53 protein-coding genes, 1 pseudogene and 1 riboswitch (2 of these 55 running past the window's edge) are annotated in these 56789 nt (G+C 59.2%); of the genes and pseudogenes, 16 read left to right on the top strand and 38 right to left on the bottom strand.

Going from position 1 to position 56789, the window contains the following annotated elements; genetic code table 11:
* The 5 genes in view from FSY45_RS02010 to FSY45_RS02030 are tightly spaced (at most 50 nt apart) and all read right to left on the bottom strand, a layout consistent with a single transcriptional unit that may run on beyond the window.
* Positions 1-289, bottom strand: the start of a protein-coding gene (locus FSY45_RS02010) for an iron ABC transporter permease (RefSeq protein ID WP_187427524.1). Its footprint begins 755 nt before the window's first position; 289 of the gene's 1044 nt are visible here — the first part of the coding sequence; its start codon is at positions 287-289; its stop codon lies beyond the left edge, outside the window.
* Positions 286-1197: an ABC transporter substrate-binding protein gene (locus tag FSY45_RS02015; protein WP_046461925.1), complete on the bottom strand. Its 912-nt coding sequence runs from the start codon at positions 1195-1197 to the stop codon at positions 286-288. The genes FSY45_RS02010 and FSY45_RS02015 overlap by 4 nt, the downstream gene beginning before the upstream one ends.
* Entirely contained in the window at positions 1194-1775 is a 582-nt protein-coding gene (locus FSY45_RS02020; protein WP_034361613.1) for a bifunctional adenosylcobinamide kinase/adenosylcobinamide-phosphate guanylyltransferase, read from the bottom strand. Before FSY45_RS02020 ends, FSY45_RS02015 begins: the two co-directional genes overlap by 4 nt.
* Before the next feature lie 50 nt (positions 1776-1825).
* Positions 1826-3244 carry a cobyrinate a,c-diamide synthase gene (locus FSY45_RS02025; protein WP_223305710.1) on the bottom strand — a complete coding sequence of 473 codons (1419 nt, stop codon included), beginning with the start codon at positions 3242-3244 and terminating at the stop codon, positions 1826-1828.
* Between the two features lie 6 nt (positions 3245-3250).
* Positions 3251-5155 (bottom strand): TonB-dependent receptor domain-containing protein, encoded by a 1905-nt coding sequence (locus FSY45_RS02030; protein ID WP_046461923.1) that lies wholly within the window; start codon positions 5153-5155, stop codon positions 3251-3253.
* 67 nt (positions 5156-5222) lie between these two features.
* Positions 5223-5464: riboswitch (cobalamin riboswitch) on the bottom strand.
* A 241-nt stretch (positions 5465-5705) separates the two neighbouring features.
* On the opposite strand from FSY45_RS02030, the gene FSY45_RS02035 reads away from it, so the two are divergent.
* The 3 genes from FSY45_RS02035 (at position 5706) to FSY45_RS02045 (ending at position 7197) form a co-directional block, all read left to right on the top strand.
* A complete protein-coding gene (locus FSY45_RS02035) occupies positions 5706-5915 on the top strand; it encodes a hypothetical protein (RefSeq protein WP_003063053.1) in 210 nt (69 codons plus the stop codon).
* Between the two features lie 40 nt (positions 5916-5955).
* Positions 5956-6336 carry a cell division protein ZapA gene (locus tag FSY45_RS02040; protein WP_003063055.1) on the top strand — a complete coding sequence of 127 codons (381 nt, stop codon included), beginning with the start codon at positions 5956-5958 and terminating at the stop codon, positions 6334-6336.
* Between the two features lie 411 nt (positions 6337-6747).
* Positions 6748-7197, top strand: coding sequence for a thermonuclease family protein (locus tag FSY45_RS02045; protein ID WP_046461921.1), 450 nt, complete (start codon positions 6748-6750; stop codon positions 7195-7197).
* Positions 7198-7254: 57 nt separating this feature from the next.
* Here FSY45_RS02045 and FSY45_RS02050 read toward each other — a convergent pair whose 3' ends face one another.
* The 3 genes from FSY45_RS02050 to FSY45_RS02060 all read right to left on the bottom strand — a co-directional run bounded on the left by FSY45_RS02050 (position 7255) and on the right by FSY45_RS02060 (position 10867).
* Positions 7255-8616 (bottom strand): MFS transporter, encoded by a 1362-nt coding sequence (locus FSY45_RS02050; RefSeq protein ID WP_046461920.1) that lies wholly within the window; start codon positions 8614-8616, stop codon positions 7255-7257.
* Between the two features lie 196 nt (positions 8617-8812).
* Positions 8813-9877 (bottom strand): aromatic ring-hydroxylating dioxygenase subunit alpha, encoded by a 1065-nt coding sequence (locus tag FSY45_RS02055; RefSeq protein WP_046461919.1) that lies wholly within the window; start codon positions 9875-9877, stop codon positions 8813-8815.
* A 39-nt stretch (positions 9878-9916) separates the two neighbouring features.
* Positions 9917-10867: a PDR/VanB family oxidoreductase gene (locus tag FSY45_RS02060; RefSeq protein WP_046461918.1), complete on the bottom strand. Its 951-nt coding sequence runs from the start codon at positions 10865-10867 to the stop codon at positions 9917-9919.
* Positions 10868-11171: 304 nt separating this feature from the next.
* On the opposite strand from FSY45_RS02060, the gene FSY45_RS02065 reads away from it, so the two are divergent.
* The gene (locus FSY45_RS02065) at positions 11172-11633 is read left to right on the top strand and encodes a MarR family winged helix-turn-helix transcriptional regulator (protein ID WP_003063067.1); all 462 of its coding nucleotides are present in this window, start codon (positions 11172-11174) and stop codon (positions 11631-11633) included.
* 547 nt (positions 11634-12180) lie between these two features.
* A complete protein-coding gene (locus FSY45_RS02070; protein ID WP_046461917.1) occupies positions 12181-13080 on the top strand; it encodes a PhzF family phenazine biosynthesis protein in 900 nt (299 codons plus the stop codon).
* A gap of 87 nt (positions 13081-13167) precedes the next feature.
* Here FSY45_RS02070 and FSY45_RS02075 read toward each other — a convergent pair whose 3' ends face one another.
* Positions 13168-14355 (bottom strand): M20 aminoacylase family protein, encoded by a 1188-nt coding sequence (locus tag FSY45_RS02075; protein WP_003063076.1) that lies wholly within the window; start codon positions 14353-14355, stop codon positions 13168-13170.
* Between the two features lie 9 nt (positions 14356-14364).
* Positions 14365-15351, bottom strand: coding sequence for a tripartite tricarboxylate transporter substrate binding protein (locus FSY45_RS02080; RefSeq protein WP_046461916.1), 987 nt, complete (start codon positions 15349-15351; stop codon positions 14365-14367).
* 105 nt (positions 15352-15456) lie between these two features.
* Here FSY45_RS02080 and FSY45_RS02085 point away from each other — a divergent pair, with 105 nt between their 5' ends.
* Positions 15457-16410, top strand: a complete 954-nt coding sequence (locus tag FSY45_RS02085) for a LysR family transcriptional regulator (protein WP_223305718.1) — start codon at positions 15457-15459, stop codon at positions 16408-16410.
* An 18-nt stretch (positions 16411-16428) separates the two neighbouring features.
* Here the strand turns inward: FSY45_RS02085 and FSY45_RS02090 are convergent, their stop codons facing one another.
* Positions 16429-17307 (bottom strand): LysR family transcriptional regulator, encoded by an 879-nt coding sequence (locus tag FSY45_RS02090; RefSeq protein WP_046461915.1) that lies wholly within the window; start codon positions 17305-17307, stop codon positions 16429-16431.
* A gap of 103 nt (positions 17308-17410) precedes the next feature.
* Here FSY45_RS02090 and FSY45_RS02095 point away from each other — a divergent pair, with 103 nt between their 5' ends.
* Positions 17411-18184 (top strand): glutamine amidotransferase, encoded by a 774-nt coding sequence (locus FSY45_RS02095; protein ID WP_080944497.1) that lies wholly within the window; start codon positions 17411-17413, stop codon positions 18182-18184.
* A complete protein-coding gene (locus tag FSY45_RS02100; RefSeq protein WP_223305708.1) occupies positions 18181-18888 on the top strand; it encodes an aspartate/glutamate racemase family protein in 708 nt (235 codons plus the stop codon). The genes FSY45_RS02095 and FSY45_RS02100 overlap by 4 nt, the downstream gene beginning before the upstream one ends.
* 416 nt (positions 18889-19304) lie before the next feature.
* On the opposite strand, the pseudogene FSY45_RS02105 reads toward FSY45_RS02100, so the two are convergent.
* Positions 19305-19510, bottom strand: a pseudogene (locus tag FSY45_RS02105) (transposase); the annotation flags it as partial.
* A gap of 414 nt (positions 19511-19924) precedes the next feature.
* Here FSY45_RS02105 and FSY45_RS27735 point away from each other — a divergent pair.
* Positions 19925-20083 (top strand): hypothetical protein, encoded by a 159-nt coding sequence (locus tag FSY45_RS27735; RefSeq protein WP_003063090.1) that lies wholly within the window; start codon positions 19925-19927, stop codon positions 20081-20083.
* Positions 20084-20096: 13 nt separating this feature from the next.
* Here FSY45_RS27735 and FSY45_RS02115 read toward each other — a convergent pair whose 3' ends face one another.
* Positions 20097-20312: a hypothetical protein gene (locus FSY45_RS02115; RefSeq protein ID WP_003063093.1), complete on the bottom strand. Its 216-nt coding sequence runs from the start codon at positions 20310-20312 to the stop codon at positions 20097-20099.
* 616 nt (positions 20313-20928) lie between these two features.
* Between FSY45_RS02115 and FSY45_RS02120 the strand changes: the two genes are divergently transcribed.
* From FSY45_RS02120 to FSY45_RS02130, 4 genes are all read left to right on the top strand, one after another.
* Positions 20929-21849, top strand: coding sequence for a GGDEF domain-containing protein (locus tag FSY45_RS02120; protein WP_003063096.1), 921 nt, complete (start codon positions 20929-20931; stop codon positions 21847-21849).
* Between the two features lie 104 nt (positions 21850-21953).
* Positions 21954-22082: a hypothetical protein gene (locus tag FSY45_RS28145; protein WP_370512833.1), complete on the top strand. Its 129-nt coding sequence runs from the start codon at positions 21954-21956 to the stop codon at positions 22080-22082.
* A 262-nt stretch (positions 22083-22344) separates the two neighbouring features.
* The gene (locus FSY45_RS02125) at positions 22345-23418 is read left to right on the top strand and encodes a linear amide C-N hydrolase (RefSeq protein ID WP_046461914.1); all 1074 of its coding nucleotides are present in this window, start codon (positions 22345-22347) and stop codon (positions 23416-23418) included.
* A 403-nt stretch (positions 23419-23821) separates the two neighbouring features.
* On the top strand, positions 23822-24661 hold the full coding sequence (locus tag FSY45_RS02130; protein WP_046461913.1) for an SDR family NAD(P)-dependent oxidoreductase: 840 nt from the start codon (positions 23822-23824) through the stop codon (positions 24659-24661).
* 1194 nt (positions 24662-25855) lie between these two features.
* Here the strand turns inward: FSY45_RS02130 and FSY45_RS02140 are convergent.
* The 5 genes from FSY45_RS02140 to hemN form a co-directional block, all read right to left on the bottom strand.
* Positions 25856-27106: a LuxR C-terminal-related transcriptional regulator gene (locus tag FSY45_RS02140; protein WP_148747896.1), complete on the bottom strand. Its 1251-nt coding sequence runs from the start codon at positions 27104-27106 to the stop codon at positions 25856-25858.
* 182 nt (positions 27107-27288) lie between these two features.
* A complete protein-coding gene (locus tag FSY45_RS02145; protein ID WP_080944493.1) occupies positions 27289-29778 on the bottom strand; it encodes a bifunctional diguanylate cyclase/phosphodiesterase in 2490 nt (829 codons plus the stop codon).
* A complete protein-coding gene (locus FSY45_RS02150; RefSeq protein ID WP_255443173.1) occupies positions 29775-31019 on the bottom strand; it encodes an HD-GYP domain-containing protein in 1245 nt (414 codons plus the stop codon). The genes FSY45_RS02145 and FSY45_RS02150 overlap by 4 nt, the downstream gene beginning before the upstream one ends.
* 110 nt (positions 31020-31129) lie before the next feature.
* A complete protein-coding gene (locus FSY45_RS02155; RefSeq protein ID WP_046461911.1) occupies positions 31130-31843 on the bottom strand; it encodes a sulfite exporter TauE/SafE family protein in 714 nt (237 codons plus the stop codon).
* Between the two features lie 3 nt (positions 31844-31846).
* Positions 31847-33229 (bottom strand): oxygen-independent coproporphyrinogen III oxidase, encoded by a 1383-nt coding sequence (hemN, locus tag FSY45_RS02160; RefSeq protein ID WP_012837929.1) that lies wholly within the window; start codon positions 33227-33229, stop codon positions 31847-31849.
* A gap of 268 nt (positions 33230-33497) precedes the next feature.
* Between hemN and fnr the strand changes: the two genes are divergently transcribed.
* Positions 33498-34220, top strand: coding sequence for a fumarate/nitrate reduction transcriptional regulator Fnr (fnr, locus tag FSY45_RS02165; protein ID WP_034351808.1), 723 nt, complete (start codon positions 33498-33500; stop codon positions 34218-34220).
* A 63-nt stretch (positions 34221-34283) separates the two neighbouring features.
* Here fnr and FSY45_RS02170 read toward each other — a convergent pair whose 3' ends face one another.
* From FSY45_RS02170 to FSY45_RS02210, 9 genes are all read right to left on the bottom strand, one after another.
* Complete coding sequence (locus FSY45_RS02170) at positions 34284-34547, bottom strand: hypothetical protein (RefSeq protein ID WP_003063120.1); 264 nt, start codon at positions 34545-34547, stop codon at positions 34284-34286.
* Positions 34548-34804: 257 nt separating this feature from the next.
* Positions 34805-35110 carry a FixH family protein gene (locus FSY45_RS02175; protein WP_003063123.1) on the bottom strand — a complete coding sequence of 102 codons (306 nt, stop codon included), beginning with the start codon at positions 35108-35110 and terminating at the stop codon, positions 34805-34807.
* Between the two features lie 126 nt (positions 35111-35236).
* Positions 35237-36679, bottom strand: coding sequence for a cytochrome c oxidase accessory protein CcoG (gene ccoG, locus FSY45_RS02180; RefSeq protein ID WP_046461910.1), 1443 nt, complete (start codon positions 36677-36679; stop codon positions 35237-35239).
* A gap of 82 nt (positions 36680-36761) precedes the next feature.
* Complete coding sequence (gene ccoP, locus FSY45_RS02185) at positions 36762-37673, bottom strand: cytochrome-c oxidase, cbb3-type subunit III (protein ID WP_003063126.1); 912 nt, start codon at positions 37671-37673, stop codon at positions 36762-36764.
* A gap of 27 nt (positions 37674-37700) precedes the next feature.
* The gene (locus FSY45_RS02190; RefSeq protein WP_003063128.1) at positions 37701-37838 is read right to left on the bottom strand and encodes a CcoQ/FixQ family Cbb3-type cytochrome c oxidase assembly chaperone; all 138 of its coding nucleotides are present in this window, start codon (positions 37836-37838) and stop codon (positions 37701-37703) included.
* 17 nt (positions 37839-37855) lie between these two features.
* Positions 37856-38488, bottom strand: coding sequence for a cytochrome-c oxidase, cbb3-type subunit II (gene ccoO, locus FSY45_RS02195; protein ID WP_003063130.1), 633 nt, complete (start codon positions 38486-38488; stop codon positions 37856-37858).
* A 19-nt stretch (positions 38489-38507) separates the two neighbouring features.
* Complete coding sequence (gene ccoN, locus FSY45_RS02200; protein WP_034351806.1) at positions 38508-39944, bottom strand: cytochrome-c oxidase, cbb3-type subunit I; 1437 nt, start codon at positions 39942-39944, stop codon at positions 38508-38510.
* A gap of 63 nt (positions 39945-40007) precedes the next feature.
* Complete coding sequence (gene ccoS / locus FSY45_RS02205) at positions 40008-40145, bottom strand: cbb3-type cytochrome oxidase assembly protein CcoS (protein WP_003056328.1); 138 nt, start codon at positions 40143-40145, stop codon at positions 40008-40010.
* The gene (locus tag FSY45_RS02210; protein ID WP_057094639.1) at positions 40145-42529 is read right to left on the bottom strand and encodes a cation-translocating P-type ATPase; all 2385 of its coding nucleotides are present in this window, start codon (positions 42527-42529) and stop codon (positions 40145-40147) included. Before FSY45_RS02210 ends, ccoS begins: the two co-directional genes overlap by 1 nt.
* 188 nt (positions 42530-42717) lie before the next feature.
* On the opposite strand from FSY45_RS02210, the gene FSY45_RS02215 reads away from it, so the two are divergent.
* The gene (locus tag FSY45_RS02215; protein ID WP_003063135.1) at positions 42718-43161 is read left to right on the top strand and encodes a universal stress protein; all 444 of its coding nucleotides are present in this window, start codon (positions 42718-42720) and stop codon (positions 43159-43161) included.
* A 341-nt stretch (positions 43162-43502) separates the two neighbouring features.
* Here the strand turns inward: FSY45_RS02215 and FSY45_RS02220 are convergent, their stop codons facing one another.
* From FSY45_RS02220 to FSY45_RS02250, 7 genes are all read right to left on the bottom strand, one after another.
* Positions 43503-45056, bottom strand: a complete 1554-nt coding sequence (locus tag FSY45_RS02220; RefSeq protein WP_034361621.1) for a malonyl-CoA synthase — start codon at positions 45054-45056, stop codon at positions 43503-43505.
* A gap of 162 nt (positions 45057-45218) precedes the next feature.
* Positions 45219-46235 carry a tripartite tricarboxylate transporter substrate binding protein gene (locus FSY45_RS02225; protein ID WP_148747897.1) on the bottom strand — a complete coding sequence of 339 codons (1017 nt, stop codon included), beginning with the start codon at positions 46233-46235 and terminating at the stop codon, positions 45219-45221.
* A 113-nt stretch (positions 46236-46348) separates the two neighbouring features.
* Positions 46349-47764 carry a malonyl-CoA decarboxylase gene (locus tag FSY45_RS02230; protein WP_134737291.1) on the bottom strand — a complete coding sequence of 472 codons (1416 nt, stop codon included), beginning with the start codon at positions 47762-47764 and terminating at the stop codon, positions 46349-46351.
* A gap of 155 nt (positions 47765-47919) precedes the next feature.
* A complete protein-coding gene (gene lgt, locus FSY45_RS02235; RefSeq protein ID WP_003080469.1) occupies positions 47920-48762 on the bottom strand; it encodes a prolipoprotein diacylglyceryl transferase in 843 nt (280 codons plus the stop codon).
* 145 nt (positions 48763-48907) lie between these two features.
* Positions 48908-49915, bottom strand: a complete 1008-nt coding sequence (locus tag FSY45_RS02240; protein WP_003063144.1) for a tripartite tricarboxylate transporter substrate binding protein — start codon at positions 49913-49915, stop codon at positions 48908-48910.
* Between the two features lie 116 nt (positions 49916-50031).
* Complete coding sequence (gene ilvD, locus FSY45_RS02245) at positions 50032-51891, bottom strand: dihydroxy-acid dehydratase (protein ID WP_003063146.1); 1860 nt, start codon at positions 51889-51891, stop codon at positions 50032-50034.
* A gap of 140 nt (positions 51892-52031) precedes the next feature.
* The gene (locus tag FSY45_RS02250; protein WP_003063147.1) at positions 52032-52271 is read right to left on the bottom strand and encodes a TIGR04438 family Trp-rich protein; all 240 of its coding nucleotides are present in this window, start codon (positions 52269-52271) and stop codon (positions 52032-52034) included.
* A 113-nt stretch (positions 52272-52384) separates the two neighbouring features.
* Here FSY45_RS02250 and FSY45_RS02255 point away from each other — a divergent pair, with 113 nt between their 5' ends.
* On the top strand, positions 52385-52690 hold the full coding sequence (locus tag FSY45_RS02255) for a c-type cytochrome (protein WP_003063149.1): 306 nt from the start codon (positions 52385-52387) through the stop codon (positions 52688-52690).
* Between the two features lie 323 nt (positions 52691-53013).
* Here the strand turns inward: FSY45_RS02255 and typA are convergent, their stop codons facing one another.
* From typA to infB, 4 genes are all read right to left on the bottom strand, one after another.
* On the bottom strand, positions 53014-54840 hold the full coding sequence (gene typA, locus FSY45_RS02260; RefSeq protein WP_003063151.1) for a translational GTPase TypA: 1827 nt from the start codon (positions 54838-54840) through the stop codon (positions 53014-53016).
* Positions 54837-55829, bottom strand: coding sequence for a tRNA pseudouridine(55) synthase TruB (gene truB, locus FSY45_RS02265; protein WP_003063153.1), 993 nt, complete (start codon positions 55827-55829; stop codon positions 54837-54839). Before truB ends, typA begins: the two co-directional genes overlap by 4 nt.
* A gap of 4 nt (positions 55830-55833) precedes the next feature.
* Positions 55834-56211, bottom strand: a complete 378-nt coding sequence (gene rbfA / locus FSY45_RS02270) for a 30S ribosome-binding factor RbfA (RefSeq protein WP_003056352.1) — start codon at positions 56209-56211, stop codon at positions 55834-55836.
* A 95-nt stretch (positions 56212-56306) separates the two neighbouring features.
* A protein-coding gene (gene infB / locus FSY45_RS02275) for a translation initiation factor IF-2 (RefSeq protein ID WP_012837914.1) crosses the window boundary here: on the bottom strand, positions 56307-56789 show its 3' portion. 2352 nt of this gene lie beyond the right edge of the window; the window shows 483 of its 2835 coding nt (coding positions 2353-2835); the start codon falls outside the window, past its right edge; the stop codon is at positions 56307-56309.

Raw genomic sequence — 56789 nt, forward strand, 5'->3', positions numbered from 1 at the left:
AAGGATCGGCCAGGGGGTTGCGAAACACGCCCTGCGCCACCGCTCCGGCCAGCCCCAGCAGGCCTCCGGCCAGCAAGGCCGCCGCCGTGCGTGGCAGGCGAATATCCATCACGATCTGCCAGGCTAGCGGGTCTTGGCGGGCATTGAGTACGCTCTCAAAACCCGTGCTGCCGATACCCGCGCCCAGCAGCGCCAGCAAAGCAGCAGCCAGCGTCAGCCACAGCAGCAGCCAGGCAGCGGCCAGCCCGCGCTGGCCCCTGCGGTGACGACTGGAGATGCAGGTGTTCATGGGCTCTTGCCCTGCCTTGCCGCCAGACGCTGCAGACATTGAGCAATGATTTGCGCCCCCTCGGCCATGCGTGGGCCTGGGCGCACCAGAATGTCAGATTCCTCGGGCGTGAAGGCGCAGATCGCGCCCTGCTTCACCGCCCGCATCTGGGCCCAGCCCGGGTATTCCGGCACGCCGGTTTTCCAGGCTCGCTCGCCGGCCATCAGAATGTCAGGATCCAGCTTGACCACATATTCGGGATTCAGGCGCGGAAACGGCCCTTGCCTGGCGTCGACCACGTTGCGCAGATGCAGCCGCGTCAGTGTCTGGCCGATAAAGGATTTTTCACCGGCGGCATACGGGCCGCGACTGGCTTCAAAGTACACGCGCTGACCGCGCATGGCTTCGGGCACGCTGGCAGCGGCCTTGTTCAGGTCGGCTTCGATAGCGGCCCAGACGCGGTCTGCGCCCTGTGTGGGAGGCAAGGCGAGCAGCTGACCTATTTTCTGCATCACGGTGCGCGCTTCCTCGTGGGTACGCGGCTCCAGCGCCACCACCTTGAGGCCCAGCGCCTCCATTCGCGCAATGGCCCGTGATGCCATGGAAACCAGCACCAGATCTGGCTTTAGCGCCACAATAGCCTCGATATTCGGATCCAGCCCGCCCCCCACCACGGGCACGGTCTTCACATGGGCGGGCCAATTGGAATAGCGATCCACCCCCACCAGACGCTCGCAACCGCCCAGCGCGCACAGGCTCTCGGTCAGCGAGGGCAGCAGGCTGACGATGCGCTGCGGCGGTTTGGCCAATTGCACCTGCGCGCCACGTGCATCGATGATCTGCACGGACTGCGCCGCCACCGACAAAGCCCCGGCCAGGCCGCAAACAAGCAGCGCAGCAGCGGCAAACTGTTTTACGGTGGCCCTCATGCCTGCGGCCCTTTCAACGCCAGAGGCAAGCCGGCGCACATCAGCGTGACGCTTTCGCAATGCGCTGCCGCCTGCTGATTGAGCAAGCCCAGCGCATCGACAAATGCGCGCACTTCGCGCCCCATGGGAATCACGCCCAGACCGATTTCGTTGCCGACCAGAATCACGGGGCCGGCAGCTTCGTCAAGCGCTTTCAGAAAGAGAGCTAGCTGTGATTGCCAGTCCGGAGCTGGAGATGGGCTGTCTTCAGAATTCCCGGTCTGCACCGGCATCAACCAGTTTGTCAGCCACAAGGTCAGGCAATCAATCACCAGCAGGCGCTGCGGGCTGCTGTGCCGGGCCAGCACCTGGGCCAGCTCGCGAGGCTCCTCTATGGTCAACATGCCTGGCACGCGCTCGGCGCGGTCGCGCTGGTGGCGCGCAATGCGCTCGCTCATTTCCGCATCCCAGGCCTGGCCGGTCGCCACCAGCGCAGCCTGATTCCCGGCATCCGTCTGCAGCCACTGGCGCGCCAGCAGCTCTGCACGACGGGATTTACCGCTTTTTTGCCCGCCCAGAATCAGCTGAGTACGCGGCATGACGAAGGAGGTGGTGCTTGCAGGGCTCATGGTGGTGATGGACAAAAGGCTCAGTCTTCGATTGTTGCGCCAAAAAGCGACGCCACCGCTGCCGGGCAGGACGGAAACCAGGCATGAAAGTAACTGGCACGCACACTGCCATATTGATAAAGTGCCTCGCCACGGTCTGCCTGTACGGCTGCGCCGGGACGGCTGCTGCGCGTGAGCACCGGCATGGCCGTCTCCAGCCTTGTGTAGTGAAAGGTATGGCCGCGCAGCAAGCCCATATCGAGCGCCAGCTGCTGCATGCCCAGACCGCCAAGCCGGCTCTGCATCACAACCTGACCTGGCAGCAGCCCCCACATGGGCTGGGTGCTGCCGTCCAGGGCAGTTACTCCATCACACAGGGCAAGCATGCCGCCGCACTCGGCCCAGACCGGCTTGCCCTGCGCCATATGCTCGGCAAGGCCGTCGCGCAACGGCCGGTTCTCATGCAAGGCCCGGGCATGCAGCTCCGGATAGCCGCCGGGCAGCCAGATCGCATCGCAGGGCGGCAGCGCATCGCCAGCCAGCGGCGAGAAAAAGCACAACTCGGCCCCCATGGCACGCAGACAGTCCAGATTGGCGGGATAAATAAAGGAAAACGCCGCGTCGCGCGCAATGGCAATGCGACGTCCGCTCAGCCAAGGCTCCACGCGAGGCTGATCGGCGCAAATGTCTGGCGCTGCAAAGTCCACGTTCCAGTCCTGCCAGCTGGGCTGACCGTCGTCCGAGCTCCAGGCCCGTTGCCCCAGGGGAGTCTGGGCCAGGGCGTCGGCCGCAGCGTCCAGGCGCTCCAAGGCATCGCCGAGCTCGTGGGCTGCGATCAGGCCCAGGTGGCGCTCGGGCAGCAGCGCTGCTGACTTGGCCTTGACCGCTGCATCGCCCAGTTGCACACCGGGCATGGCACCCAGCCACAGCGACTGGTCGCGCAGGCCTTGCCTGAGCAGATCGGCATGATGAGCCGTGGCCACGCGGTTGGCCAGCATGCCGGCCCAGCGCAGACCGCCCTGGTAATGCTGCAAGCCATAGGCCAGCGCCCCGAAAGTGCCCGCCATGGCCGAGGCATCGACCACGGCCAGCACAGGCAGACCCAGCAACTGCGCCAGATCGCCCGCGCTGAAGTTGCCGTCGAACAGGCCCATCACGCCTTCGACAAGAATCAGGTCGGCCTCCTGGGCCGCCTCATGCAGACGCTGGCGCACATCCGCCTCGCCCGTCATCCACAAATCCACCGAATGCACGGGCGAACCGCTGGCCAGTTCGTGCCAGTAAGGGTCCAGAAAATCCGGCCCGCACTTGAATACGCGCACCTTGCGTCCTTGGCGCGCATGCAGCCGCGCCAGCGCCGCCGTCACGGTGGTCTTGCCCTGACCGGAGGCCGGGGCACTGATCAGCAGCACCGGGCAGCACACGCCCGAGCCTGTTTCATGCATTGCGGTGACTGTCATGGCCTCTTACCTGGCTTCCCACTTCACCCCGATATAGCCGCTGCGGCCTTCGGTGGCATAGGTTCGGGCCAGCTCATAGCGCTTGTCAGCCAGATTGTTGATGCGTGCCACCAGGCTCCAGTCGCGGCTCAACTGCTTTTGTGCGCTCAGATTCCAAAGCGTGTAACCGCCCAAAGTAAACGACTTCCCTGTGAAGTCATAGTCATACCTTTTTGCAGCCGTCTGCACTTCTACACCCAGCTTCCAACCTGCAACCCGAGTATCGGCAGACAAACTCGCATAACGCTTGGAGCGACGGGCTAGCTGCTGATTTTTGTCAAGGTCTCGTGGGTTTTGGAAATCCACAGAGCCTTGCAGATTCACCATGCCCACTCGCGTGGTCGCAGCCAGCGTGATGCCTTCATAACGCGCATTGGCAACATTGGCATAACAGCCCCCACTATCGCCAAACGATTGCACGCTCTGACATGAACCTTTTCTGCCAACGTAGTTGATGAGGTTGGAAACCTTGTTTCTATAAACCGTGGCCGAGAAGCTGTCGCTGCCCTTGCCCCACTTCAGGCCCAACTCCACATTACGGCCTTTTTCGGGTACCAAAGTCGCATCTCCGTTCATGCTGAATCGTTGATACAGCGTGGGTGCACGGAAGGCTGTACCAGCTGAGGCTGTAGCACGCCAGTTAGGCATGAACTCATAGCCATATGCAGCGCTCCCTGTTGTGTGGCCACCAAATTCGCTATCACGGTCATGGCGGGCATTAAGTTGCAGCGTGTGCTTACCCAGATTCAGACCGTAACCCAATGCCAGCGCATTCTGCGAACGCTCGCGGCTGCCGATATCAAGGCCGCTGTTGATTAGCTTGTCTTCGCGGCGCTCCAGTGCAACGGTCACGGTCTGCACGCCCAGCCTCCATTCGTTATGGAACAGATAGCTGTGCAGACGAGTATCTGTTTCATAAGGACTGGGCTTGGTCTGATAGAAGTCCCGCGACTGCGTGTACTGCAGGCGTGTGCTGTAAATATCACTCCATTTGGCCTGCCAGTTCAGGCCCACTGCGCTCATCTTGTAGATGCTGCGGTCGTCGTACTTGCTGGCGTCGTAGCCAGAATTCATGTAGCTGGTCAGCGCCGTTGCTTCCACGCGCTGATTGGCCGAGAGCTGATAGCCAATGCGGCCATTGAAAGCATTGCTACGATAACCGTCTGCATCAGGATTGGAGCCCTCAGAAGTTTTGGAATTAAAGCCATTGCTGCTGGCATGCGAAACACCCAGACTGTAATCCCAGCCGGCCACACCGCCGCTGACGCCAGCCTGAGCCTTCACCGTGCCACGACTGCCCCAGCCCAAGCCCACATAGGGCTTGGCTTTGCCCTCGCCCTTTTTGGTAAAGATCTGCACCACACCGCCGATGGCGTCAGAGCCGTAGACAGCCGCCGCCGGGCCTCGCAACACTTCAATTCGGTCGATCGCTTCCAGTGGAATATCCTGCCAGGAGGCACCGCCCGTGGACTGCGAGTCCACGCGTATGCCATCGATATAGACGGCAGTGAAGCGCGTGTCGGCACCGCGCAGATAGACGCTGGTGGTCGAGCCAGCGCCGCCGTTGCGCACCATTTGCACACCCGGCAGACGCGAAAGCACATCGGCCACACCCACGGCGCCCGCCGTTTCAATCGTTTCACGGCCCACCACCGACATATCGGCCACCAAATCGGACAAAGGCTGCTCGATGCGATTGGCGGTGACCACGGTTTCTTTCATCTGCACCGCATCGGCCTGTGCAGCTGACTGAGCCTGTGCGGCAAACGCCACTGCCAACGCAGATGCCAGAAGAGTGGGACGGAGAACAAACGATGCGCGTGCGCGCGAAGCCACCTGCGCCATGCGCAGGGACGAAGATTGCGGACTCATGGAAAGCACACTTGAATACGCCCACATCAGCCTACCCGCCGACATTGAGCAAACATACCTGCACAGAATGCAGGCAACCCATGTTGGCCGGTATCCGGGCTAGGCGAATCATCCTCTTGCCGGCCTTCCCAGCGCGCAGCGCCAGTGGCCATGGGGAAAAAGGCGGAATGCCGCTGCATTCCATTCGCCGACCGTTGCGGGGGCAGCGCAGGTTCAGTGTGCCAGTGTGTCTGGCCAGCACCTCCCTGCTTCCCGTTGAACTGAGACCACAGAAAAGCGGCCTCGAGCACCAACAGACGCCCATTGTAATGAGCGCTACGCGGCGCAGATCCTTCATTCGGAGTAACCGAGCGCGGCTCAGGTGACGATTTTTTACCTTAAATATGCGTTTGAGGTACACAGAACTTGTGCAGCACGCTACGATTTTGAGAGAAATATTGCAGTTTTACGATTGCGGCAGTCAAGCAGCCTGTGCTCCTGCACAAACTGCTGAATTTGCCTGCACATTTATACTCACCCACGGACTGCAAGACCTACAATGGCAGAGTCTATGACCACCCAGCCCTCTCTTGATCTCATTGCCGAGCGCGTAGAGCGTCTGCTGGTGCGCCACGAGGAACTGCAGCGCACCAACACCCTGCTCACCGATCAGGTCATCGCTCTGACGCAAGAGCGCGATTTGCTGCGTCTGCGCCTGCAGGCCGCACGTGCGCGCGTCGATGCCTTGATCGAACGCCTGCCCGCCAACCAGGGAGAGTGACAGTCGTCACCCTCCATCACCAGACCCGCCACTGACGCCCATGAAGCAGATCGATGTGCAAATCATGCAGCAAAGCTATGTGCTGACCTGCCCCGATGGTCAAGAAGAACGTGTGCAGGAAGCCGTTCGCCGCGTGGACGAAGCCATGAACCGCATCCGCGACAGCGGCAAGGTCCGCTCGCGCGAGCGCGTGGCAGTGCTGGCAGCCCTCAATATGGCTTTCGACGTGCTTGACCGCGATGCCCAGCAAGCCCTTATGGCCAATGCCCAGGCAGAAATGCAGGCGCTTGCTCAGGAGCAATTCGCCCCCGCCGAGGTCAATGAGGCCGCCCAGGCTGAGCTGCAGCGCCAGCAGGAGCTTGCCGAGCAACTGGTGCTCAAGCTCGATCAGGCACTGGATGCTGACGCCAGGCTGCTCTGATCGGGTAACCTCAGCAGCAAAGCAGTCATGACCTCCGCGCGACTGCCAATACCCGTTAGAATAAAACCGTCTGCAAATCTGCCGGTTTTTATATTTCCTTGAACCAATGCTCAACGAGCATGGGCTTGATAAATCACCTATTGAGCGTGATCGTCTCGCGTCAGATGAACCCAACGATAGGTTGCTCTTGCCCACCTGAACCCCCGGTTCAGGATGACGAACCGGTGGCATTTGCAGACACCTTTACACACGCAAGCTGTTGATTTGCTTGCTTTCCAGCCACGAAGATGGCCTGAAGAATCAAACAAAGCCGAGCAATTGCAGGCAATTGAAATCAACAACTTGTGCATCTATCTGGATTGATGATTGGCCCGCGTTGCGGGCCTTTTTCTTGCCCAATAGACTGAAGCCATGCTTGCAGCTACCCTCCTCTGCCTCGTCATCGGCATCTCAGACGGTCGCACCCTGACCGTGCGCTGTGGTGAGCCTGGCGCTTATGAGCAGGTCACGGTCAGGCTGCAGGGCATCGATGCACCCGAGCGCAAGCAGCCATTCGGAGAGAGAGTCCGACAGGCATTGGCTGAGCTGATATTTCTTAAGGAGGCCGAACTGCGCTGCACCAAGACAGATCGGTTCCAGCGACAGGTCTGCTCTGTTTGGGTGACGCCTGCGTCGGCATCCAGCGGGCCGCGCACACTCGATGCCGGCCTGGCCATGATCACCCAAGGCATGGCCCGATGGTCCCGCGCCTGTGGCCACGAACAGTCTCCCCAGGCGCGCGGACAGTATAAGTTTGCCGAGCAAGAGGCAATGGCACGCAAAGTCGCGCTGTGGCGTGATCCAGAGCCAACCGCGCCGTAGGTAGCGAGGTCCGCGAACCAGTGCTAACGGCCAGGAGCAGGCGGTCAGAAGTTCATATCAATCGGCTGTTTCAGGGGCATCATGCATCACCAATGGCTGAGGCGCAGTTGAAGCAGAACTCCTGCGCTGTATTTGATAAACGGCTAATGCAGCACCCAAGAAGACAAGACCATAGAGCGAAAAGAGCTCGTCAGGCCTCCAACTGGCGTCAATGAGCTTGCCCGCGACCAATGGCGAGACAATCGCGCCGATACGCCCCACACCGATTGCCCACCCTAGCCCCGTGACGCGCTGTGTCGCTGTATAGATGTTTGGTGTCAAAGCATAAAGGCCAGCAACGCATCCATTGACAAACACGCCAATGGCCAAGGCGGCAGCGAATGCCATCCCCAAGTTACCAAGCAGGCTCACAAACGTGCACATCAATGCTGCGTTAATGATGAGGTAGAGCATGAGTACCCGGGACAGGCGGTACTTTGCTGCCAGGAAACCAATTAGCGAAGTACCGACAATGCCTCCCACATTGAGCAGAACGCCACCAGTGATACCTTGCTGGTTGGACAATCCCGCCGTCACCAGCAACTTCGGGGTCCAGCTCATCACAAAGTAAAAGCCGAACATAACGATAAAAAAGGCGGCCCAAATCAGCAAGGTAGACGCGGCAAGTCCAGGTGCAAGCAAGCTGGCAACACGGTTCGCTCCTGCTGTTGCCGTCGATTGATTGAAAGCGGGCATTTGCGCCAGAGGCTCCAATCCTACTTTCAATCGAATGATGTTCATCTTCCCAAGCGCATTGGAGGGACGCTTAGCAATCAGGAAATCCAACGATTCAGGCAACCACAAAAACATGACTGGCAAAGTCACCAATGTCGCCACCCCGCCATACAGGAATACTGATCGCCAGCCTAGGCTAGGGATCAGTTGTGTTGCAATCAGCCCCCCAATAGTGGCCCCCAAGGCATATGCCGTGGCTTGCAAACTGATGGCCAAACCACGCCAGCGACTAGATGCATACTCGCCAGCGATCACGTAACTGCTGGCTAGAATGCCTCCGATGCCCAACCCGGTGAACAGTCGCAGCGCTCCCAGTTGAACTGCGGACTGTGTATATGCAGATGCCAACATGCCAACGCCAGCAATCGCAATACACAGCATGATGAGCGGCCGTCGACCTATCCTGTCTGCCCAAGGGGCGATAACCAGGGAACCCAGGGCCATACCCACAAGCCCTGCACTGAGTAAATAGCCCAGCTGTACGCCACTCAACGCCCATTGACTGGCAACCGAGGCAGCTGTGAAAGCCATCACCAGCACATCAAACCCATCAAGCATATTGATGAGAAAGCATAGTGCGATGACAAACCATTGGTATGCAGACATTGGCTTGTCATCCATTTTCCCCACGACTGAAGAGTTCATAGTTGTCTCCTTTTATAAGTTGCTACGTCAGGCGTAGCTTGGCCTTGGCCTGCTCATGGCTAAAGCAGTCCACCTGGGTTTTCTGAAGCGGATTTGAGTGGCGATAAGGCGCGGGCTAGATACCGGCGATTACCGTTGATGCAGGGTGTACTTGAGAGGATTGAGCCAGAACAGCTCATGCCTTTCGCATTGGGAGTTAAGCCATTAATCTTTCAATAATCCGTCGAGCGCGATTCGCTCCCACATCGACGTGGATATCGATCATGGACTTGGGTCCGAAGCGGATCATGTTCTGATATTGCGCTTCAATCACGACCTTGTCTTCGTCAAAAGTGAGCTCGGTTTGTTCCAGCACCTTGCGTTTGACCTCCTCCACGTCCTTGGCCGGATTGGTCGCCATGGTCCAGAAGTAGTGGCAAGTCGTCTCGCTCTCTGGCGTAACCCCATGAAAGCCGCGCATGTGAAAGCCACCTCTTTGTGGATCGTCCATAGCGTCGGTTCCCTGATCGACAGCACCTGTCCAGATCAGCAGATGGGATACGCGAAATTCGATCTCCTGCCAACGGTCCACATTCCCCTTGAAAGGATAAGCTGCGGAGTATGTCGGAGGCGGTACCGAGTCGGGCATATACCGCACCACTCTGACAAAGTCTCCTTCGCTTTCGACCTTCATTTCTGCATTCATATGCAGCTTGGCATTGCCCCCGATGGTGTGCAAATGCACATAACCAAGGTGACTGAGATCCAACAGGTTGTCGTGGATGAGCTGGTACGGTGCGTTGTAGTGGTAAACGTCGCCTCCATAGACATACTCTGGCGAGCTGTGAACCGAATACGAGGGTGCGTCGCACATAGGCTCGGGATTCTCTGGCTTACCAAACCAGATCCAAATGAGTCCGTCCCGCTCTTGTACGTGATAGGCCGAAACTTTGGCCTTGGTAGGAATTTTCTCCTGGCCGGGGATCTCCACGCACTTGCCCTCATGGTTGTAGAGCAGACCGTGGTAGCCGCAGCGCAATCCGCAGCTCTCCACAGTTCCAGCGGACAACGGCAAAGCACGATGGCAGCAACGATCTTCAAGTGCCGCCACTGTGCCGTCACCGATACGGAACAGCACTACAGCCTCTCCCAGTAACTTACGCCCAACCGGCTTGTCGGCCAGCTCTGATGAATGTGCTGCGACATACCACTGATTGAGAGGAAATTTGCTCCTTTGCGGCACAGCGCTCTCTCGAGCAGGATGAATCGAAATAGTGGTCATCGTAGGTCTCCTTGGAAAATCGTTGAGGGAAAGCTGAAATCAAAGATCGAGCACCAGCAGCTTGCTGCGAGCTCGTGAGCAACAAGGCGTGAAGCACTTGTTCGCAGCCTTCTCTGCGTCCGTCAGGTATTGGTCACGGTGATCTGGAACACCCTCCAGCACACGGGTCACGCAAGTTCCGCATATGCCTTGCTCGCAAGACACGGGGATATCCACGCCGGCTTGATCAAGCACTTCGAACACCGATGCACCCACCGGTATCTCGTATCGGTATCCTGTACTGGCAATCTGCACTTCAAACAGCTGGTCGCCTTCCTGCGGCGATGAGCCAGCGGCGAAGAACTCCTTGTGCACATTGCCTAATGGCCAATTACGCTCCGATGCAATGCCAAGCACACAGTCCATGAAGCCACTTGGACCACACACGTAGATATGAGTGTCTGGATCAGGCCTTTTCAGAAGTTCTGCCAAGTGGGCGCTGGTATTGCCATCCAGATACAAATGCACTGACTGCGCCAAGGAGTCCGATCTCAGCAGATCGCCAAAGGCTGCGCGGGCCTGAGATCGACAGAAGTAATGAAGCTCAAAGTCATGTTGCCGGAGGGCGAGTGCTTGCGCCATGCAGATCAGCGGCGTAATCCCGATACCTCCAGCTAGAAGCAGATGCTTTCTCGCTGCGGGTGCCAGTTCAAATAGATTTCTGGGTTCGCTGGCATGAACCCTAGAGCCAACCGTGAGCTGTTCATGCACGGAAATCGAGCCACCGCGTGACTCTTTCTCGCGCTGAACTGCGATCGTGTACTTGGCTGAAGATCGGGATTCGCTTGGATGGCACAAGGAATATTGCCGGACCAGACCATTCGGCAAATGAACATCAATGTGGGCTCCTGGTTCAAATGCGGGAAGAACCGTTCCTTGCGCAGATATGAAGTCAAGGCTGATGATGTCTTCAGCTTCCTGCACTCTTCGTTGAACAACAAGCTCTAGCATGTGGGACTCTCTATTGAAAAAGCCAACGCCTCTCCCTGACACAGAGCGTCATGGACTTTGGCTGTAATTGGGTTGCCTGTTCTAAGTTGCCGCTACCGGGCAGTTGGACTCGCGGAGCAAGGCTTAGCGTTTGATCGATTGATGGCTCATGTTCAAGATCCCGTTCACAGTTGACTAGTTGGCCTCTAAATTTTGTTGAGATATCAACCAATAAAACGCAGCTATAGTGCAAGCACAGATGCGTCAGTGTAGAAAAATCAGTTGAGATATCAACCAATATTTACCCTAAGTTGGCATAGATTGCATGAAGAAAAAAAAGAAACTCGACCTTGAGCGCTACGCGCCGGCGTTACTGGCCTTCATCGCGAACAAGCTGTCCTCCGGGGCATCACAGGTCTATCGAGAGAACTTCGATGTAGGCATCGTCGAGTGGCGTGTGTTGTCCATGCTGGCGGTGGAGAACCACATTCCTGCGCAGCGGATATGCCAGGTAGTCGGACTGGACAAGAGTGCGGTGAGCAAATCTGTTCAAGTTCTGCAAAACGCAGGTTATGTGCAGTCGCAAGTTGATGCGGTAGACGCGAGGCGATACACCCTCAGCCTCACCGCAGAGGGCCAACATTTGCATGATCAGATCTTCGATGTGGCAAAAGAAAGAGAGCGTCGCCTTCTGCAAACGCTGACACATGAAGAAGTGGAGTTGCTGATCGATATGCTCAACCGTCTCCACAAGCAAGTTGATCACGTCAACGCGTACAGGCCCTAGGGATACAAAGCCACGTCGCTTCGCTGCGCGGCTTAATTCAGGTGCTATAGCTGTCTGCTCCGGGTAAGCATCACCCCTGTCGCTGAGCGCAGAAGCGGCAGTTCGATTCAGTACGCACCTAGTTGCACCGTCGAGTGACTGGCTCCAAAGATAGAGCAGCCGTTGTAGGTCCTGCCGACCCTCAGCAGAATTTCGGATGCTGCAAATACTGCGGGATGAGAGCATCAAGCTGACAGCTCATGAGCGTGCAACTGCGGCCCCAGGGCACGCAGGCCTCCGGCAGCATGCAATGGCAGGTGATAAATCTCGTGGAAGCAATTGACGTACTTCGGTAAGCGGCCATTCCAACTCTTAATCCTGGGACCTGCTTCTGCCCGATTGCGACTGTCGCCGTTCAACACAAAACAGCCGTTCCGACGTGAAATCGCCAGCAAGCGTATGACATGATTCAGCGCCACCCTCGTCGCATGCATACCCTAGCTCGCGCGCTGCTTCTCGCAGGCTGTGCGCTTTCTTATCTGCCGCTGTCCACCAACATCCCTCCGCCATGGCCACCGCCGTTCCCCTTCAGCTCCGCCCTTTCATGACCGTGGATGTCTTCACGGCCGTTCCCTACTGCGGCAACCCCGTGACTGTGGTGCTTGATGGACGCGGCCTTGACGATGCACAGATGCAAAACTTTGCGCGCTGGACCAACTTGTCCGAGACCACCTTTGTCCTGCCCCCGACGGACGCGGGCCGCGCCCAGGGGGCCGACTATAGGGTGCGCATCTTCACCCCGGCCGCCGAGATGCCGTTTGCCGGCTACCCGACGCTGGGCACCTGCCACGCTTGGCTCGCCCAGGGCGGAGTCCCCAACCATTCCGAGCGCATCGTGCAAGAGTGCGCCAAGGGCCTGATCCCCATCCAGCGCTCGATCCACGGCCTGGCGTTCGCCACTCCGGCCCACCAGGCCCTGCCCCTGCCTGACCATTTGCACCTGATCTACGAGGCTCTGGGCATAGACGCAGCCCAGGTACAGGATGCCGCCTACCTGGACAATGGAGCACAGTGGCTGTGCCTGCTGCTGGACAATACCGACAGCGTTCTCGGCCTGGAGCCCGACTTGGCACGTATCAAGGCCCTGGGCCACAAGGTGGGGGTCGCTGCTCTGTATCAGACCGCCAATGCGATGCCACTGATTGGCGGCGCCTGCCAGGAGATACAGACACAGCTGGAGGTGCGCGCCTTTTCCAGCACCGGAGTGGAAGACCCGGTCACCGGCAGCCTGAATGGCAGCCTGGCTCAGTGGCTAATCGCCCAGGAACATGTGCAGGCGCCCTACATGGCAAGCCAAGGGACCCGCGTGGGCCGCAATGGCCGAGTGTCCGTGCAGCAGGATGCACAACAACAACTGTGGATTGGAGGCCACACAGTCACCTGCATGCAAGGCACAGTCCAACTGTAAGAGCAGCAAACACTAGCAACGGCTGGTGCCGAACTTTTTACAGAGATATCCATGTAACTTCACCAACTATGCCTGCCTGGCTGCAGTTCACTTCAGAAAGCTTTCCACCAGTCGCGCAAAATAGCTGGCACCGACAGGAATCAGCGCATCGTTGAAGTCATACGAAGGGTTGTGCACTTGGCAAGGTCCAGGTCCATGGCCGGGCAAACGGTGCTCGCCCTCTCCATTGCCCAGCAATACGTAGCAACCGGGACGCTGTTGAAGCATGAAGGCAAAGTCCTCGGAGTTGGTAAGCCGGGGCGCATTGTCATCGACCTGTTCAATTCCAACGACCTCCCGCATGACGGATACCGCAAATGCAGTTTGTTCCGGGTCATTGACCAGCGCCGGATAGTTACGTTCAAAGTGCAACCGCGCTTCACAGCCATAAGCGATGGCCGAACCTTGCACGATATGCTTCATGCGCTGCTCGATCATGTCCAATGTACTGGCGCTTTGCGTGCGCACGGTGCCACCCAGCCAGGCGCCGTCCGGGATCACATTGACGGCATCACCGCCGTGAATCTGGGTAACGGATAGCACCGCTGCGTCGTCAGGTGTGCGGTTGCGCGAAATGATGGTCTGCAAACCGATAAGGATCTGGCCTGCACACATCAGCGGATCCACACCAGTGTCAGGCTGTGAGGCATGGGCTCCCTTGCCTTGGACATCAATGCGAAAGCGATTGCTGGAGCTCATGAAAGGACCAGCTCGCACGCCAAAGCTGCCTACAGCCCGTCCTGGTGCATTGTGCAGCCCGAAGACGGCATCACAGTCAAAGCGCTCAAAGAGGCCATCTTCAATCATGGCGCGGGCACCGGCCTGCCCACCTTCTTCAGCGGGCTGGAATATACAGTGCAGCGTGCCGTCAAACTTGCCGCTTTGGGCTAGATGCCAGGCAGCCGCCAACAATGTTGCCGTGTGCCCGTCATGGCCACAGGCATGCATACGGCCTGCATGCTGCGAACGGTGTTCGAAGGTATTGAGTTCCTGCATGGGCAGAGCATCCATGTCTGCACGCAGGCCTATGCTGCGCCCTCCCGATCCGCGCCTGAGTGTGCCGACTACCCCCGTGCCGCCCACGCCGCGCGTGACTTCATAGCCCCAGTGCAACAAGTAGTCGGCTACCAGCGCGCTCGTGCGCTCCTCTTGAAAGCCCAGCTCAGGATGGGCATGCAGGTCACGACGGATCTGACGGAATTCAGGGTTGTCGGCAATGGCTTGAATAATTGGCATGGTGCGCTCTTATTGCAGTTTCACGCTCAAGCTACGGGCCTTGGCCTGGTCACGCGCGATTTGATCGGCAAACTGGCTCTGCTCCGCCGCTGTCGCCACTTGCATGCCCATGGCCGTCAGTTGCTCGGGAACGCCTTTTGATGCAAGAGCAGCTTCCAACGCCGTCTTCAGACGAGCGAGACGATCTGGTGCTACGCCCTTGGGAGCCAAGAGCCCCATCCAGCCATTCATCTCCAGGCCTTTGACGACCTTGCCTTCGTTGAGCGTGGGAATATTCTTGATCATGGGTTGTCGCTGCAGACTCGCCACACCCAGAACCTTGATGCGCCCGGCTTCTATATGCGGCAGAGCCGTAGCGGGCACCATTACGGCCAAGTCGATCTGGCCACCCAGCAAGTCCGTCAGCAGGGGGCCTGCGCCTTTGTACGGCGCATGCAACATCCGCACATTGGCACGTTGCTGCAGATCCTCCATCACCAGATGCTGCATGGTGCCCATGCCGGGACTGCCATAGCTGATCGAATCTGGCTTGGCTCGCAATGCAGAGATCACGCCATCCAGGTCATTCGCAGGTAAATCCTTGCGGGCGACCAGCAGCGGCGAGTTCGAGCTGATAGGACCGACAGGTGCGAAGTCTTTGGTGCCATAGCGCACGTTTTTGTTGAGCATGGGCACCAGCACCACATCGTTGATGGAGCCAACCAGCAGCGTGTACCCATCCTTGGCGGCATTGGCTACCTTGGCTGCGCCCAGAGCTCCGCCAGCGCCACCCAGGTTTTCAATGACCACAGGCTGGCCCAGTTCAGCCGACAGCCTGGGCTGCACCACACGGATGGCAGCATCAATGGAGCCGCCCGAGGCGAACGGAACAACCAAGGTAATGGGCTTCTCTGGAAAGCTTTCCGCCATGGCAGAGGCAGCCAATGCCCATAAGGCGCAGGCGGCGGCCGTAGTGCGAATCAGGCTACGGGCCAATGAGTGAGGCGCAGAGGTCATGACATGTCTCCTTTTATTGATGGCGAAACTCGATAGCGGGTAGGGAGAAGTCTGGGGCAGAACATCCATCCTTTAAGTGCTAAATTGCATTGAGCTATGCAATCTATGACTACCTCGCACTTACCCAGCTCTGGGCGTTCTTCTGCCTTGCTCAATCGTCTGTTGGCACGCACGCGGCTGCGACAGCTGCAACTGCTCGTGTTGATTGCCGACCTGGGCAGCATCCAGCGCGCTGCCGAGGTTGTGGGGCAAACACAGTCGTCAGCAACCAAAGCCTTGTCGGAGCTTGAGCGGATGGTGGGTTTGCCGCTATTCGAGCGCCATGCGCGCGGAGTACGCCCCACTTTGATCTGCCGCGACCTTCTGCCGCTATTGCGCAACATGCTGGGCTCGCTCAATGGCTGCGCAGAAATGTTGGCGGCAGCCGCCGAAGGCGTGCAGGGGATACTCAGTGTCGGAGCCATCACAGGGGCTCTGTCGGGGTTCCTGGGTCGAGAACTTCCGCCATTCCTTCAGCAGCATCCGCAACTGCGTGTGGAGGTGGTGGAAGACAGTCACCATGCTCTGTTAGCTGGGCTGGCGGCGCGCACGCTCGATATGGTGCTCGTACGCGCGCCCGCGGCTGCTATCAGCGGAACGCGTTTTGTGCCGCTGCTGCAGGACGAAGTGGTTGTGGTGGCAGCCCCCACCCATCCGCTGCATCGAAAACGTAACCTGCACGCAAGCCAGCTGCTTGAGCAGCAATGGGTTCTGGCACCACTATCCACGCAGATGCATGAAGCTTTCGAGCGTCTGTTCGAGTCTTGCGAACACCTCCCAGAGCGCTCGCCTCTCATCACGCGATCTCTGCCCATGCTTTTGGAGTATTTGCGCGCCACGTATGCGGTGGCGCTAACCCCTCTGAGCGTGGTTCAGCCCTTTGTCCAGGCTGGTTGGCTGAAGGTGCTGGCTCTGCAGTTTCCCCGCACATTGGCAGCAATCGGCTTGTTGCTACCTGAAACTCCCGAAAAGCATGGAGTGGATATGCTGGCGGAGTTCTTGATGCATAGGTCGCAATAAAGGCCTGTCATCACCACTTCACTGGGGGGGCAGATCGGCGGCCAGCATTTGCCTCAATGCCTCCGTGGAGGCTGACTCCTGCCGTGGCAACCAGACCAGATGCGTGGTCACTTCTGCGTAGCGTCTGGGCAGGGAAAGCACCTGCAACTGTGGTTCAGCATGTACGACCTTCAAGATGGAGCGCGGCATGATGCCAATGCCCGTACCGGCTGCAATGCAAGCCACGATGGCGTGGTAGGACGCCATCTCCAGAATGCGGTGAGGAGCAGCTCCGGTACTGGCAAACCATTCCTCCAGGATTCGCCGGTACGAACAGCCTGCAGGGAATGCAATCACTGTGCAACGTGACAGCTGTTCCGGATCCAGCACACCGGTAGCCGAGCGTGCAGCAATGAGCACCAGTTCCTCATCGAATGCTTTCTGGGTCGCCAGCTCCGGTGCAGTGAAGGGCTCAGAAATCAGCGCTGCATCCACTTCATAACGCTGAACCATGTCCAGCAACCGTGATGTGGATCCGGTAACCAGTTCAATGAACACATCCGGGTAGCGCTCATGAAATCGGGATAGGAACGGGGGGAGTCGCGCCGCAGCCGTGCTCTCCAGTGTGCCCAGTCGCAGCGTACCCTGCGGCGCGCGAAGCAGCATCGCGGACTCGGCCTCTGACGACAGTCGCAGTATCCGTTCGGCGTAGCCGCGCAGCACCTCGCCTTCGGCCGAGAGCTTGAGCCGGTTGCCATGCCGCAGAAAGAGTTGCACGCCCAAGCGCTCCTCCAGATTGCGGATGCGCGTGGTGACATTGGACTGCACGCGGTTCATCTGCCTGGCAGCCTGGGTGACACTACCGGTATCCACAACAGACTTGAAGAACGCCAGCGATTCCAGATCAATCTTTCTCATTTCAAGATTCTCTCATCATTGAAATTCAGTATTCATGATGGTTTTGTTTCACTAAAGTGTGAGGTCTTGCCACCTTCCCCCATTTCTCGTGGACTATCAATCTTTGCTGCTGATCCAGGCGGGCACACCGCCCGAGGACATTCGAGCCATCACAGGCGATCTTCCCCAGTGGTTTCTGACAGCCATCGGCTGCAGGCCCGAAACCATTGACATAGTGAAGGTGTATGAAGGGGAATCTCTGCCCGAGCCCGGACAGCACCGTGCGGCGATCATCACGGGCTCGTGGTCCATGGTGACCGATCAGCACCCCTGGAGCGAAGCGACAGCCAAATGGATACGGCAGGCTGTGACACAGGGGATGCCGCTCATGGGCGTTTGCTATGGGCATCAGCTTATGGCCCACGCACTGGGAGGAATCGTGGATTACCACCCTGACGGCAGAGAGATGGGATGTCTGGAAATCGAACAGCTCTCGGCTGCAGAGCCGGACGCCTGGCTCGCCGGATGCCCACCTCGCTTCCAGGCTCACCTCACACATCTTCAGACCATCCTGTGCTTACCCAATGGAGCCAGGGCACTGGCTCGCTCAGCTCACGATCCTCATCAGATCGTCCGCTACAGCCCCACCGCAGTGTCCGTGCAGTTTCATCCAGAGTTCACATCGGAAGTCATGGCGGCCTGCATCAATGCGAGAACGCAACTGCTTCGCGCGGAAGGTCTAGATCCAGCGGCCATGCTGCAAGGCGTTAGCCCCACACCAACGCCGTTGATGCTGCTCAGGCGCTTCATCGAAACCCATGCTGGAACCGCTCCAGCAGGCAATGCAGCAGCCTCGCTGAATGCAGCCATGGGCAAGCACCCGGAATTACCTCAATGAACAGCGAAATGAAGAAACTCGGCCTCATTGGTGGCATAGGCCCGGAGTCCACCGTGGCCTATTACCGAAAGATCATTCACGGCGTTCAGACACAGGTAGGCAAGGAGAATCTGCCTCGCCTGTCCATCGAAAGCCTCAACGCTTTCAAGGTATTCAGCCTTTGTCGTGCACGCGAGTTTGACCAGCTTGCCGACTACGTGCTCGGCGCAATTCACTGCCTGGCCGCCGGTGGTGCGGACATGGTGGGGCTGACTGGCAATACGCCCAACATCGTTCTGGACCGCATACTTCCGCTGTCGCCGATTCCCATAGTGAGTGCCATTGACGCCACCTGCAATGCGGCAAAGGAGCGAGGTGCGCAAAGAGTCGGTTTGCTGGGTACTGTGTTCACCATGACGAATACATTCTTCAAGACACCTTTTGAAGATCGGGGCATACAAGTTATCGTGCCCGGTGAGCATCAGATTGCGCGCATCCAAGCCAAGATCGAGGCCGAGCTTGAACACGGCCTTGTCAAAGAGAACACCCGACAGGAGTTCGTCGCCATCATTCAGGATTTGCAGCAACGCGAAGGTATCGACCATGTAGCACTCGCTTGCACTGAACTGCCTCTGATCCTTAGTGACAGCAACAGCCCTGTTCCTTGCCTTGATACCGTCGAAATTCACGTAGAGGCTTTGATTCGTGCGGTGCTTTCTAGCTGAGCTTGCTTCAGGCCCAGCTACCCACGTTCTTGCGGTCTGCTCTGGGTCGACCAGCGACAGCCACAATCCGTCAGAAGCAGACGCCCAGAAAATTTCCTTGACCGACTGCTTTTACCTGTGGACTGCAGCAAGGTGAGCGAGAATTTCGCGTTCGTCCTTTTCTGACAAGCTCTGATTCTTGAATCACCACCACAGGCTGGACTGGTCTTCAATCCAATCGGGTCGAAGCTCAGACTAATCGACACGAGTAACAAGTATTGGCCTCTTGCGCCACTTTACTCATCCGCATGCTCGGTACTTATCAAAGTTGCAAATGTGCTGGCATTTGCGCTAGTGACGATAGTTGCGCCTCTGTCATCCATAGGCAGTTTCACTTCCGGTTGGCACTGTTGCATAAATCAGTGCCGTGCCAGACTGGTCAAGCAGAACTGGATAGCTGCATGCGAGAACTGCGGCTACGCCCACGTTTGCCGCTGATAGCGGCAAACCATGACATATCCTTGTCCAACAAGATGGTCAGGGAGCCTCGCGCCTTGAGCACTGCGTTGTACTGTTTCCAGTGGTTTGTGCGATAGCGGGGGACTGACTCACCGTCCGAGGCTACCCGACGGCAGAAAGCGATTTATGCAACAACGCTGCAAGATGTGGTTCTTCCTGCTTAATCACGACGCCAGCCAAGGCCTCCAGAAGTGTCATCCCCGCCTGCCCACAGCGGCATGCTTCCCGGACCTTGATACGCTCCACGCCCCCATTCATAGCGCATATCACTGCGTCCCATCGTCCGCTGGACACCTTGCTCTGACATGTGTCCGGCATCACGCCCCGGCATCATCGAGCAACCCGCCAGCGTACTGACTACTGCTGCAATTAAAAGTAGCGCTTTCATGACAACTCCTTGAGAAGAAGGAGTCTTCAAGGCTATTCCTGGGGCGTGTGCCCACTGTAAATTCTTGTTGAACGGCTACTTTGCTTACCTAATTCATACAACAGTCAGTATTGATGCGCTCTGTTTTTTGAAGCTTTGAAGCCATAAAACTTGGCTGTCTACCTGATGTCGAGACTGATCGGCTCTTTCTGGCAGGCTGATGAGCCCTTTGTTCCAGTGAAGGCACTGCGCGACGAATTCGTGTGCCCAGGCACGCATGCCGAGCGGCCGGACGAAAGGGCCGTGCAGTGCCTCGAAGCAAAAGCTTGACCCTGCCACTCACCTACATGTTCTGAGCGCCATAGAAGGCACCATCACCTCCGGTCCAAGGACGCCCATTGTCGTCATGCATCCAGCGATCCCGGTCGCCGATCATATTCATGCCGCCCATCGTCTGGCTGGAACTCTCGGCAGGCATAGACCCGGAACTACGTCCCGGCATCATTGAGCATCCTGCCAGCATGCTGGCAAGTGCCGCGATTAAAAGTAGCGCTTTCATAGCAACTCCTTAAGAACGTGGAGCATTGCAGGCTAGTCTTGCCGCGCGCGCTGCATGTAAGTTCTTGTTGAACTTCCTGTTTGCCTACCCAATTCGTGCACCGTCCCGGCTCAAGCGGGCTTTATTTGTTTCTGGATCGCAATGTTCAGGAGCATGATCATTTACCGCAGTGTCGTAGGTCGGCATGTCGAGTTGAAGGCGCCAGGAAACACTTCTACCGATATAGCCTTCCGATGGCTCTGGGTCACCTTGCCGTATGCACCGTTAGCGATCAGTTCGACCCAAGCTTTGTCAGGTCACCCACCGTAATTTTCCGGGGCCGGAATTCGGGCAAACTGTTATTTGCAACAACCAATCGCACTTTGGCGACCATTAACCGGCAATGGCTCACTCCCCTGAAAAAACACGCGGACCACCTTTGTGGGGCCCTAGGTCTTCATCGCCTCTTGCCAATGAAACTCAGCATTTCGAACGCTGGCGCAAGCGCACCTGGCAGTTGCACGCTTCGGTCCTATTGAGCCATCTATATGCCTTCATGCTATTTCTCGGCCACTGCTGGGCAGGCTACGTGCCGTTGCATGCAGTGCTGCTGTATGGGCTCTGGATAGGTGCAGGGATGGCCTTCATCACCTGGGCCTACGCCAGTGGCTGGAGCCAGACTCAGAGTGACCCTGGCTTGTTCTTCTGGCACCAACTGGTCTCGGTTACAGGGGTGCTGGGCTTGCTTGTCGCAGCTCCTCAGGTTGCGTTCCAGGCGCTGGTTATGCTTCTGGTCTTCAGTACCGACGGCTTTCTCGCGCCGCGGCGTACAAGTTTCTGGATGACCTGGAGTTGCACGCTCATTGCAATTGCGCTGGCTGTTTACTGGGCAGGGCCACAGATGCGCATGACCACCGACACCCTCATCGGGCAGTTCCTCACTGTCGGCGTCATGCTCGGAGCAGTCGTCCGATGCAGCGTGCTGGTCACCTACTTTCGTGGCATGCAATATCGACTCAGTGCGAGTAATGAAAAACTGGCCCTCGCGCTGAAGCAGATTGAAAACTTGGTGCGCAACGATGACTTGACGGGACTGGCAAACCGCCGAGGGGTCATGGATCGACTGCAACAATGTATTCATGCGGCTCAACGCAGAGACGCCCCGTTTTGCATCGCATTGCTTGACATTGATTTCTTCAAACAGGTCAATGACCGTTACGGTCATGAAGGAGGAGATCAAGTGCTTCGAGCCTTTGGGCAACTTCTGTCTTCGCAGATTCGTGCAACCGATTGCGCTGGTCGTTACGGCGGAGAGGAATTTCTTCTGGTGCTCTGTGATACACCATTGGCCCAGGCAGGAGTGCTACTCGAAAGAATTCGCGAAAGCACAGAAGCACTCCCGTGGACACAGTTAGTGCACAAAGATCTGCGAGTGACATGTACGTTGGGTGTGACTCAGTATCGACAGGGAGAAACCGCAGAAGCCCTCATCTCGCGCGCTGATGCTGCTATGTATCGAGGCAAGGCCGCTGGACGCAATCGCGTAGTTCTCGCCTAGTTCAAATCTTTCGCTTGCCAAGACCCTGAGCCGTCAGATCGCTTCCTTGTGAATGGTCATTCCCGCCCACCGCCATCAAGCACTTTGCGCTTCTTGATGCGGTCATGGACGCCAAGAGCCTGGACGATGCAGCTTTCCTTGGTACAGGAGGTGCCATTGCCAGGGACAAGCCCTCGCGCCTGACTACCGATCTGATTGAGGCACAGGGAGGCGAAGGCCGCGCCCGGAGATAAAACATGCCATGCGAACAGCCGTTTTCAACATCCACTTATCGAGCCCTTCCTGCCATGCAGCGGAATTTTGTGTTTGGAAAAGCACATGCACCCGAGGTTCATGAATCGCCACTGCCTTGCTGGACTTGTTGCAAGAGCAGGTACTGAGGTCATTTGAATGTTTACGGCTTGGCATCTACGTCGCTGGAGTTCGATCAATATCTCACTACCGATGCATGTGGCATGCTTGGCACCATTCACATTTTTTAACCGTGGAGGCTCAATGAAGATGAATATGCCGTGTATCCGCCCTCGTGTGGCAGCCTTGCTGCTTGGAGTTTCAGGTCTAGCGGCCGTGTCCAGTTCCTGGGCATGCACACGGCTGGTATTTCACGGCGCCAACGGCCACGTGATCACCGCACGATCCATGGACTGGAAGAGCGACATCGTCAGCAACCTCTGGGTACTGCCGCGAGGCATGCAGCGCACTGGCGAAACCGGCCCCAATACTGTGCGCTGGACGTCCAAGTACGGCAGCATCATCACTTCAGGCTATGACATTTCCACTACCGACGGAGTCAACGAAGCCGGTCTGAATGCCAACCTTCTATGGCTCGTCGAGTCGCAATACCCTGCATTTGGCACCAATAGCAAGCCAGGCTTGTCGATTGCCGCCTGGGCTCAATATGTACTGGACAACTTTGCAACAGTGCAGCAGGCGGTAGCTGCGCTAAGTAAGGAACCATTCACCCTCGTATCCGACACCATGCCCGGTGAAAACCGGCTGACAACCGTACACCTTTCAATCTCTGACTCCAGCGGCGATAGCGCGATCGTGGAATACATCGCAGGCAAGCAAGTCATTCATCATGGTCGCCAATACCAGGTCATGACAAACTCGCCAACCTTCGACCAGCAACTGGCGCTCAATGCATACTGGAAACAGATTGGAGGCACCACAATGCTGCCTGGCACCAACCGTGCAGCAGACCGCTTCGCCCGCGCTTCGTTCTACGTGAACGCAATACCCAAGGATCAAAGCCCGAACAAGGCGCTCGCCAGCGTGTTCAGTGTGATTCGCAATGCCTCCGTGCCGTACGGCCTTAATACTCCGGAAGAGCCCAATATATCCTCCACCCGCTGGCGCACCGTGTTTGATCACGAGCGCAAGCTGTATTTCTTTGAGTCGGCACTGACACCCAACACATTCTGGGTGGACCTGAAGGCACTGGACTTCAGCAAGGAAAAAGGCAAGGTCATGAAGATCGATCTGGGACCGGACCAGAATCATACTTATTCAGGGGATGCCACTGGCCAATTCAAGGCATCCGAGCCGTTTAAATTTCAAGGCATCTGATCATTTCCCAGCCAATGATTCTGCCCTGATACAAACCCGCATCGTGCGGGTTTTTCTTTCTGGAGCGCGATGTTTCAGCCAATGCTGACGGTCCGCCAACCCCGCTTCTGAGTTACCACAGTCCTACCGCAAAAAGGCGTACCGACCTCATCCACTTGCACTCAGCGCACCCCAAAAGATCCCTGACTGACCAGCAAGCAGGAACCCTTCAATGGGCGCGTATCCCTAGTCCCATCAGACGATTTCCCTCAACTCCGCCACTTCAAGAATCCGGCTGAAGAGTTGCTCGATCTTCAACGGCTGCATCGTCCTTGATGCGCAGATTGGAGTGCAGGAGCATCAAGCCAGACCGAAGAATCTTGATGCGTCTGAATGTTCTGGGTCCCTATCGCAAGGAAGTGGCATGTCGTATACGTTGACTGGTTTTGAAGGCAAAGTGGCCGTGGTCACCGGTGCAGGCCGGATGCGCAGCATCGGTCGCCCCATTGCACTGGCATTGGCGCAGGCGGGTTGTGATGTTGTCCTGACAGGCACGGGCCGCGCCCCCGACACCTATCCGGAAGATGAGCGCAAAGCGCATTGGCGAGATATCGAATCGGTGGCGGATGAAATCCGTCAGCTCGGGCGCCGCGCCCTGCCTGTGGTCTCCGATGTCAGCAACCCAGTGTCCATCGATGCATTGCTTGCACGTACGATTGCAGAATGGGGACGTGTGGATTTTCTGATCAACAACGCGGGCGCAACCCGCGGCGACGACCGCATCCCGGTGACGGAGCTATCCATCGATACATGGCATCGGGTGATGAATGTCAACCTGAACGGAACCTTCTATATGTCTCGTGCGTTCGCAAAACAAATGGGGGCACAGGGAGAAGGCGGCGTCATCATCAATATCTCGTCGCTGGCAGCGCAGCTGCTGGCACCCGACACTGGCGCCTACGCCACCACCAAGGTGGCCATCAATGGCCTGACCACCATCATGGCGCGAGAGCTTGGCCCCAAGAAGATTCGCGTGAATGTCGTGGCTCCCGGCATCGTGGAAACAAGTCGTCTGGATGATGTGCCTCGCGGCAAAGTGTGGGACGACATGATCGCCGGCTACATCTCTCTGGGTCGGGCAGGTACCGGCGAAGATATCGCCCACTTGGTCGCATTCCTGTGCAGCGACCAAGGCGAATGGATCACCGGTCAGAACATCTACGTCGACGGCGGCCATCTGCCAACGCCACGACGCCCAACATGAATTAACTGCACTCCAACCGTGAGCCGCATGAGTGGGCTCTGACAAGCCACCTCAACCAACAGACAGGCTCGCCATCGCGCGAGCTTTTGCTTCCTGGAGCACCATGCGCACTGCACCACTAAGCAAGCCCCATACCCTCTGCAGCCGCTTCGCAAGGTACAGAGCGGGCTGCTGCAGCCGCCAAGGCCGAATGGCTTGACGCCCAGATTCAGGAAGCAAGAAAGATTGCCGCCCGATTCCTTCATGAGCACAGAGAGCCTGGCACAGGTCTCACATCACTCTATCGAGCTTGAATATCACCGACGCGGATGACGACAGGCCCCTGACCTTGATTGTGCTTTGTCGCAGCCAGCCCATGAATTGCTTGCCAATGGGCTCTGTATGCAGCCAGGTTCTGCCCCGCTCCAGCAAGTTCCTTGGCTCTCGTCAGGCGCTCAAGCGCATCGCCACTGATAGCTGCTGATCGAGCCTCACCGTTGGTCCTGTACTCAAACACAACCCTGCGCGGGCTCATTTCATACGTTGCGCCGGCATCCATTCGATCCATACATGCCTCACTGAATTAATCAGCAATAGTTTACCCATAGCTCTCCACTATGTGGATTTTACTTTCTGGAGTCCTGTACTCGACACTCAATCTGGTAAGCGCTGCGGCAGCTGCCATTCATCCATCTCCTCCAGCTTTCAAGAAGGCCAGGGACGAGCACCGCCCTGCAGCCACTGTCGACAAACACCCCGGCCCGTCGCGTGCTTTTCTCATTCGAGGAGCCGAAATGGAAAGCAAGATACCCGACCATGCCGCAAAGCATTGCAAACAACTGCCACCCTGTTCCCCAGCATGCAGCCTGCGCAGGCAACCCAGCCGACAGTGCTCGATGCTCTCGCCTCTGCAGCAAGCGCACTAAGCGACTAACAGAAAGACTGCGACCGGCATTCGACAGCTCCAGACGTCGGTGGCGCATCTGCCTTCGCATTCAAAGCTGATTTCAACCTTGCAGGCAGCGTCTCCGCCGTGATAGTGCCGACCTTTAAGGCATGACCCAGCCAGTGAATGACGACTTCAAGCATCATGACTGCGACTCCAACAAGCATGAGGCGATGACGGATGCAAACCCCAGGCTGACAACAGCTTCCCGCTAGGCACAAGAAACAGCCCGCAATGCGGGCCTTTTTTGCCTGCTTTCCGGGCTGGAATCAATGATTGCCCAACCAGGCCACACTGTTGAGAAAGAGTCGCACCAGTTCGGTCTGACGACGTACCCCGGTCTTGGAGAAAATGGAGCGCAAATGGGCGCGGGCGGTATTGGGTTTGATACCCAGGGCCTCGGCCGCCTCCTCCAAAGACATGCCGTTGCTCAGATGCGTGGCCACTGCTGTCTCTGCAGGAGTCAGATGGAAAAGCTGCTGCGTGAGCTTGACGGGCGGCTCTGCCTTCCCCGTCGTATCACGCAGAAAAACCGCTACGCTGGTACGCTGCTTGCCTTCGGTCCATTCATCTGGAGAGATGCTTTGCACCACCACGCCCCAGTTGAGTTGACCGGACTGGCGAGTGATGGACATGCCCTCGGTCATGGAGACGCTCTCCAGCCTGGGAGAGAGCAAGGCATCGCGGATCAGACGCTGCAGCCGGCGATTGTCATTGGCATAGACGGCCTCGAGCGCACCGTTGTTGACCCGTATTCCATCGCCCACGTTCAGAATGGTGGTGGCTGCTGGGTTGGCCTCGATCAGCTTCCCCGTCTGATCGAGAATGACCACGCCCATCATCAGCTGCGCAGTGGCACGCCCGTATAGCGAAATGACCTGCCTGTCACGATGCAGATTCAGCTGCATGTTCAACACCCGCTTGAGGTGCGGCACCAACATGCGCACCACGTCCAGATGTGTTGACTCGAATGCTCCCGCCGCCGTAGGCCGCGTGATACGCCAACCATAGGAGCAGCCGTTATCGGTCATGACATCCACGGCCAGAATGTGCTCGATGTTCACCCCCTTGCACCAGTCGGTGTAGTAGCGACAGGAATGCCATTCGGCCTCCGTCATCACATCCGACAGGGTGAGCACCTTGTCCTTGGCGATACCGAGAAACGGGCTCCATTGCGCATAGGGGTCGTAAGGAATGACTTCGGAGCGACCGCTCGATGCTGAAATCACCCAGCCCACATTCTCACCATGAGGGTCGCGCACCACGAGTGAGGCGTAGTTGCCATTGGCACTTGAGCGCAGCAGCTCCAGAAATACCTTCCAGTTCTGCGGGTCCATGGCTGACTCGTACAGCGCAGTAATCAGTTGACTCAGGGCTTCGGTACCGATGACCGAGGCCTGTTCCGGCGAAGAAGCGGCCTCAGTCTCCACGGCATACGGGACGGGAAAGCCGGTGACGGCCTGAAGAGCATCCGAGCGATAGTTGTAGAAATCAAAAGTTGCGTAATCGCTTTTGGGCATTTGCTGTCTCAAAAAATCCGGCCCATCAAATAACGCACAGTTACTCAACTCTGCGCGCGTTCTTCATTGATGCACGCACCCGGAAGTCGGCCCAAGAAATGCCTTGATTTTGCTGAGCCCCCACAAACTGCGCATCGTCAAATCAGACGATAGGAAACCTAGCAAAAAAGCATGTCCTCCAACTATTGCAGACCTGCAATATGAATGCCACTGGCATCGTCATCCGACGAATACGGCTGAACTCTCGGCTCCTGCTCGGATGCACCCAGTTCCAAGCGCTTTCGGAATTGCTCCGCAGGCAAGGCTGGCGAGCACAGATAGCCCTGAAAGTAGTCACCCTGTAACTGCTCAATTGCCTGGCATTGCTCCTGCGTTTCCACGCCTTCTGCCACAAGTTCCACACCCAATGCCTGCCCCATGCTGATGATGGCGCCCACAATGGCCTTGTCTCCCGCATCGTGCGGCAGGCCGCGCACAAAACTCTGGTCGATCTTGATCTTGGAGATCGGCAGTTTTTTCAAATAAGCCAAGCTCGAATAGCCGGTACCGAAGTCGTCAATGACCAGGCCCACACCCAGTTCTGCGATCTGATGCACGCGCAAAGCCATTTCCTGCGCCTCCTGCAGCAAAATGCTCTCGGTCAGTTCCAGCTCCAGCCACTGTGCCGGCAAGCCGCTGGCTTCCAGCACATATTTGAGTCGGTCCACAAAGTCCGGCTGCCTGAACTCCAGCGCGGAGACATTCACCGATACCTTGACGGGCATGCCCATAGCCAGCCAGCGCGCCGCCTCTTGTACTGATTGCTCCAGCACCCAGGCATCCAGCGCAACCACATAGCCGGACTCCTCCGCCAAGGGAATGAAGGCTGCGGGAGAGATCACCCCCAGTTCGGGGTCCGTCCATCGAAGCAAAGCCTCTGCCGCCACGATGCGACCCGAACGGATATGTACCTGTGGCTGAAAGTGCACGGCCATATGCCCCTTGTCCAGCGCCTGGCGCATGGCATGCTCCAGCTTCATGCGCGAGAGCAGACCCGCACTCATTTGCGGCTGGTAGAAACTGAAATTGCCGCGTCCACGCTCCTTGACACGATACATGGCGATATCGGCCTGACGAATCAGCTCGTCCAGCGTCAAACCATCCGCCGGAAATTGCGCAGCCCCAATGCTGCACTGAACGGAAAAGCCCAGACCGTCAAGCATGAAGGGCTGGCGCATTTCGTCCAGAATACGGGCGGCCACGGCCGAAGCCCCTTCCCCCGTGCAATCATGCAGATAGAGAACAAATTCGTCCCCGCCCTGACGGCACAGCACATCGGCAGGGCGCAGCAGTCCGCTCAGCCGCTGAGCAACCAGCTTGAGCACCCGGTCGCCGAAGTCATGGCCCAGTGAATCGTTGATGATCTTGAAACGGTCCAGATCCAGAAACAGAATGCTGAAGGGCTGCTGTGTGAAGCGCGCCGCAGTGATGGCGGCTTGCACGTGACGGCTCAAACTCAGGCGATTGGGCAGCCCTGTCAACGCATCACTGTAAGCCAGCTGCTCAATCTGCTTTTGGGCACTGCGCTGCATGGTCATGTCGCGCATAAAGCCAATGCTTTGTACCAGACGCCCATAGCCGTCACGCAATGCCACCCAGGACAACCAGACCGCGCAGCGCTGACCTTCACTCTGCTTGAGCCAAAGATTGCCCTCCCAGAAGCTGCCCACATCCCAGCGCGCAGCGGCCAGCTCCAGCAGGTCGGACACAGGCCCTCCCTCGGACTCGAACAGAGTCCAGGCAGCGAGCCCCAGCACCGCCTTGCCATGCAGCAACTGCCCGCCAGCCGGGTTGACCTGAACGATGACACCATTGGCATCGGCAATGAAGATACCGTCCAGGCTGGACTCGAACACTCTTGCAGCCAGACGCAGTTCTGTCGCCGAGCTGGATTCCACCGTGATGTCTCGATAGGAGTAGATACGCCCTATCGCCACACCGCGGCTGAGCTGAGGCACGGAGCGGCGCTCCAGAACCCTGCCACTGAGCAGCTGCAGTACCTCCGAGGTTTCAGGAGCCGACAGGTCCTGCGCATCCTGTAGAAGAGTGAACTGACTCTCGCTGCTGATGGTCTGCGCTTCCAAATGGGCAAAGACGGCCGCATCATCTCGCTGCACGAGCAGTGGTTCGGGTAGTTGCCACAGCTCCGCGAAACGGTGATTGAATGCCCGAATGCCGCCGCGCAGATCACAGACCAGCATGCCATCTGCAGCGGACTCAAGCGTCGCCCGCAACTCTGCAAGCAGCATGTCCAGTTCGCTCTCGTGCCGCAACTGCTCGCTGCGGTCGAGCATGGTGAGCATCAACCAGCGTGGATTCAGGGCGATGGAGCCCACCGCCATCTCCACAGCTGTCAATGAACCATTGGCTGTACAGATTTCTGTGAGAAATTTTGCCCCACCCACCCAGTTTGAGGCATCCTGCCAAAACGCCTTTTGCACCAGAGAGGCGCACAGCACATCGACATACTGCTCCTGCGCCTGCTCGGGCGTGTAGCCTGTGAGCTGCATACTGGCTGCATTGGCATGCACGACACGCAATGTCTGCGCATCCAGCAGCCAGACCGCCTCCTGCAAACCATCGAGCATGGAGGCAAGCAGAGGGTCAATCAGAAAACTCTGCTGCAAAGTCACGCGAGGTCTTTCTCGGCAGCAGGTGCTGCAGAACTGTCAAAAAAGTAGCAAAGACGCCTTTGCGGCTGTAAAGCTTCTAACGCATTTCGAGAAAGCTGATTTCGCGTCAAGCCCCGGCGAATACCCAAACCCACATATTCAAGCAAATCTACGAACCGCAGCTTCTGCGGCGCCTGCATGTCATAGGTCAGCACCTGCGGCTTGAGCGACTGGCTGGTGTTGACAGACACCACCACGCCCATCCGCCCATCGCTTAGTTCCACCAAAGAGCCCGGCGGATAGACCCCCAAGGTCTGCACGAATGCCTTGAGCACATCGGGCGCATATCGCTGGCGATACTGTCCATACAGTGCAGCCATGGCTTCATGAGGCGTCATTTCGTTGCCTTGCAATGGCAGATTGCACAAGCGCTCAAAATTATTGACCAGCGCCAGGATCTGTCCGGCAATGTCCATATCTTCGGCCAGCAAGCCAAGTGGAAAGCCTGACCCATCGGCCCATTCATGATGCTGGGCGATGGCCGTCGTGACGGAAGGAGGATAGCCCATGGATAGAGCCAATGCCACCGACTCTCCGACATGACGCGCATACACGGTCTCTCGCAGAGGCGTGCGGCCCGTGCCCTGATTCAGTGCATTGGCCGATGCGGAAATTTCAAGCCCCGGCTTGCCGATGTCATGCAACAGGGCCGCCGTGCCCAGATCCGTCAATACGTCATCGCACAGGCCCAGCGTCTTACCCAGCAACAGGCTCAGCACGGAGACGTTGACACCATGTACGCCAAAGGTGGCGCCCCCCGTATCCGCGAGCAGATGCAAACTCAGATCACGAGCCTGCGCCAGTTTGACGACTTGCTGTGCAACCAGCATATCCGTCGTTGTCCGCGCCTTCTCGGGGTTGACAGGCAACAAGGCCTGCACGTCATCAAATACGGAAACCGCGCCCAGAAACCTGGACTGCACGCCCAAAATACTGTTACGCCATGCATGCGCATCGTTCTCAGGGGGGACAGGAGCGGGTTGAGGGTCTGCGGCCGGAGGTGCTGCCGCTTCCTCCAGATCGCTTCTCGATAGATCGACCTGAACTGCCTTGAGCTTCAGGGTCCTAAGTGTCTGCAACTGCTCGTCATTGACAATCTTGAAACTGCTGACGGGAAACGGATGGCGCAACCAGCCGGTCTCCAGATGGACATACATGCCGATACGCAGTTGTCCGATATCAATAGCAACGAAACGATTCACTTTGAGCGCTACACACAAGATAAGACATTATTCCGCAGTTCCATGACTGCTCAAGCATGACTAGGGTCTGTTGGGATGCAAACAGCATCAACAATCCCCTCTTGTGTGACTTATCGGCACCAAAGGCTGGGTTTGTAGACCAGGTCCATCCACAAAGCCCAACTCGCAACGCCAATCAGCATCAGACCTGCAACTCTGGTGCCCCATCTGGCCCGCAATGCATTGACATGCGACTGTCCCAGTTGCCACAGCCAGGGACCCGCCAGCAGCCACAGTGCACCACCAACGGCAAAGGCTGCCATGGACAAAGCCCCTTGCCAGGCGCCGCCACTCAAGGCCGCCACCAACACAGCCGAATACAGCAAACCACAAGGCATCAGTGCCCAGGCAAAGCCTGCTGCCAGACTGCCGCCTGGCGCGGTGACCCAGGGCTGAACCCTGACCCAGACGGAACGCCCCGCCCGCTCCAGCCAGGCTGGCTGCCGCGCCTGCACCACCATGGCCAGTCCCCAGGCCATGACCGCCACATGCATCAGCGTCCAAAGTCTCTGCAATGCCGTTGTCTGACTGGTCAGCCAGGCCAGGCTTTCCATAGCCACGGCCGCGATCCCGCCCAGCAGGGCATAGGCAGCGATGCGCCCCAGATGAAACAGGCTGGTACGCAGCCATTGGCGTTTTTGCAGGCCGAGCACGACAACTGGCTGCCCGCCGCCGACAGGCTTCGCTGCTGTGACCACACTGCAGGGGGCAGCACACATCACAAGACAATGGGGCCCACCCACGAGCCCCATGATCAAAGCAGTCCAGACCAGCGAAAACAACATGCGCTAGATGATGCGCGAAAAGCGGGCGCGGTTCCGGTCGGCCTGCAAATATCGGTCAAACAGCATGGCTACTCCGCGCACAAAAAACCAGCCCAGGCCAGTGACCTTGAAGCCCTCGGCGGACAGCTCGACCAAGCCGTTGCGCTGCATCTCTGCCAGCGCATCCAGCTCCGCAGCGAAGTATTCGCGGAAATTGATAAGCCAGGCCTGCTCCATGGGCTCATACAGGACGGAGCCCTGGCACATGATGGACATGATGACGGCTCTGCGCACCAGATCGTCACGTGAAAGTGCCAGTCCGCGCTGCACGGGCAACATGCCGCCATCGACGGCATCGTAATACTCTTCAAGAGTCTTGACGTTCTGGCTGTAGGTCGCGCCCACCTTGCCGATAGCCGATACGCCCAGTGCAATCAGATCGCAATCAGGCTGGGTGCTGTAGCCCTGAAAATTGCGATGCAGGCGCCCCTGGCGCTTGGCAATGGCCAAAGAGTCGTCAGGCAGCGCAAAGTGGTCCATGCCTACATAGACATAACCGCCATCCATGAATGCATCAATTGCGCCGGAGAGCATGTTCAGCTTGTCCTGCCCCATGGGCAGGTCTGCCGATTCGATGCGCCTTTGCGGCTTGAAGCGCTCGGGCAGATGCGCATAGGCATACAGTGCAATGCGATCGGGGCGCAGCTCATTGACCTGTGCCAGCGTGCGCGCAAAAGACTCGGGCGTCTGCCTGGGCAAACCGTAGATCAGGTCCACATTGATGGAGACAAAGCCCAGGCGGCGCGCCTCGGCCACCAGCGCAAATACTTGCTCGGCGGGCTGCTCGCGGTGCACCGCTTTCTGCACCGCGGGATCAAAGTCCTGCACGCCAAAGCTCAGGCGATTGAACCCCATGTCCTTGAGAGCTCTCAGCCGCTCGTTGCTGACGGTGCGCGGATCGACCTCGATGGAGTACTCGCCCGCGGGATCCAGCTTGAAATGTTCACGCATCAAGACCATCAGCTGCTGCAACTCGGCATCGCTGAAAAAGGTCGGTGTGCCTCCGCCCAGATGCAGCTGGCTTACGAGCTGGCCTTTGCCGCAATGCTCGGTATGCATGGCCAGCTCGCGGCTCAAGTAGTCCAGATACTCGGCAGCCTTCTCATGATGCTTGGTCACGATCTTGTTGCAGGCGCAGTAATAGCAAAGCGACTCACAGAACGGCACATGCACATAAACGGACAGGGGCAAAGCGCGCGAGCCAGAATGCGTCTTGCGCTGCTTGAGTGCCAGTATGTAGTCGTCTGCACCAAAAGCCTCAACAAAACGGTCGGCTGTTGGGAACGATGTGTAGCGTGGGCCGGGGATATCAAAGCGGCTCAGCAACTCAGGCGTGACTGCGGTCATAACTGGGAGTTAGGGTGCGCCCACACTCTGTATAGAGCAGATTTCAATGGAAATCAGATCCTGAAAATCATGCCCAAAATAGGCAAAAGCGCATGTTTTTGAACGAATACAGGCAATGTGCCCCAAGGCAATCACCCTGTCCTTGATGAAAATCAAGAGACCTCAAGGCAAGTGCTGCGACAATTTGATCCATCTCATCTTCAACCACGAGGTCAATGACCAGCGCGACTCTCCACTCCGTGTCTGTCTGCGCCGTTGCAAAAAGCCCATGAATCTTCAGACCATCAAAGCATCCTGCTCCAACTGCAATCTGCGTGAACTGTGCATGCCCATGGGCCTGGACGATGAACAAATGGAGCGCATTGACGAGATTGTGGCCACGCGCCGCAAGGTCAAGCGCGGCGGTCTGCTGTTTCGCAATGGCGAAGAGTTCACCTCGCTGTATGCCATACGAACCGGCTTCTTCAAGACCAGCGTGGCCACCGAAGACGGACGCGATCAGGTCACAGGCTTTCAGATGGCTGGCGAAATCATTGGTCTGGACGGCATCGTCAACGACCACCACACTTGTGATGCCGTGGCCCTGGAAGACGCCGAGGTTTGCGTCATGCCGTTTGACAAACTGGAGCAGCTCTCGCGCGAGGTCACTGCCCTGCAGAACCATGTGCACAAGGTCATGAGCCGCGAAATCGTGCGCGAGCATGGCGTGATGCTGCTGCTGGGCAGCATGCGTGCCGAAGAGCGCCTGGCGGCCTTTGTGTTGAACCTGGTCCAGCGCCTGTCGGCACGCGGCTTTTCCAAGTCGGAACTGGTGCTGCGCATGACGCGCGAAGAAATCGGCAGTTACCTGGGCCTCAAGCTCGAGACCGTGAGCCGCACTTTCTCCAAATTTGCAGAGGAAGGCATTGTGGAAGTCAAGCAGCGCCACCTGCGCATCCTGGATACCGAGGCGCTCAAACGCATCGTCAACAGCCAGCAATGCCAGAACTGAACCGAGTCGACAGACACTCTCAAGACAAAGCCCGCGGACAGCGGGCTTTTTTGTCTGTGCGAATTAATCGGGCAGAGGCTCGGAAACGATGCCGCCATTGAGATCGCTGACGGAGCGCCCCAGCATCACCGTCATCGCACCTCCGATCAGGGTCACGACCCAGAAGGCAAAAAAAGCGACCGTATAGATGGCCTGGCGCGACCAGTCCAGGGGGGAGCCCAGCCAGTGCACATCCAGCGGGTCCACAAAGGCGAAAACCACCATCTCCATGATTGCCGCCGCCAGAAAGGCCGGCCAAACAATCCACATCCAGCGTCGAGCATCCATCCTGATTCTCCTTGGGCTGTGGGCTTGGTCATATTTTGCACAACAGTGGTGACCGTTCATGCAGGACTGCGGGCATGCACCGTGGCGGGAAACCCTGAACCACTCTCTTTTCAGTAGCATCCTGCGCCATCTGGATATCAAAAAACCATTTGCTTCTACATCAACGTTAGGCAGAGCATGCGCAACACGCTCTGATTTTGATATCGGCAACAAAAAAGGCCGCAAAAGCGACCTTGGCGGAGCAAGCGCCGGAGCGCTCAGCGATCCAGCGGATGGTCCTTGGCTGGCGTGGCCGCATGATTGCGGCCGGTGACTGCTGGGGCCAGGCTTTTTTCACTTTCGCTCAGGCGCTGGTTGATTTCCATGCCATGGCGGTAGTAGTCAGGGTCAATCACGGGATCAGGCCTGCTCAGTGCGATGTATGCGGTGACAAAGCCGGCAATCACCACGATCACCGGGCCGGCGATGATGAGCCAGACATGGGCAAACTTCCACCAGGGCTTGCCGTCCTCGGGGTGGATGATCTTGGCCGTTTGCGAGACCTTGGCTTGTGCTGCCGACATGATGAAACCTCTTTCCAAAATTCTGACCACCCAGACACACACGGCAGGGTGGCATAAATTGTTGCCGATTGGCGGTGCCCTTGTCCGGCCTCCGTGATGGCTCACGAAGACCGTCAAGACCTGGCATTAACGCGGCACCAGGAACACCGTCTTCTCGGAAATACGCCCTGCTCCGGCAGTCACTGCATCCACATTGAAGTGTACGGGGTGCGAGCCGGGAGTTGCTGAGCCATACGGAATCTGCAGCCGCACCGCAATGCCGCGCGTCTCTGCAGGGCCAACGCTCACTTCCTGCTCGGATGCGACTTCCAGATTCTCCAGGCCCACGGCGCTGATACGGTAGCGCTGCTCGGACTCGGTGGCGTTCATGATCTGCAGACGGTAGACGTTCTCCAGCTTGCCGCCCGCCACGATGCGCGAAAGCGCAGCACGGTCGCGAATCACATCGACCTTGAGCGGCTCGCGCAGCACCAGACTGGCGATCATGGCAGCGCTGAGGGCCACCAGCACGGCCGAGTAGATCAGCACACGCGGGCGGAAAATGCGGCGAATCACCTGCACCTGCTTCCAGGCCTTGGCCACGGCATTCTGAGTGGTCAACCGGATCAGGCCACGCGGATACTCCATCTTGTCCATCACGGAGTTGCAGGCATCGACGCACAGACCGCAGCCGATGCATTCGTACTGCAACCCTTTGCGGATATCGATGCCCACGGGGCAGACCTGAACGCAAAGCTTGCAATCTATGCAGTCCCCCAGGCCCTGTGCCTTGTAGTCGACGTCTTTCTTGCGCGGGCCGCGAGCTTCACCACGTTCGGCGTCGTAGCTGACGATCATGGTGTCCTTGTCAAACATGGCACTCTGAAAGCGTGCATAGGGACACATGTACTTGCAGACCTGCTCGCGCATATAGCCGGCGTTGCCGTAGGTGGCGAAACCGTAGAACGCCACCCAGAAAATCTGCCAGCTGCCCTGGAAGGCCATCAACTCCACACCCAACTCACGGATGGGCACGAAGTAGCCGACAAAGGTGAAACCTGTCCAAAGAGACAGAGCGATCCAGAGAAACTGCTTGAGCGACTTTTTCCAGATCTTCTCCAAAGTCCAGCCGCTCTTGTCGATACGCATGCGGGCACTGCGATCGCCTTCGACCTTGCTTTCGATCCACATGAAGATCTCGGTGTAGACCGTCTGCGGACAGGAGAAGCCACACCACAGACGCCCGGCTACGGCGGTAAACAGGAACAGCCCCAGTGCGCTGATGATCAGCAGCCCCGTCAGATAGATGAAGTCCTGCGGGTACAGCACCAGTCCGAACAGATAGAAGCGCCGGGCCCCCAGATCGAACAGCACCATCTGGCGCTCGCCCCACTGCAGCCAGGGCAGGCCGTAGAAGACGATCTGGGTCAGAAACACCATGGCCCAGCGCCAACGTGAGAACACGCCGCTAATAGAGCGTGAGTACACTTTTTGCTCGGAAGCGAACATAGGCACCAACTCAGGCCCACCCTCATGAGGCTCAGGCGTGATCGGTATGACTTTTCGGGGCTTCCCCTGATCGCACGGCATCGCAGTTCCTTAATATTTTTGTAATTACTGAAAATTGAAACGCGAAAAAGGCGGTGCCAGGGCACCGCCTTTTAAAAACGCATTACTTCTGGTTTTGCGTATTCGAAAGACTCCAGACATAGGAAGCCAGCACGGCAATTTGCGCCTCCGTCAACTTCTCTTTCTGGGCAGGCATCTCATTGTGCTTGCCGTTGTTGACGATGTTGACGATTGCCGCCTCACCCCAGCCATGCAGCCAGATGTCATCGGTCAGGTTAGGAGCTCCCAGCGCGGGGTTGCCCTTGCCGTCCATGCCGTGACAAGCCGCACAGGCCACGAATTTGGACTTGCCCTGCGAAGCCTTGACGGCATCGTGAGGGCTGCCCGACAGGCTCAGCACATAGTGCGCCACGTTGCGCACATCCTCCGCCGAGCCCACGGCTGCCGCCATGGGCGGCATCATGCCGATACGGCCGTTGGTGATGGTCTCCCTGATCTTCTCGGGAGATCCGCCATGCAACCAGTCGCCGTCCGCCAGATTCGGGAAGGACTTGCTGCCGCGAGCGTCAGAGCCGTGGCATTGCGCACAGTTGTTCATGAACAGACGCTCGCCAATGGCCATGGCCTGAGGGTCCTTGGCCATTTCTTCGGTGGGCATGCTGGTGAACTTGGCATACAGAGGCTCCAGGTCCGCCTTGGCCTTGGCCATTTCCTTGTCGTAGGCGCCGGTCTGACTCCAGTCCAGCTTGCCGCCGAAGCCGCCCAGACCTGGGTAGACCACAAGATAGCCCAGGCTGAAAACCACGGTGATCACGAACAGACCCATCCACCACTTGGGCATGGGGTTGTTAAGTTCACGCAGGTCTTCGTCCCAGACATGGCCTGTGGTGTTGTCGCCCGAGGGAACGACCTTCTTGCGGGCCACCAGAATCAGCAGCAGCAAGCAGCCAAAGATGCCGATCAGCGTAATCGCCGCGACATACACCGACCAGAAATTGTTAATGAAATCGCTCATGGGATGTTCTCGTTGTGGTGATCAGACTCAGTCTTCCAGGAATGGAACCTGAGCTGCCTCGTCAAAACGGGCCTGGTTGCGGCGGGCATACGCCCACCACCAGATGCCCACGAAACACGCCAGCGATGCCAGCGTGGCCACGATACGCATGGTGGTGATATCCATTTCCAGCCCTTTCTCTCTTACTTGACGGCGCGACCAAGGACCTGCAGATAGGCAATCACTGCCTCCATCTCTGTCTTGTCCTTGACCTCGGCCTGAGCACCGGCGATTTCCGCATCGGTGTACGGCACGCCCACCTTGCGCAGCGCGCTCATGCGCGTTGCCACGGCCGTGTCATCCACCTTGTTGGCTTCCAGCCAGGGGTAAGCAGGCATGTTGGACTCGGGCACCACGTCACGCGGGTTGTTCAGGTGGATGCGATGCCATTCGTCGCTGTACTTGCCGCCCACGCGATGCAGGTCGGGGCCAGTACGTTTGGAGCCCCACTGGAAGGGGTGGTCGTAGACGAACTCGCCAGCCACCGAGTAGTGGCCGTAGCGCATGGTCTCGGCGCGGAAGGGACGGATCATCTGCGAGTGGCAGTTGTAGCAACCCTCGCGCAGATAGACGTCACGCCCCATCAGCTGCAACGGCGTGTAGGGCTTGAGACCCGCCACGGCTTCGGTCGTGGACTTCTGGAAGAACAGCGGCACGATTTCCACCAGGCCGCCAATGGTCAGCACGAACAGCGTCAGCGCGATCAGCAAAAAGTTGCTGGTCTCGATCTTCTCGTGCGAAAAGCTCTTGGGAGCTGCGTTATTTTGATCAGACATTGCTTTTGCTCCTCAATGCTCAGGCGTGAGCCACCACGGCAGGCACTGCCACCTTGACGGAACGGCCGGCCATTGCGGTCTTCCAGGTGTTCCATGCCATCACCAGCATGCCGCCCAGATACAGCAGACCGCCAGTCACGCGAATCACATAGAAGGGATAGGTCGCCTTCACGCTTTCCACGAAGGTGTAGGTCAGCGTGCCGTCGGGGTTGACAGCGCGCCACATCAGGCCCTGCATCACACCGGCAATCCACATTGCTGCGATGTACAGCACGATGCCGATGGTCGCCATCCAGAAGTGCAGCTCGATCGCGGGCACGGAGTGCATCTTCTCGCGGCCGAACAGACGGGGGATCAGGTAGTACAGAGAGCCCATGGTGATCAGACCCACCCAGCCCAGAGCGCCGGAGTGCACGTGGCCCACGGTCCAATCGGTGTAGTGGCTCAGCGCGTTCACGGTCTTGATGGCCATCATCGGGCCTTCGAAGGTGGACATGCCGTAGAACGACAGGGACACGATCAGGAAACGCAGGATGGGATCGTCGCGCAGCTTGTGCCAGGCACCCGACAGCGTCATGATGCCGTTGATCATGCCGCCCCAGCTGGGAGCCAGCAGGATCAGCGAAAACACCATGCCCACGGACTGGGTCCAGTCAGGCAAAGCGGTGTAGTGCAGGTGGTGAGGACCCGCCCACATGTACGTGAAGATCAGCGCCCAGAAGTGCACGATCGACAGGCGATACGAATACACGGGACGGCCCGCCTGCTTGGGGATGAAGTAATACATCATGCCCAGGAAGCCGGCGGTCAGGAAGAAGCCCACGGCATTGTGCCCGTACCACCACTGAACCATCGCGTCCTGCACGCCGGCGTATGCCGAGTAGCTCTTCATCCAGCCGGCGGGGATGGAAATATTGTTGACGATGTGCAGCAGGGCCACGGCCAGAATGAAAGCACCGAAGAACCAGTTGGCCACATAGATGTGCTTGACCTTGCGGATACCGATAGTGCCGAAGAACACGATGGCATAGGACACCCAGGTCACGGCAATCAGCAAGTCCAGAGGCCATTCCAGCTCGGCGTATTCCTTGCCCTGGGTGTAACCCAGAGGCAGGCTGATGGCTGCGCCGACGATAACCAGTTGCCAGGCCCAGAAAGTCAGGCTAGCCAACTTGGGCATGAACAGCTTGGTCTGGCAGGTGCGTTGCACCACGTAGTAGCTGGTCGCGAACAGCGCCGAGCCACCAAAAGCGAAGATCACGGCATTGGTATGCAGCGGACGCAGACGTCCGTAGCTCAGCCATGGAATGCCGAAGTTGAGTTCCGGCCAGGCCAGCTGGGACGCGATAAACACGCCCACCGCCATACCTACCACCCCCCATACCACGGCCATGATAGAGAACTGTCTTACGACGGTGTCGTCGTAATAGACAGCATTGTTATTTGTTGCTTCCATCGGGCACCTCTTAGATATCTTGCAAAGTGTTCATTGGTTTCTGGTCGGACTCGTTGAGCCACATCAATCGTCGCGAAGAATGCGCTCGCCTTCTTGTTCCACGCTCTCGAACTGGCCCCGGTACACGGCCCACCACAGGGCAGCCACAATGGCCATGACCAAAACAACCGACAGCGGAATCAATACATACAAAATGTCCATCAATGGCCTCCTTGAGTCAGTGGCATGACGGTGCCCCGCGGCGCAAGGTGCGCGGCGGGGGCGGACGCGTTGCTATCGGCTGCCTGCAGCGGCAACGCACGTGCAAGACGGGCTGCGTTGGCGACGACCAGCAAGGAGCTCAGCGCCATGCCGAGCCCTGCCAGCCAGGCAGGCATCCAGCCCACGAGGGCCAGAGGAATAGAGATCGCGTTATAGGCTGCTGCCCAGCCCAGGTTCTGGCGCACCACGGACAGGGTCCGTCGGGCCAGCAACAGGCTTTGCAACACTAACTCCAGGCTGTCTCCCAGTACCACGAAGTCTGCTCGCGATTGTGCCAGCGGCACTGCTTTACCAAAAGCAAAAGAGACATGCGCTCCGGCTAAAACTGGGCCGTCATTCAGGCCGTCGCCCACCATGGCAACCTTATGCCCTGCAGCCTGTGCCGCCTGCATGGCGGCCAGCTTGTCCTGCGGTTTGCAGTCGCCCTGCGCCTGCTCTATGCCCAGCTTGGCGGCCACGGTTTGCACCGCTGCAGAGCGGTCACCCGAGAGCAGTTGCACCGTCACGCCTTGCTGCCTGAGGTCGGCAATGACCTGGGCCGCTTCGGGGCGCACGTCCTCGCTCAGATGGAACTGCGCCAGGGGCAGCCAGCCATCTTGCGATTCCTCGGCCAACACCACGCTCTGCCCTGGCTCATGCGGTGCCAACTCGGGTACGCCGCAATGCGCGGCCGAGCCCAGACGAAGATGGCGGCGCAAGGCGGTATTGCTGCGCGCCTGCACCCAGACATCGAGGCCGCTGCCAGCGATTTCCTGGACGGAATCCAGCAGCCATGCGCTGGCAGGCAATTCGGCCACCTCGGCCGCCTGCGCCAGTGCCTTGGAAGCAGGATGCATGGACTGGCGCGCCAGCAAGGCGGCCAGCGCCAGCAGCTCATCAGTATTTTGACCTTCAGCAGGTGTCAGCGCGCGCAGCACCAGGCCGTCGCGCGTCAGCGTTCCGGTCTTGTCGAACACCAGCGTATCCACGGCGGCCAGCGCCTCCAGCCCCTGCAGATTGCGCACCAGCACGCCGCTGCGAGCCAAGGTGCCGGCCGCCGTCAGCATGGCCACGGGCGTGGCCAGCGAAAGCGCACAGGGACAGGTGACGATGAGCACGGCCACGGCCACCATCATGGCCTTGCCCGGGTCGGCGGGCCACCACCAGATGGCGGCGGCCAGCGCCGCCAGCAGCACCACGACGAGAAAAGGCCGGGCCACCTTGTCGGCCAACTGGGCCAGGGTTGGCTTTTGCAGCGAAGCGCTTTCCATCAGATTCACGATCTGCGCAAAGCGGGTGCCCTCACCCACGCTGTCCACTCTCACCTCGACAACACTGTCCAGGTTGTAGCTGCCGGCGGTGACTGCATCGCCTTGTGCGCGCAAAACAGGCGTGGACTCGCCAGTCAGAAGCGCCTCATCGGCATGGGTGGTGCCGCGCAGAATCCGGCCGTCTGCGGGGAAAGCCTCGCCTGTGAGCACACGCACCACATCACCCACACGCAGACGGCGCGTGGCCACACGCACGAACTCTCCCGAGTCGGACTGCTGACGCAGCACCGAATCCGGCAGCCGGTTCATCACTGCTTCCAATGCACCGGCCGTGCGGTCGCGCAGGCGCAGCTCCAACCAGCGCCCTGTGAGCAGGAAGAAGACAAACATGGTCAGCGAGTCGAAGAAGACTTCCTGACCGAAAGGACCGGAGGGATCAAAAGTGCCCAGCGTGCTGATGACAAAGGTGATCAACATGCCCAGGGCCACGGGCAGGTCCATGCTCACGCGGCGCTGGGTGATGTCCTTGAGCGCGCTCTTGAAGAACGGGCCGCAACAAAACAGCACCACGGGCAGAGAAATCACCCAGGATGCCCAGCGCAGCAAGGTCTCCATCTCCAGCGACAGGTCGCCGGGCCGCGCCGTGTAGGCTGGCCATGCATACATCATCACCTGCATCATGCACAGGCCGGCCACCAGCCAGCGCCACAGGGCACGGCGCGTCTCGGCCTGGCGCAGCTCGCGCGCAAACGCGTCGCGCGCGGGCAAGGCGCGATAGCCGGCACGCGACACGGCCTCCATCCATTGCGATGGAAGCACCTGGGCAGGACGCCACTCGACACGGGCTCGGCGCGTTGCGGCACTGACTTCGGCTGCCTGCACTCCGGGGACAGCCCGAAGCGCCTCCTCGATGGTCAGCGCACATGCAGCACAGTGCATGCCCTCCAGAACCACAAAGGAATCCCACACCGGGGAATCGGTTGCATTCTCGGAGATTGGGGCCTTGGAGCTCTGGCCGGCGGGGCGACCAAACGAGCTCCATTCTTGCGGATCGTCCAGCAGATGACTGTGCATCTGGGACAAGTTCAGGAAACCGGTGTCAGCAACAGCATGCTCTGCCGCGGAAGGCTGGACAGTAGTGTGTTGGGACATGTTTCAAGCGTAACGACGCCAGATGATACCCACCTTGACATTAATCAACCGTTAACTGCCCAATCGACATATGCTTGTATTTACAACGCATGCAACCTAAGGAGAAAGCTATGTACAACCGCATTTTGATTGCTACCGACGGCACCGAACTCTCAGACAAGGCTGTGCATGCAGGCCTGGATCTGGCCGCTTTGTGCGGCGCCAGCGTGATTGCGCTCAAGGTTGTCTCGCACTATCCGCGCAGCTATCTGGAAGGCAGCGACTTGCTGGACATCAAGGAAGCCAAGCGCATTGAGGAGCAATGGACCAATCAGGCCCAGACCCTGCTGAACGGCGTCAAAGCCTTTGGCCATGAGCGCAAGGTCAATGTCACCACCGAAATCGCCCACTCAGACCTGGTGGCCGAGTCGATTGTGGAGATGGCCAAAAAGCATGACTGCGACCTGATCGTCATGGCTTCGCACGGTCGCAAGGGTCTGCAGCGCCTGCTGCTGGGCAGCGAAACCCAGCATGTGCTGACGCACTCGCCGGTGCCGGTGCTGGTGCTGCGCTGATCGGATCCCCCTGAGCCGCTTAGCGGCTTCCCTTGAGGGGACGGCATCTGTACTGGGGGACGCGCCGGGCGCCCCTCGCCGGGCACCCCTGGCCGGGCGCCCCTTGCTGGACTTGCCTCTGATATCCAGTGACAGGCCGCTCAGGGGCCGCCGTTTGCCACTCACAAATTAAAAGCAGCTTGCGTACAAGCTGCTTTATTTTCGGATCGATTCAATGCTGAATCCGTCTTGCAAGCTGCGCAATCAGCTCACTTTTCAGGAGTCAAGTCAAAAGACAAGCGCCTGAAACGCAGCCAATACTGCAGCCAAAAACCAACGCCTGGCGTCCGCTTCGACCGGCTTCAGGAGAACTCTTGCTGATACTGGTCGCGCAGCAGCTTCTTCTGGACCTTGCCCATGGTGTTGCGCGGCAGGCTGTCCACCACATAGCAGCGCTTGGGCACCTTGAAATTGGCCAGCCTGGCTTTGAGCGACTCCAGAATCTTCAGCCCATCGAGCTGCGCGCCCTTGCGCGGCACGATGACGGCAACGCCGACCTCGCCAAAGTCCGGGTGAGGCACGCCCACCAGGGCGCTTTCGTCCACGCCGGGAAGATCGTTGATGAAGCCCTCCACCTCGGCCGGATAGACGTTGTAGCCGCCCGAGATGATCAAGTCCTTGCTGCGCCCCACAATGCTGAAATAGCCGCGCTCGTCCTGCATGCCCACATCGCCGGTCTTGAACCAGCCGTCGGCCGTGAACTCCTCTGCCGTCTTCTCGGGCATGCGCCAGTAGCCCTTGAAGACGTTGGGGCCCTGCACCTCGATATTGCCGATCTCGCCTGCGGGCAGGGCTTTGCCGTCATCGCCATGAATGCGCACGCCCACGCCAGGCAGGGGAAAGCCCACGGTTGCGCCGCGGCGCTCGGCCTCGTTGCCGTAGCGCGCATCGGCCTGATAAGGGTTGGAGGTCAGCATGATGGTCTCGCTCATGCCATAGCGCTCCAGGATGGTGTGACCGGTACGCGTCTTCCAGGCGCGGAAGGTCTCGATCAGCATGGGAGCCGATCCCGAGATGAACAGACGCATGTGCGCGGCCATGTCGCGGTCCAGCCTGGCATCGGCCAGCATGCGCACATAAAGGGTTGGTACCCCCATGAAGACGGTCGCATCCTTGAAGCGCGCCATGACGGCCTCGGGCTCGAAGCGGGCAAACCAGATCATGGGACTGCCGTTGAGCAGCGCCCCGTGAATGGCGACAAACAGGCCATGCACATGGAAGATGGGCAGCGCGTGAATCAGCACATCGCCTTCCTGCCAGCCCCAGTACACCTTGAGCATGGCCGCATTGCTCAGCAGATTGCCGTGGCTGAGCATGGCGCCCTTGCTGCGCCCCGTGGTGCCGCTGGTGTAGAGAATCGCCGCCAGATCGTCGGCGCGACGTGGCACGACCTGATGCTCGTCGCTGTGGTGGGCCGCACGCTCCAGCAAGCTGCCCGTGCGATCGGTTCCCAGGGTGTAGACATGGCCCACGCCGTGGTTGAAGGCAATCTTGGACACCCAGCCAAAACAGCCGGGGGCGCACACCACCACGGCCGGCTCGGCATTGGTGATGAAGTACTCCATCTCGGCGCTCTGGTAGGCGGTGTTCAGCGGCAGGAACACATGGCCGCTGCGCAGCGTGGCCAGGTAGAGCATCATGGCTTCGACCGACTTTTCCACCTGCACCGCAATGCGGCTGCCTTCGGGCAGATCCAGCGAGGCCAGCAGATTGGCCATGCGTGCACTGCCCTGCTCCAGATCGGCCCAGGTGTAGTAGAGGCTGGAGCCATCGGGCTCGATGGCCTCCACGGCGATTTTCGTCAGATCCGCAGGAAACGCAGCGCGCAGCGCGCTGAAAAGATTGGCTTGAGGCATGTCGGTCATCGTGATGCTGTCGAACTCGGAAACGGTGAAAGCAAAAGGTCCACGGCCATCATAGGCCCTGCCCTGGCCTGGCCGGTGGCGCCAGGCACTGAAAAAATCACTTCTTCAAAATGGGGCGCCGGCAAAGGGCGCCCCGCAAGGCAGCCAGCGGGCTCAGGAGTCAATCTTCACATTCGCCGCCTTGACCACATGGGCCCAGCGCTGGATCTCGCTTTGCACCATGGCGGCAAACTGCGGCTGGCTCAGCTGGCCGTAATCGGCGCCGTTCTTGGCCCAGGCAGCCTTGATGTCCTCGGCGGCTCCGATCTTGCGCACCTCGTCCAGCATCTGCTGCTGCACGGCGGCAGGCGTGCCCTTGGGCGCCCATAGTCCATACCAGGTGGTGACGGTGAAATCCGGCAGGCCGCACTCGGCCGCGCTGGGCACATCGGGGAAGGCGGGATTGCGCTTGGCGCCCGCCACCATCAAGGCCTTGATGCGGCCGCCCTTGATATGCTGGGCCGATGAGCCCAGGCCATCGAACAGCATGTCCACATTGCCGGCGATCAGGTCCTGCAGCGCAGGGCCCGCACCCTTGTAGGGAATATGGGTGATCTGGGTCTTGGTCTGCAGCTTGAACAACTCGCCCGCCAGATGGTGCGAGGAACCCGGCCCTGCCGAGGCATAGTTGTACTTGCCGGGGTTGGCACGCAGATCCTGTACAAGAGCCTGCAAGCTGGCATGCGTCACCTTCTTGGGATTGACCACCACGACTTGCGGCACGCTGGCCAGCAGCGCCAGCGGGATGAAGTCGCGCTCCAGATCGTATTCGAGCTTGGGGTAGACCGATGGCGCAATCACATGGTGGGTGCCGCCCATGAAGAAGTTGTAGCCGTCGGGTGCGGCCTTGGCCGCAATGCTGGCGCCCAGCGTGCCGCCCGCGCCACCGCGGTTGTCTATCACCAGGGCCTTGCCCGAGGTCTTGGCGAACTGGGCAGAAAAAGGCCTGGCAAAGGTGTCGGTGCCGCCGCCGGCAGGAAAAGGCACGATCAGATTGACAGGCCTGCTCGGCCACTCCGATGCCTGGGCCATGCCCGTCCAGCCCGATGCCCCAACCGCCAGCAGAGCCCCCGTCGCCCCCAGCAGCGTGCGCCGCTGCAAACCCACGCTCTTTTCCCAAGAATCCTGCATCTATATCTCCTCTGCGCGCCTGGTCAGCAGGCATCGCTGCAGCCAGGCTTGTGGTTGGAAGACGCAGCAGCAAAAGCCGGCTCAGGCCGGGCGCAGCGCGAGTCGCGATGCACTCAACCCTTGCACAGCGATTCGATCTCCGAGGAAACGGGAATCTTGCTCTGCGCCAACAGGCTTCGGTGCTTGTCCAGGCGCTTGAGGTCATACAGATAGTTGACCATCAGCCCCATGGATTGCTTGAGCCCCTTGGACGACAGGTCTGCCGCCCAGTTCAGGCGCTCCACGCGCGCACCGTTGCCAAGGTGAAAGCGTGCCACGGCATCCAGCGGACGCCCCTTGGCAGTTTCCCGACCCAGATAGCGCGCGGCGCAAAACATGGCGGCCTGACGCACCACCGATTTCTCCGGCAGCGAGCCCGGATCGTCCAGCGCGGCCAGCAATTGCGCGGCACTCACTCCGCCGGCGACTTTTTCCAGGGCTGCCTTTTGCTTGTCGTCGAGCTCCGCCAGCGCCGCATCGCCGTTCTTGCTCAGCCAGCTGCGCAGTCCCGGAATCGGCGACAGCGTGGCGAACTGCTTGAGCTTGGGAAACTCCTGGGTGAGCGTCTCCACCACATGCTTGATGAGCGAATCGCCGAAGCTCACGCCCTTGAGTCCGGTCTGGGTGTTGCTGATGGAATAGAAGATGGCGGTGTTGGCCTTGGCCAGATCGGCAGCCGCCGCGGCCTCGTCCAGCAACGGAGCCATGCTGCCTGCCATCTTGTCCAGCAGCGCCACCTCCACAAAGATCAGCGGCACATTGGGCATGCGCGGGTGAAAGAACCCATAGCAGCGGCGGTCGCTGTCGAGGCGATTCTTCAGATCGGCCCAGCTGCGGATGTCGTGCACAGCCTCGTACTTGATCAGCTTTTCGAGCAGCGATGCGGGCGAATCCCAGTTCAGGCTTCTGAGCTCCAGCAAGGCCACATCGAACCAGCTGGAAAACAGATGCTCCAGCTCGGCGTCCAGCGCCACATAGTGCTGCTCCGCCTTGGGCAAGGCCAGCAACTCGGCGCGCATGTCGACCAGAAAGCCCATGCCGCCCTTGGGCTGGGCAAAACGCTGCAGCAGCCGCGTGCGCGACGAAACCAGGGCACGGCGCAGGCTCATCTCGGCCTCGCTGCGCTCCACATCGCTGCCCGCCTTGTCGTAGCGCTCGCGGGCCGCCTGCAGGGCCTTGGCATCGGGGCCGAACTTTTCGATCGCCAGCAGCCAGAAGTCCTTGCGTGCGGCCAGATCGGCCTTGGCATACCAATCCATCAGCAGCTGCGCGTGACGGCCGCCCTCCACGTCGCTGAGCGCGGTATCCGCCACCTGCTGCATGTCCAGCAGCAAGCGGCGCAGCTCGCGCGGCGACAGCGCCTCCTCCCCACGACGCAAGGTGGCCTCCAGACGTTGCGCCAGCGGACGATGCTGGGCGTCGCCCTTCTCGCCCTCGGCACCGCGCACCCACAGCTTGGTTTGCTCAATCCACTCAGCTGCCCACCCCATATGCATCTCCTTGCTCCAGCACCATCATGCTCTCATTGAAGAAGCAGATACCGCAATTGCAGTAACGCTTTCAGCCATTATGTGCAGTTTTTCAGCCTCGTACACCACACCATGAAAAACGCAGACCGAAGTCTGCGTTTTTCAGGATTCGGCCTTCAGGCCGTAGTCCGCTGAACTGCGTAGGCCTGGCGCTTGCCGCACCACACCCACATAAGCACACCGGCCACGATCATGGGAATGCACAGCCACTGCCCCATGCTCATGCCCAGCGAGAGAATGCCCAGAAAGTCGTCGGGCTCGCGGAAGTACTCTGCGATGAAGCGGAAGGCCCCATAGCCGATCAGAAAAACCGCCGCGACCTGGCCGGGCTTGCGCTCCTTGCGCGCGTAAAGCCACAGGATGATGAACAGCAGCAGCCCTTCCATCAGGAACTGATAGATCTGCGAGGGATGACGCGGCAGCATGGAGCCGCTTTGCGGGAACACCATGGCCCAGGGCAAATCCGCACTCGCAAAACGCCCCCAGAGCTCGCCGTTGATGAAGTTGCCGATGCGGCCCGCAGCCAGCCCTGTGGGCACGCAGGGCGCCACAAAATCTGCGACTTCCAGCCAGTTGCGCTTGCGCGAGCGCGCAAACCAGATCATGGAGCCGATGACGCCCAGCAGGCCTCCGTGAAAGCTCATGCCACCCTGCCAGACGGCAAGAATCTCCAGCGGATGCGAGAGGTAGTAACCGGGCTTGTAGAACAGACAGTAGCCGATGCGCCCGCCCACGACCACGCCCAGCACGCCGAGAAAGAGAATGTCCTCCACATCCTTGCGCGCCCAGGCACGCTCGCCCGTCATGTATTTGAATGGAGGGTGGTGCAGTCGGCGCGTGCCCAGAAACAGGAACAGACCAAAGGCCACCAGATAGGTAATGCCATACCAGTGCACGGCCAGCGGGCCAATCTGCACGGCTACAGGATCAATGTGCGGATACATCAGCATGTCAGGCATTGTGCCGCAGGCCGATGACGTTTCTGCAAAACTGCATGCTCCGAGAACGTTGCAGAGCCTCATTCACCGGCTCAAAGCCCCCTGATGCGAAAAACCTCGACCTGGCATCCTGCTGCATCCGGCGTCAACGGCGCTCTTTCAAGTGTCAATGCGGCTTGTCCACCGCCAGGCCCTGCTCGCGCACGGTCTGACGCACGACCTTGGCGGTCTCATCCATCATGGTGCTCAATCGCTGCGGTGTGCCGCCCAATACCTGCACGCCCATGGTCTGCAACCGCTCCTGCACGGCAGGATCCTGCAAGGCCGCGTTGGCAGCGCCGTTGAGCCTGGTCACGACGGCCTGCGGCGTTGCTGCCGGAGCAACGATGCCGAACCAGGTGATGGCCAGATCGTTGAGCGCAGGGTGGCCCAACTCCCTGAACGTGGGCACCTGCGGCAGGGTCGGCAAGCGCTCCTGCGCGGCCACGGCGAACGGAACCAGGCGGCCCGCAGCCACATGCGGAGCCGACGAAGGGTATTGATCGCTGAGCACCTGGGTCTCGCCCGACAGCGCGCCGCTGATCACCGGCCCCTGCCCCTTGTAGGGAATGTGGTGCAGCTTGAGCTTGAGATCGGCATTGAGGCGCTCGGCAATCAGATGCCCGATGGAGCCAATTCCGGCCGATCCGATATTGAACTGACCCGGCTTGCTGCGCGCAAGAGTGAGGAACTGGGCATAGTTCTGCACACCCATATTGGGATGCACGGAAAACACCGACGGAATGGACGCCAGTGCAACCACCGGTACAAAGGCCTTGGCAGGATCTATGCGTGCCGACTGGGGCAGCATGACGGGATTGACCACCAGCGTGCTGATGGTGCCCAGGCCTATGGTGTAGCCGTCAGGCGCCGCATTGGCCACGGCCTCGGCCCCGATGAAGCCGCTGGCGCCGGACCGGTTGTCGACCACCACGGGCTGACCCAGGGTTGTGTGCATGGCATCGGCAACCAGGCGCGCCACGATATCGGTGGAGCCTCCGGGCGTGAAAGGGACCACCAGACGCACGGGACGCTGCGGGTAACGCCCTTCTGCAGCCTGCGCCGTCAATGCCCCCAGCAAGGCCAGCAGCCCTGCTGTCTTCAACAAGAAGGAGGGGCGAACAGCGAAAGACATGGAGATCACTTTCTGGCAAGACAATAAAAACAGCCGCGCGACTTGCATCGAGCGGCTGTGGGATTGTCCGTCAGCAGGCAAAGTCCGCGCTGACGAAATGACGAAACAAACGTAACTTAATCGTCGAGCAGCGACAGATCTCGCACGGCGCCGGTATCGGCGCTGGTCACCAGCTTGGCATAGGCCTTGAGGGCCGCAGAGATCTTGCGGGGACGGGCCTGGGCAGGCTTCCAGCCCTTGGCATTCTGCGCTTCACGGCGGCGGGCCAGCTCTTCGTCGCTGACCAGCATATTGATGCTGCGGTTGGGAATGTCGATGCGGATGATGTCGCCGTTCTGCACCAGGCCAATCGCGCCGCCGGCTGCCGCTTCGGGAGAGCAGTGACCGATGGACAGGCCGGAGGTACCGCCCGAGAAGCGGCCGTCCGTCAGCAGCGCACAGGCCTTGCCCAGGCCCTTGGACTTGATGTAGCTGGTGGGGTAGAGCATTTCCTGCATGCCGGGGCCACCCTTGGGGCCTTCGTAGCGCACGATGACCACATCGCCTGCCTTGACCTTGTCGGCCAGGATGTTGGCCACGGCCTCGTCCTGCGACTCGACCACATGGGCAGGGCCTTCGAAGACCAGGATCGACTCGTCCACGCCTGCGGACTTCACCACGCAGCCGTCCAGCGCGATGTTGCCGCGCAGCACGGCCAAGCCGCCTTCCTTGCTGAAAGCGTGCTCGTAGCTGCGGATGCAGCCTTCGGCACGGTCCAGGTCCAGGCTGGGCCAGCGGGTGTTCTGGCTGAACGCCACCTGCGTGGGAATGCCAGCGGGGCCGGCCATGTAGAAGTGGCGCACGGCCTCGTCCTGCGTGCGCATGATGTCCCACTGCTCCAGCGCATCCTTCATGGTCTTGGCATGCACCGTGGGCACATCGGTGTGCAGCTTGCCGGCGCGGTCCAGCTCGCCCAGGATGGCCATGATGCCGCCAGCGCGGTGCACGTCTTCGATGTGGTACTTGGGCGTGTTGGGTGCCACCTTGCACAGCTGGGGCACGACGCGCGAGAGGCGGTCGATGTCGGCCATGGTGAAGTCGATACCCGCTTCCTGGGCGATGGCCAACAGGTGCAGGATGGTATTGGTGGAGCCGCCCATGGCGATGTCCAGCGTGATGCAGTTCTCGAAGGCCTTGAAGCCCACGGAGCGCGGCAGCACGCTGTCGTTGTCGTTCTCGTAGTAGTCGCGGGCCAGCTCGACGATGCGGCGGCCAGCGCGCAGGAACAGCTCTTCGCGGTCGGCATGCGTGGCCACCACGGTGCCATTGCCGGGCAGGGACAAGCCCAGCGCTTCGGTCAGGCAGTTCATCGAATTGGCGGTGAACATGCCCGAGCAGGAACCGCAGGTCGGGCAGGCGGAGCGCTCCACCTCGGCCACTTCGGCATCGGAATAGCGCTGATCGGCCGCGATCACCATGGCGTCCACCAGGTCCAGCTTCTTGAACTCTATGGTCTTGGTTTCGGGGTTGGCCAGCTTGGTCTTGCCGGCTTCCATGGGGCCGCCGGAAACAAAGATCACCGGAATGTTCAGGCGCATCGCGGCCATCAGCATGCCGGGGGTGATCTTGTCGCAGTTGGAGATGCACACCAGCGCATCGGCGCAATGGGCATTGACCATGTACTCGACCGAGTCCGCGATCAGGTCGCGGCTGGGCAGCGAATACAGCATGCCGTCATGGCCCATGGCGATGCCATCGTCCACGGCGATGGTGTTGAACTCCTTGGCCACGCCGCCGGCCTTTTCGATCTCGCGCGCGACCAGTTGCCCCAGATCCTTCAGATGCACATGACCGGGCACGAACTGAGTGAAGGAGTTGGCAATCGCAATGATGGGCTTGTCGAAATCGCCATCTTTCATGCCGGTGGCACGCCACAGGGCGCGCGCACCGGCCATGTTGCGGCCGCCAGTGGAGGTTTTGGAACGGTATGCGGGCATGGGGTTCGCTATAAGACGTTATCGGGAAATGATTCTTTGGATTATGGCCCAGCACTGCAAGGCAGCGATGCCTAGCCCATGGCGGGCTGTCAGGCAAAACAATCACAAGACATCGTCAATCACGATGCCTGATTCACTGCTCAACGACGTCGCTGGCCCGGTGCCATGGCCTGCTTCTGACGTTCGATACGCTCTTTCTTGCGCTGGTCCATCTTCTCCATGGCCTTGCGCTTGGTATAGCCCGAAGCATCGGCCCAGGCCCACCAGGCGGCAGCCGCCCCATAAACGCCCAGAATCGGCCACCAACTCCAGCCTGCGACAGGCCCGATCTGAGCCAGCTTGAGCAGCGACAACACGATCGCCAAACCTAACAGATACATACATCCCCTTTTTTGTTGATTTTCCAGAACACAGAGTGCACTGGAGAGTACACAAGCCAAGCACTACAATGCGCTAAAAGATCAACTTTAACCCCGCACCCTGGGAACTCATGATGAAGCAATTTCTGATCGCTTTCGCCCTTTCCGCCGCTGCCGTGGCCCCTGCCATGGCCGATCAGGCCCTGGCGCAGTCCAAGAACTGCATGGCCTGCCACGCTGTTGACAAGAAGCTGGTTGGTCCCGCATTCAAGGATGTGGCCGCCAAGTATGCAGGCCAGAAGGACGCCGCCGACAAGCTGGCTGCCAAGGTCATCAAGGGCGGCTCCGGCGTGTGGGGCCCCGTGCCCATGCCCGCCAATCCCCAGGTGAACGACGCCGATGCCAAGAAGCTGGTGGCCTGGATTCTGACGCAGAAGTAAATCGACTGCTTCTCAACGGCGCGAGACAGGGCCGTTATCAAAAACCGCATGGCTCCCATGCGGTTTTTTGTTTCTGAAGCTACCGCGACTCAGCGGCCCTGCTCTTCCATCAGCCCTACGGCACCAGGATTCCAGACTTCGCTCCGCACCCGTGAGGTCAGCATCCGCAACACTTGACTGCTGCAACTCGGCAGCAACTCGGCCCGTGGCTCGTGCAGCGACGAATCAATACCGCAGCCGTTGCAATGCAGACTGTCAGGCAGCAGCGTGCAATAAAAAAGGCCCCGAAGGGCCTTTTTGGATTCACAGCCTAGGCCTGTGAATTACGCATCACGCGAAGCACGCTTGCGGTCGTGTTCCTTCAGGTGACGCTTGCGCACGCGCAGGCTGGTGGGGGTGATTTCCAGCAGCTCGTCGTCTTCGATGAATTCCACGCCGTACTCCAGCGACAGCTCGATGGGAGGCGTGATCTTGATCGCGTCTTCCTTGCCGGAAACACGGAAGTTGGTCAGCTGCTTGGTACGCGTGGCGTTCACCACCAGGTCGTTGTCGCGGCTGTGGATGCCGATGATCATGCCTTCGTACACGGGGTCGCCGGCCTTCACGAACATGCGGCCACGGTCGTCCAGCTTGCCCAGGGCGTAGGTGAAGATTTCACCGTCGTCCATGGAGATCAGCACGCCGTTCTTGCGGCCGCCGATGTCACCCTTATGGGGTTCGTAGCTGTCGAAGATATTGGCGATCAGGCCGGAACCACGTGTCAGGTTCAGGAATTCGTTGGTGAAACCGATCAGGCCACGGGCAGGAATACGGTATTCCAGACGGACGCGACCGCGGCCATCGGGTTCCATGTTCACCAGCTCGCCCTTGCGCTCGCCCAGTGCCTGCATCACGCCGCCCTGGTGGCCTTCTTCGATGTCGGCAGTCACCAGCTCGATGGGCTCGTGCTTTTCACCGTCGATCATCTGCATCACGACGCGGGGCTTGGACACTGCCAGCTCGTAGCCTTCGCGGCGCATTTCTTCCAGCAAGATGGTCAGGTGCAGTTCACCACGGCCGGAGACTTCAAAGATACCGTCTTCGTCGGTTTCCTTGACGCGCAGAGCCACGTTGGAGCGCAGTTCCTTTTGCAGACGGTCCCAGATCTGGCGGCTGGTCACGAACTTGCCTTCACGACCTGCCAGGGGCGAGGTGTTCACGCAGAAGTTCATGGTCAGCGTGGGCTCGTCAATCTTCAGCATGGGCAGAGGCTGAGGATTGGCGGGATCGGTGACGGTCTCGCCGATACCGATGTTTTCGATACCGCTGATCAGCACGATCTCGGAAGGACCGGCTTCGGTGGCCTGCACGCGATCGATACCCTGGAAGGTATGCACCTGGTTGATCTTGCCGCTGTAGCTCTTGCCGTCAGGACCTGCCATCACGGCCACTTGCTGACCGGGCTTGAGCGTACCCTGGGTGATGCGGCCCACGCCGATACGACCCACGAAGGTGGAATAGTCCAGAGCGGAGACCTGCAGTTGCAGGGGAGCGCTGGCATCGCCCTGCACGGAAGGCACATGGTCGAGGATGGTATCGAACAGGGCGGACATGTCCTCACCCCACTTGGCACCGGGCTCGCCCTCTTCCTTGGACGACCAGCCGTTGATGCCGGAGGCGTAGACCACGGGGAAGTCCAGTTGCTCGTCGGTGGCGCCCAGCTTGTCGAACAGGTCGAAAGCGGCGTTGATCACCTTGTCGGGGTTGGCACCGGGCTTGTCCACCTTGTTCACCACCACGATGGGGCGCAGACCCAGGGCCAGAGCCTTCTTGGTCACGAAGCGCGTCTGGGGCATGGGGCCTTCCTGCGCATCGATCAGCAGCACCACGCCGTCGACCATGGACAGGGCACGTTCCACTTCGCCGCCGAAGTCCGCGTGACCGGGCGTGTCGAGAATGTTGATGTGGGTGTCCTTCCAGGACACGGCACAGTTCTTGGCCAGAATGGTGATGCCGCGCTCACGTTCGATGGCATGGTTGTCCATCACGGTGTCGACGACTTTTTCGTGCTCGGCAAAAGTGCCGGACTGGCGCAGCAGCTGGTCCACCATGGTGGTCTTACCGTGGTCAACGTGCGCGATGATCGCAATGTTGCGGATTTGTTTGCTCATAATGTTTCCAAAATGCCGCTTGCTTGTGGACGCGGCGTTCCTTCCAAAATTTGTTGAATTTCTAGCGGACTGAGCAGGCGCTCGGGAATCAATTCCCCGCTCGCCACACGGCCTACCCCTAAAAGGGCATGCGGGCGCTCACCATACACCGCCACGGCCGGGGCATCCGCCCAAGACCCTCGACGGCGCAAGCCTGATAGAAAGCGACCTGCATCCTGTTCACCCAAGGTGACGACGGCATGACGATGCAGCAGGGTATCCACAGGCTGGACCTGCGCGATGCGCTCTTCATCGTTCATGGCTTCCAGCGCCTCCAGCGTCACGCAGCGCGACACCTCAAGACCGCCGGTTTCCACACGGCGCAGAAAGCGCAAGTGGGCGCCACAGCCCAAGGCCTCGCCCACGTCTTCGCCCAATGTGCGGATGTAAGTGCCCTTGCTGCAGCTCACTCTCATCTTGACGGCCGGATGCCCCTGATCGTCCTGCACCAGCGTCAGCTCCAATGCATGAATGGTGACATCTCGTGCGGGGCGCTCCACTTCCACGCCCGCACGGGCATATTCATAGAGTGCCTTGCCGTCCTTCTTCAGCGCACTGTGCATGGGCGGCACCTGCTTGATATCGCCCGTGAACTGGGCTTGCACCTGCGCCAGGCGCTCGGGCGTGATGGCGGCCAGATCGACGGCACGCTCCAGCACCACATCGCCCTCGGCATCGGCCGTGGTTGTGGTCTGGCCCAGGCGGGCAATGGCTTCGTAGGTTTTCTCGGCTTCGAGCTGAAGCTGACTGAATTTGGTGGCAGCGCCGAAACACAGCGGCAGCACGCCACTGGCCAGCGGATCAAGCGTGCCTGTATGCCCGGCCTTTTCGGCACGTAGCAGCCACTTGACCTTCTGCAAGATATCGTTGCTGGACCAGCCCAGCGGTTTATCGAGCAGCAACACCCCATGCACAGGGCGCCGCTGCACCCGGGTGCGAGGGGCGTTCATGTGCTTATTCCTGTTCGGGTCCGCGCGACGCCACAGCCTTGGCGATCAAGGCGTTCATGTCGGCAGCGCGCTCTGTAGTGCGGTCGTAGACGAAATGCAGCGTGGGCACGGTATGAATGTGCAGACGCTTGAACAGGCCGTTGCGCAGAAAGCCTGCGGCCTGATTGAGTGCTGCCAGCGTCACTTCGGGATCGCCGACGAGCACGCTGAAGAACACCTTGGCGTGGGCATAGTCAGGAGTCACCTCCACGCCTTGCAGCGTGACCATGCCGACGCGCGGGTCCTTCAACTCGCGGGCGATCAGCTCCGACAGATCACGCTGGATCTGGTCGGAAACTTTGAAGCTGCGGTTGGGAGCAGCAGATTTGCGTTTGGTTGCCATGAATAAAAAAGGAGCTATTTGCGCTTGCTTCACAAGGAGTTCAAGGCATTTTCAGCCTCAAACCCTTGCAGAGCAGGCGCTAGCAGCTATTGCTTTTACAGCGTACGAGCGATTTCCTTGATCTCGAAGACTTCCAGCACGTCGCCTTCCTTGATGTCGTTGTAGTTGCGCAGCTTGATACCGCACTCGAAGCCTTCCTTGACTTCCTTGACATCGTCCTTCATGCGGCGCAGCGACTCGATCTCGCCCGTGTAGATGACCACGTTGTCGCGCAGCAGACGGAAGTGTGCATTACGGGTGACGTGACCTTGCGTGATGTACGAGCCGGCAATGGTGCCGATCTTCGTTGCCACGAACACGGTACGGATCTCGGCCATACCGATGATCTCTTCGCGCTTCTCGGGAGCCAGCATGCCGGACATCGCAGCCTTCACTTCATCCACGGCATCGTAGATGATGTTGTAGTAGCGAACGTCGACATCGTTGCCTTCAGCGGTCTTGCGGGCCTGAGCATCCGCACGCACGTTGAAGCCGATGATGATGGCCTTGGAAGCCAGCGCCAGGTTGACGTCGGACTC

Origin of the sequence: Comamonas sp. Z1, assembly GCF_008121555.1 — a bacterium.
In the GTDB taxonomy this organism is placed as follows: domain Bacteria; phylum Pseudomonadota; class Gammaproteobacteria; order Burkholderiales; family Burkholderiaceae_C; genus Comamonas; species Comamonas thiooxydans.

What these genes read in the sequence shown, in the direction of transcription:
- FSY45_RS02015 (WP_046461925.1), bottom strand. Translation starts at nt 1,197, where the DNA reads ATGAGGGCCACCGTAAAACAGTTTGCCGCTGCTGCGCTGCTTGTTTGC.
- FSY45_RS02020 (WP_034361613.1), bottom strand. Translation starts at nt 1,775, where the DNA reads ATGCCGCGTACTCAGCTGATTCTGGGCGGGCAAAAAAGCGGTAAATCC.
- FSY45_RS02025 (WP_223305710.1), bottom strand. Translation starts at nt 3,244, where the DNA reads ATGACAGTCACCGCAATGCATGAAACAGGCTCGGGCGTGTGCTGCCCG.
- FSY45_RS02030 (WP_046461923.1), bottom strand. Translation starts at nt 5,155, where the DNA reads ATGAGTCCGCAATCTTCGTCCCTGCGCATGGCGCAGGTGGCTTCGCGC.
- FSY45_RS02035 (WP_003063053.1), top strand. Translation starts at nt 5,706, where the DNA reads ATGACCACCCAGCCCTCTCTTGATCTCATTGCCGAGCGCGTAGAGCGT.
- FSY45_RS02040 (WP_003063055.1), top strand. Translation starts at nt 5,956, where the DNA reads ATGAAGCAGATCGATGTGCAAATCATGCAGCAAAGCTATGTGCTGACC.
- FSY45_RS02045 (WP_046461921.1), top strand. Translation starts at nt 6,748, where the DNA reads ATGCTTGCAGCTACCCTCCTCTGCCTCGTCATCGGCATCTCAGACGGT.
- FSY45_RS02050 (WP_046461920.1), bottom strand. Translation starts at nt 8,616, where the DNA reads ATGAACTCTTCAGTCGTGGGGAAAATGGATGACAAGCCAATGTCTGCA.
- FSY45_RS02055 (WP_046461919.1), bottom strand. Translation starts at nt 9,877, where the DNA reads ATGACCACTATTTCGATTCATCCTGCTCGAGAGAGCGCTGTGCCGCAA.
- FSY45_RS02060 (WP_046461918.1), bottom strand. Translation starts at nt 10,867, where the DNA reads ATGCTAGAGCTTGTTGTTCAACGAAGAGTGCAGGAAGCTGAAGACATC.
- FSY45_RS02065 (WP_003063067.1), top strand. Translation starts at nt 11,172, where the DNA reads ATGAAGAAAAAAAAGAAACTCGACCTTGAGCGCTACGCGCCGGCGTTA.
- FSY45_RS02070 (WP_046461917.1), top strand. Translation starts at nt 12,181, where the DNA reads ATGGCCACCGCCGTTCCCCTTCAGCTCCGCCCTTTCATGACCGTGGAT.
- FSY45_RS02075 (WP_003063076.1), bottom strand. Translation starts at nt 14,355, where the DNA reads ATGCCAATTATTCAAGCCATTGCCGACAACCCTGAATTCCGTCAGATC.
- FSY45_RS02080 (WP_046461916.1), bottom strand. Translation starts at nt 15,351, where the DNA reads ATGACCTCTGCGCCTCACTCATTGGCCCGTAGCCTGATTCGCACTACG.
- FSY45_RS02085 (WP_223305718.1), top strand. Translation starts at nt 15,457, where the DNA reads ATGACTACCTCGCACTTACCCAGCTCTGGGCGTTCTTCTGCCTTGCTC.
- FSY45_RS02090 (WP_046461915.1), bottom strand. Translation starts at nt 17,307, where the DNA reads ATGAGAAAGATTGATCTGGAATCGCTGGCGTTCTTCAAGTCTGTTGTG.
- FSY45_RS02100 (WP_223305708.1), top strand. Translation starts at nt 18,181, where the DNA reads ATGAACAGCGAAATGAAGAAACTCGGCCTCATTGGTGGCATAGGCCCG.
- FSY45_RS02115 (WP_003063093.1), bottom strand. Translation starts at nt 20,312, where the DNA reads ATGAAAGCGCTACTTTTAATCGCGGCACTTGCCAGCATGCTGGCAGGA.
- FSY45_RS02120 (WP_003063096.1), top strand. Translation starts at nt 20,929, where the DNA reads ATGGCCTTCATCACCTGGGCCTACGCCAGTGGCTGGAGCCAGACTCAG.
- FSY45_RS28145 (WP_370512833.1), top strand. Translation starts at nt 21,954, where the DNA reads ATGGACGCCAAGAGCCTGGACGATGCAGCTTTCCTTGGTACAGGAGGT.
- FSY45_RS02125 (WP_046461914.1), top strand. Translation starts at nt 22,345, where the DNA reads ATGAAGATGAATATGCCGTGTATCCGCCCTCGTGTGGCAGCCTTGCTG.
- FSY45_RS02130 (WP_046461913.1), top strand. Translation starts at nt 23,822, where the DNA reads ATGTCGTATACGTTGACTGGTTTTGAAGGCAAAGTGGCCGTGGTCACC.
- FSY45_RS02140 (WP_148747896.1), bottom strand. Translation starts at nt 27,106, where the DNA reads ATGCCCAAAAGCGATTACGCAACTTTTGATTTCTACAACTATCGCTCG.
- FSY45_RS02155 (WP_046461911.1), bottom strand. Translation starts at nt 31,843, where the DNA reads ATGTTGTTTTCGCTGGTCTGGACTGCTTTGATCATGGGGCTCGTGGGT.
- hemN (WP_012837929.1), bottom strand. Translation starts at nt 33,229, where the DNA reads ATGACCGCAGTCACGCCTGAGTTGCTGAGCCGCTTTGATATCCCCGGC.
- fnr (WP_034351808.1), top strand. Translation starts at nt 33,498, where the DNA reads ATGAATCTTCAGACCATCAAAGCATCCTGCTCCAACTGCAATCTGCGT.
- FSY45_RS02170 (WP_003063120.1), bottom strand. Translation starts at nt 34,547, where the DNA reads ATGGATGCTCGACGCTGGATGTGGATTGTTTGGCCGGCCTTTCTGGCG.
- FSY45_RS02175 (WP_003063123.1), bottom strand. Translation starts at nt 35,110, where the DNA reads ATGTCGGCAGCACAAGCCAAGGTCTCGCAAACGGCCAAGATCATCCAC.
- ccoG (WP_046461910.1), bottom strand. Translation starts at nt 36,679, where the DNA reads ATGCCGTGCGATCAGGGGAAGCCCCGAAAAGTCATACCGATCACGCCT.
- ccoP (WP_003063126.1), bottom strand. Translation starts at nt 37,673, where the DNA reads ATGAGCGATTTCATTAACAATTTCTGGTCGGTGTATGTCGCGGCGATT.
- FSY45_RS02190 (WP_003063128.1), bottom strand. Translation starts at nt 37,838, where the DNA reads ATGGATATCACCACCATGCGTATCGTGGCCACGCTGGCATCGCTGGCG.
- ccoO (WP_003063130.1), bottom strand. Translation starts at nt 38,488, where the DNA reads ATGTCTGATCAAAATAACGCAGCTCCCAAGAGCTTTTCGCACGAGAAG.
- ccoN (WP_034351806.1), bottom strand. Translation starts at nt 39,944, where the DNA reads ATGGAAGCAACAAATAACAATGCTGTCTATTACGACGACACCGTCGTA.
- ccoS (WP_003056328.1), bottom strand. Translation starts at nt 40,145, where the DNA reads ATGGACATTTTGTATGTATTGATTCCGCTGTCGGTTGTTTTGGTCATG.
- FSY45_RS02210 (WP_057094639.1), bottom strand. Translation starts at nt 42,529, where the DNA reads ATGCACAGTCATCTGCTGGACGATCCGCAAGAATGGAGCTCGTTTGGT.
- FSY45_RS02215 (WP_003063135.1), top strand. Translation starts at nt 42,718, where the DNA reads ATGTACAACCGCATTTTGATTGCTACCGACGGCACCGAACTCTCAGAC.
- FSY45_RS02220 (WP_034361621.1), bottom strand. Translation starts at nt 45,056, where the DNA reads ATGCCTCAAGCCAATCTTTTCAGCGCGCTGCGCGCTGCGTTTCCTGCG.
- FSY45_RS02225 (WP_148747897.1), bottom strand. Translation starts at nt 46,235, where the DNA reads ATGCAGGATTCTTGGGAAAAGAGCGTGGGTTTGCAGCGGCGCACGCTG.
- FSY45_RS02230 (WP_134737291.1), bottom strand. Translation starts at nt 47,764, where the DNA reads ATGGGGTGGGCAGCTGAGTGGATTGAGCAAACCAAGCTGTGGGTGCGC.
- lgt (WP_003080469.1), bottom strand. Translation starts at nt 48,762, where the DNA reads ATGCCTGACATGCTGATGTATCCGCACATTGATCCTGTAGCCGTGCAG.
- FSY45_RS02240 (WP_003063144.1), bottom strand. Translation starts at nt 49,915, where the DNA reads ATGTCTTTCGCTGTTCGCCCCTCCTTCTTGTTGAAGACAGCAGGGCTG.
- ilvD (WP_003063146.1), bottom strand. Translation starts at nt 51,891, where the DNA reads ATGCCCGCATACCGTTCCAAAACCTCCACTGGCGGCCGCAACATGGCC.
- FSY45_RS02250 (WP_003063147.1), bottom strand. Translation starts at nt 52,271, where the DNA reads ATGTATCTGTTAGGTTTGGCGATCGTGTTGTCGCTGCTCAAGCTGGCT.
- FSY45_RS02255 (WP_003063149.1), top strand. Translation starts at nt 52,385, where the DNA reads ATGAAGCAATTTCTGATCGCTTTCGCCCTTTCCGCCGCTGCCGTGGCC.
- typA (WP_003063151.1), bottom strand. Translation starts at nt 54,840, where the DNA reads ATGAGCAAACAAATCCGCAACATTGCGATCATCGCGCACGTTGACCAC.
- truB (WP_003063153.1), bottom strand. Translation starts at nt 55,829, where the DNA reads ATGAACGCCCCTCGCACCCGGGTGCAGCGGCGCCCTGTGCATGGGGTG.
- rbfA (WP_003056352.1), bottom strand. Translation starts at nt 56,211, where the DNA reads ATGGCAACCAAACGCAAATCTGCTGCTCCCAACCGCAGCTTCAAAGTT.